Here is a 57,671-nt window from a genome sequence, read left to right on the forward strand (position 1 = left end):
TCTAATCGATACAGGTGAATACGATATCTTCAATACTACAGGTATGGATTTTGCTTCATGGGATGCACAAATGGCAGAGCTTTATGCTGGTGCAGCTCACATGGGTACCTATAAAGCAGAGTTCGAAAGCACTCAATTTGACGGTTTAGTTTCTACAACGCTTGTTGATAATGAATCATTTACCTTAGCGGGTGTAGTAGGTGCTGAGTTTGAAACGATCGACTTCACTCAGTATTCAGACCCTCTATCTGCTTCAGGTAATGTGTCAGGTGGTTCAGGTGGTGATGATGTATTTGCAACACGTGACCGTACTTCTAGCTACTTAGAGCTACAAGCTGCTTTCCCATTCGGTTTAGATTTAAATGCTGCAGTTCGTTACGATAAATATGAGCAAGAAGGTGACGTAGGTGCATCTGTTGTTGCAGGTGAATTCGATAACGTAACTAGTCAACTTGGTGCTGCTTGGCGTATCACAGATGACTTATTAGTACGTGCAAGCTGGGGTGAGTCTTTCCGTGCTCCAAACATGGGTGAGATGTTCTCTAGTCAATCTTTAAGCTTCGAAACTAACTACGATACACTTTGGTGTGATAACCAAGGTAACGCTGCAAGCGATACTGTTTACTGTGCGCCAAGTGGTACACAACACAAAACGTGGTTTGGTGGTAACCCAGATTTAGAGCCAGAAGAAGGTGAGTCTCTAACTGTTGGTACAGTTTGGAATGTGACAGATACACTTTCAATGGAAGTTTCATACTACAAAGTAAAAATTGATAACCGTATTGCTGCAATCAGTACAGATCGCTTACTTTCAGATGAAATTGAAAATGGCTCTAACCCAGCTGTTGTGCGTGATGCAGAAGGTAAAATTGATGTAATGTACAGCTTTGATCAAAATATGGCTTCTTTAGAGACGTCTGGTTTTGACTTTAAAGCGAACTACACTCATGAAACTAATATCGGTGATTTCTCATTACGTGGTGAAGCAAGTTACGTTGAAGAGTTTGTAGAAATCACAGAAGCAGGTGCTGATCCTTTCGATTACTCTGGTCTTCAAGATTACCCAGAGTGGCGTGCAAATATGACGCTTGATTGGAAATATGATAACTTTGGGGCTGCTTGGTCTACTTACTACATTGGTAAACAAGAATCAGGGGCAGAAGAATTTAACAATCCTTCTTTAGCGCCAGTTGCGAGCTACTTCAAGCATAATGCACAAGTATCTTATACACATGATTGGAACGGTAAAGTAACATTTGGTGTGAATAACATCTTCGACCGTGAAGCACCTAAATGGTACGACGGTTTCTACGACTACCGTGATGCTTCTACAGCACTATATGATGTGCTTGGCAGAACAATTTTCTTAAAAGTAGAACAAACGTTCTAATTTTAAAGAATGCATAAGCTTCAAAAACCTCGCCTAATTGCGAGGTTTTTTTTTAAATAACAATAAATCTATAGGGTTATTTATATTGAAATACTTACCTATGTAATGCTACTCAACTGGGTGTTTTCTTGGTATGTGATAGCAAGCCAGCAACACACTGATAACTATAACTTGAAGACTTCTAGAAATCGCCAAATTTCCAATTTATCACTGACTTTAAATTATTTTCTCCAATAAAAAAGCGTAAAATATAATAAATATTGAAACCGAAGGGTTATAAATTATAAAAGTAATTCTCCAGTTTGAAGAGCATGATATGAATACCGTATCGTGACCAAAGAGTAAGGAGGCTGTTTTTATATTAAATAACAATGCAAAAGAAAGTTTTAGTATTTATAAAACTAAAACTGACTCTAAAGCGTGCGATTTGTTGGCGCTCATGAAGGCACATCAGGCATATGCTCAGCGTTTTCTATAGTACAAATGCTGACAACAAATCCGAGCATATTTTCATTAGCTTTAACGGTTGAAACTTAAAGGTTCCGGAACTTTATAAACTACCACTAATAGCCGTAGGAATGAGCTAAAAAAGGCGTATTCGTAAAATAGATATGATGACAAAAAGTTTAGGTAATGTTAGAGCTTAGCCACTTGATCATGATGGTACAGTTCGTGGAACTGCAAAAATTGATAATTTTTAAGGGTTTTCTCTATAAAGGTAAAGCCGTACAAGACTTCAAGGTGCTTAAACTGCTTAATGTTGTAGTTAAGGATATAAATTTGTAGATGTTATAAGTATTCGATTTGTAATAAAAATTGTTTTTTATAAAGCGATACTTACCCTGAACACTATATTTATTCGACGAAGCAAAACAGAGCTAAAGTTTCCATCAGCACCTATGTGTTGGAAATATAGCTTGGTGCTATGCCTTTTCTGAAATCGATCAAACTTAAGAGCCGAAATAAGCTTATATTTTATGGTTATCAAAAAGTTCTTTAGGAAAAAATTCCCCACTAATTGTTAATCCCTATCGTCGTTCTTTTAGTATTCGAGGTTATAAGGGGTTAACTCTGCGCTTCAGTGTTATGCAACCTTAGATTATGTAACTGCAGCAGGCCGAGCTTATTTCAAAATTTGAGTAGTGTTATTGATTATAGATATCAGTGAGCCTTACCTAAACATTGGGAACCTCACCGTGAGCCTTTTAGAAAATCAGATTGGCGGTATAGTAAATAAATCTTTGATGATAAAAATGTCACCTTACGTCACACAGATAAAATTAAAGCGTCGGTTATGGTTGTTCAAGGAATTGAAGGCTTAAGTGTAGTTATGTAGCACAAGACCGATTTACATGAAGCACAGACAAAACAGTAGGAAATTTTGTCTGATGTTGAATGGATCATGAAAGAAATTTAAGAACGAGCCTTTTAATAGCAAGAAAATAAAGTTGAGCTTTATACAAAAATGAAAAAGCTTTTAGAAAAAAATACGAAATAATAGGTTTTCTAATAAATATAAAAATCCCGAATTTAAGCTGGTTATCTTGGTTTTGGTTTTTTATTATTTCGAATATATGAATTAATGTGAAATATATGTGACGTTACTTTTCTTCAAATACTTATATGTATGAAACTTAAAATTCACATTTAAAATCAATGGTTAAAAAGCTGTTGACCAAATGTTGTTCCTGATATTAGTATTTAATTCCCTTAAAGGGTACTAGTACCTTTTATGGGTTTAAATAAATTAATAGAGTCATAACATGGATATGACCAGGGAGATTCAAATGTTAAATAATAAAGTTTCAAAAGCAGTGCGTTTAGCAATTGCTTTTGGCGCAGCATCAACGTCAGCATTTTCAGTTTCTGCAGTGGCTGCAGATGAAGGTGCAGAAAAAGTAGAGCGTATCGAAGTAACGGGGTCACGTATTCGCTCTACTGACCTTGAAACAGCACAACCAATCCAAACAATAAGTCGTGAAGATATTGCTAATCAAGGTTTCACATCTGTTATTGATTTGATTGAAAATATGTCTGCAGCTGGTTCACCGCCAATCAGTCGTTCTGAGCCATTAGTGTCTGGTGAGAATGTGGGTGGTAACTACGTCAACCTTCGTAACTTAGGCGCCAGCCGTACTTTAGTTTTAATCAATGGTAAGCGTTTGGGTATTACTACCTCTGGTTATCAAGATATCTCGGCTATTCCAATGGGAATGGTTGAACGTATTGATGTGTTAAAAGATGGCGCGTCTGCAATGTACGGTTCAGATGCAATGGCTGGTGTTGTTAATATTATCACTCGTAAAAACTATGAAGGTCTTGAGTTCACAGTATACGGCGGTGGCTATGACGATGGTGATGGTGAGAAGAAAAACATTAGTATGGTCACTGGCTTTTCGGGAGAAAAGGGTTCAATTACTTTAGGTGCTGAGTGGCGTGATGAAAGTGATGTATGGGCGAGAGACCGTTCTTTCTCAGAAGTGTCATATCCAGGTTATGATATTCCAAATAACCGTACTTTAGTGGGTCAATATGGTCGTTTTTATTATAATGATCAATGGTGGGTTGCTAAGCGCCCAGGCAATGCTTCATCTTTTGACGATTTTGAACCGCAAACTTATGAAAATGGTTCAAGTAATTCAATTGACCAAATGCATTTAGAAACGCCTTTAAGTGCACGCTCTCTTTATATCAGCTCTAACTACGATATTACTGATAGTGTAAGTTTTACAAGTGATATCGGATATAGTGAACGTGAAGCGTTACGTCAGGTAGCAGGTTATCCATATCAATCAGCGTCAGATGGCTTTGTGTTAAGTGGTGATAGCTATTTTAACCCAGTTGGCGAAGATGTTTCATTTACTCGTCGTGGTTGGGAAGTTCCACGTACAACTGAAAGTAATCAAGATACTTTACGTTTTACTGCCGCATTAGAAGGCTCTTTCGAGTTAGCTAATCGTTATTTTGACTGGGATGTTGGTGGTGTTTACAGCAAGAGCACAACTGTTCAAGTAGACAACGGTAACTTCTATAAGCCTGCTATTGAAGCCGCTACTGGCCCTTCATTTTTAAACGCATCGGGAGAAGTTCAGTGTGGTACTGAAGATGATCCAATTTCATCAGCTGAGTGTGTTGCGTGGAATCCTTTAGCAGGCTTCGGTGCAGGGCCTGTTGAAAACTCGCTAGCAGATCCTGATGTACAAGACTTCTTGTATCCTACACTGCATTATCGTGGTGAAACTCAAACAACAATGTACTTTGCTAACATAAGTGGTTTACTTGCAGAGTTACCTGCAGGTTCATTAACTTTCGCTGTTGGTACTGAGTATCGTAAAGAGTCGGGTGAGTATAATCCTGATGCACTAGCGCAACTCGGTCAAAGTACTACTCTTGCATCTGGTGCAACGGGTGGCGGTTACGATGTTACTGAAGGTTACGCAGAGTTAAATGTTCCTATTTTATCTGATGTTGTTGGTGCTAAGTCTCTAAACGTTAGTCTTGCGACTCGTTACTCAGATTACAGTACTTTTGGTGATACAACGAACAGTAAAGTAGGCATTGAGTGGCGTCCAACTGATGATTTATTGGTTCGTGGTACTTGGGCTGAAGGCTTCCGAGCTCCAACAATTAGTAACTTGTATGGTGGTGGTTCTCAAACTTTTACAACAGGCTTTATCGATCCATGTGATTCAGTTTATGGTACAGCAGCTGGCTCTGCGCGCTGTTTACAAGATGTACCAGCTGATTACCGTCAGTTACAACAAGGCTTTGTGCCGACGACTGGCCCTGCAGCTCAAACACCAGTGCCATTCAATAGTGGTTCAAATCCACTGTTACAACCAGAAGAGTCTGTCAGTAAAACCGTTGGTTTTGTTTACAACCCAAGTTATGTTGAAAACCTTGATATCATCCTTGATTGGTGGAGTATTAAAATCACTGACACGGTAGTTTCTGACTCACCAAATGAGATCTTAAAAGATTGTTATATTGGCGGTGATGAATCACGATGTGCAATGTTTTCACGTGATCCGAACAACTCAATTGTTAACGATTTAACATATGGTACGCGCAATGCTGGTTTCACTGAAACATCAGGTATTGATCTATCATTAGCATATGCATTTGAAACTGGTTTTGGTGACTTCCGTGCAACTCTAGATAGCACATACTTACTAAAATATGATTCAAAATCGACAAATGATCCAACAACTAAAGTTGAATCAGATGTAGGTCATGGAGATACATTTAGAACACGTGCTAACTTTGGCTTGAATTGGACGTATGGAGATTTCAGTGCAAACTGGGCGATGCGTTATTTCTCTTCAATGCGTGAGGACTGTTATTTTGAAGACCGTTGTAGTGATCCAAACTTCCAACGTGATTGGACTAATGGTGTAGTTGTGCCTAAAAATAAAGTAGGCTCTACTACATTTAACGACCTACAGTTCACTTATAATACGCCATGGGAATCTAAGCTTTCTATTGGTGCTAACAATGTATTTGATAAACGTGGTCCTATTATGTACTCAGGCCCAAGTTCTACTTATTCATATTACGGTGGCTTTGATATTGGTCGTCAATTGTACTTCCGATACTCACAAAGCTTTTAATGTGTAAATAACAATAAAAACCCACTGACTAAAGTGGGTTTTTTTAGTTTAATTAACTGCTCTTGATTATTTCTTACTTCATACCCATTGGCTTTTGCAATAGTTTAGAGGTGGAAAATATGCGCATGCTATTTTTAAATAATTAACGCAATCTTTATTCGAATGGCGACTGTACGTCTGTATCGAATCATCTATTTGTTAATTTTTATAGTAGCTAGTTTTAAACAAAAATTGAGTATTTAAATTTCACTGCTAGAATGTATCTAGTTATTTACTTTTGCTTGGTTTAGTTCTGAAACGACGATTTCTCTTTTACCTCTATGCTATTACGCTTTTATTCTCTTGTATTGCTTCTGCGACGCAACTCAAAGCGGGTATCGTAAGTTATAATTTTTTTCCTTATCACACCCAAGACGCAAATGGTCAATATACTGGTGTAATTGTTGGTTACAGTAACGAAATAGCGCGTTTAGCTGGTGCCGATTTAGAGTACCGAGTTTACGACAGTCTTGACGAGCTTCTGGACGGACTTAAAGCTGGTGAAATAGACTTTGCGGTTGGATTGAATAAAACCACGCAACGTAAAAAACATTATTTATTTTCAACACCCTTTATGGAAGGTCCTCGAGGAATAGTTGTAAATCAATCTATTGCGAATAGTGCCTTAAAGAACTTTGCTAGTTTACGATGGGTTTGTATCACTGGGAGTTCGCATTGCGAATATCTAGCAGAAAATGGGGCGCTTTATATAAATCGCTTTATAAAACCAGATGATGCGTTTAAAAAAGTGGCGGATGGCTCATTTGATGCTTTTTTAGGTGATTATTCAGTTTTGTCTCATCAGTTAAAAAATCGTGGTAAAGACGGTCTTAAAGTTGTAAGTCCTATCTGGCTTTCTAGTGAAACATTTCATGTCATGTTCAACCAACAGAAGACGGCTTTACGTAATCAAGTTAATTCTTTTTTAGCATCTATCTCTCCAACCACGAAACAATTATGGGAAAGTTCGGCAAGTGAAGAATATTTGGCCGCAAAAGCCTATAGTCAATTCAAACGTGAATTCAATAAAGTAAGTGTGAAAGGCAACAATAATTATTTACTTACGTTCTCGTTTATTGATGGTTTGTTTCCAATTAATGACACAAATCAAATTGGCGAAGCTACAGGCTATTTAAATGATACCCTTGAGTTACTATCTGAACGAAGTGGGTTCCAGTTTAAATATATCCCTGCTGCAAATTCCAAAGAATTAGAAAGATTATTTTTAGCGAATAAGATCGATCTCATTCCGACGATGACACCAACAAGAATTAATGAAGGTGTTTTGATTGCTTTACCGCCGCACGTAAGCGTAGAAATGGTTTTAATTTCTAAACGTTCGAGTAAAACTCAGCGTATTGGTTATATAGATCTGTTTGCAGATCCAAAAAAGAAGCTGCCAAGTGCTGAGAATTTAGAAACGGTGTCATTTAGCTCAATTGTGACACTTTTTTATGCTTTGAGGAACGACACGATTGATAGTGTTATCTTACCGCAAAGCATTGCGGCATATCAATTAAATCAGTTTTACATAGGCGAATTTTATATCAACCCTAAATACCGATATAATCAGCCGATCTATTTCCTTGTGAATAAAAACTTTACTGAATTAGTCAGTTTACTTGAAAGCCTTTTCAAAACACTAACGAGCAATGACTTCAATCATATTGTCAATCGTCATGGTATTTTTAATATCGAGCGTGGATATGACAAAACCACCGTTAATACAACTGCAATTTTAACCTTAATTCTTATCTGTATTTCGATTATTTATTTTGTTAGCTGGCGGATTACCATAAACCGTGAGATTTCAAAACGAAAAGAGGCTGAGCAAGTTGCGTTAAGTAAATTGAACTTCACTCAAAAACTCATCGATGATTTACCTACAATGGTAGTGATACAAGATTCTGAGCAAAAAAGGATAATGTGGAACAAAGCCTATAAGGATAATTTTGCTCATTTATGGGACGAAAAAAAACGGTATTTACGTGACGAGTTAGCACAAGTTAGCCAGTTATTGACGCAGAATAAGCAAAGCTTGCACTCTGGAAAAGTTTTTAATCGTCAAATGAACTTTACCAATAAAGTAGGAAAGAAGCTTGAGCTTCTCTACACTAAAAAGCCATATCTTGGAGTTGATGGTCAGTTGGCTGGGATTATGACCGTCATCACTGATTTGACTGAACATCATAACCTTCAAAGGGAAAACCAAGCGGTTCAACAATTATTACAAACGATTACTGATACTATCCCTGGCGGGGTATTTCAGTATGAATATTATGATAATGGTGAAGGGTGTTATACCTATATTAGCAAAGGGGCGCAAAGTTTATTGGGGGTAACATCAAGACAACTCAATAGCCGCGGTATGACCGGATGTATTTCCCCTTGTATTGTTGATGAAGACCGGGTGCAAATAGCTAAAGCCTTTAAGCAAGCAAGTAAGCGCAAAGGCATGATTGATATTGAGTTTAGAATTAATAATCTTGGCCAAAAAGTTTGGTGCCGTTATATTGCCAATGCACAAACAAAAGGCAATGACATACAACAAGGGGTTAGGTGGAATGGTATCTTATTAGATATTAGCTTACTCAAACATCATCAAGTTGAATTAAATAAGGCCAACCAACAGGCGCTTCAAGCTGATTTAGTTAAAAGTCGTTTTATTGCGACGATGAGTCATGAATTAAGGACACCTTTATCTGGGGTAAATGGTTTTATTGAGCTTTTAAAATCATCACAAGTAGACAGTGAGCAATCTACTTTAATCGAACACATTGAGGTTTCAGTAACTAAACTACAAGGTTTAGTTGATGATATTCTATATTTTGCAGACACTAGTACGGGTAACATCGAAGTAGTGGTTGAGAATGTTGATTTGGAAACTCATTTGTGTCGCATTCTACGAGCACATGAACATCAGGCTAAACAGAAGGGACTTCATTTCAATTTAAATTGGCTGACTGCTGCTTACACATCGACATCGGTTGATATTAATCATTTAATGCATGTTTTATCACACCTACTAAGTAATGCAGTTAAATTCACAAGTCAGGGCTCAATAACTTGCGAGGTAAAGTTTGAGAAACAGTTGTTAAATATCACAATTACAGATACCGGTAAGGGGATGACAACTGAAGAGCTTGCTCAAATCTATAAACCATTTGAGCAAGCCGATAACTCTTTTCAACGCCAATTTGGCGGAACAGGCTTAGGCTTAGCGCTAGTAAAACAGCTGGTTGACGCGATGCAAGGCAGTATCACTTTGTCTAGCACATACGGCAAGGGGACGCATGTTTATTTATCTATCCCATTGCAACATACTAAAAAGCCTCAATTAAGCACATCATCTGGGTATTGGATTGTTTGTAGTAAAAGTGAAGAGCTGGTCCGGCTGCTTGGAACCATGGCAGTCAAACATACCATACTTGATTGGCCCTTGGAGTTATCTGAACTTAGTCAGACTGAAAATTTAATTATTGATGAGCAATACATGGTTGAGTTACTAGGAGAGCAGTGGCGTGCTAAAAAAGCAGGCATTGCTGCTAAGTATACTATTGTGCCATCAAGCCGAAATACTCAACAAGTAAATGATTGTAATTGTCATTTACTACCTATCGAACCACTTTATCCCGATTCATTACGAGAGCTACTTAATAATATTCATACCACCTTAGATATAATTAGCCCAGATAAAGCGCATTTATATGGCCAGATTTTAATTGCTGAAGATAATAAAACTAATCAATTATTACTTGAAAAACAATGTCAAAAATTAGGTATAAAAGCTGTAATGGTCGAGGATGGATTAGCTGCTTTAAGGGCGCTTGAAGAAGGGGACTTTGATCTACTCTTAACAGATTGCCATATGCCTCACTTAGATGGTTTTAAGTTAGCCGAACAGATCAGGACGATAGAAAAATTCCAGAACTTGCCAATTATCGGTTTTACTGCAGATGACTCTAAGACCTGCTTAAATATAGCTCTCAGCTCAGGCATGAACAGTGTTTTGTTTAAGCCGTATAAACTTAATGAATTGTATAATCGGCTTGCAGAATTTATTGATCTTAATAAAGACGATGAAAACATTATTACAGATAGTAAGAATGTAAGTTTGCAAGGGATCAAAGATATACAGCATTGGCTTAATGTTTTTGGTAACGAAAGTGATGCAAAAATGTTGGCAGAGGTATTTATAAATAGTTTGCAGGATGATTTGAGTACGTTAGAAGATCACCTCAATAGTGATGAGTTGGATAAAGTGTCTGCTGCTATTCATAAACTGAAAGGAGCGCTTGTCATGCTTCAATATCCACCTATCTCAAAACTAATTGTAGATACGGAAAAGACGTTTATTGATAATCATGATACTGCCATTGTTATTGATTTAATTACTGAGTTAAAAGACGTCATTGTTCAGATCAGAGCATGGGTATAATAAAAAGTTAGGATAAAGAATTAGAGTCGAATAGATTATTTTATGAATAGGGCATATACTAACTCATGTTTATACATTTTACTTAACTTTAATATTAAAGAGAGCTCTCAATGAAAGAAATCCGATCTTTTGTAAAATCTGCGTCATTATCTGAATTAGAAAAAGCAAAACAGCTAATCGACACAGCTATCGAGAAATATACTCAACAGCAAGAAGCTAAAAAAGAGGTACTCGATTTACTAAAAGAAAAAGGACTTACATTAGAAGATCTACAGGATGTAGTAACAACAGACAAACGCACTAAGGTTAAACCCAAGTACCGCATCGAATTTAATGGCGAAATTGTAGAATGGACAGGCCGTGGTAAACGACCTAAAGCATTCCAAGGTGTCGATTTAACAAAACACCTTGCTTAATTTTTTGCTTTAAAGAATACCAGGGGAAGCGTATGCTTCCCTTTTTTATGTCGATTATAGTCCGATAACATGAAGTACGTACTCAGACCCTACCAACAAGAGGCCGTAGAGCGCACGGTTGCTCACTTTCGACAAACAGATGACGCAGCACTAATTGTGTTACCAACAGGGGCTGGAAAAAGCCTGGTTATTGCTGAACTTGCGCGTATTGCCAAACAAAAAATTATGGTGCTTGCGCATGTTAAAGAATTGGTAGAACAAAACGCCGAGAAGTATATTAGCTTTGGCTTTAAGGCAAGTATTTTTTCTGCGGGGTTAAAACAAAAGTCATTAACGGAGCAAGTGACCTTTGCGAGTGTGCAATCATTGGCACGTAATACCGATAAGCTTACAGATGCTTACTCTTTGTTGATCATTGATGAATGTCATCGTGTCAGTGGTGATGAACAAAGTCAGTACGGGCAGGTGATAACGAGTCTAAAAAAACAAAACCCCAATCTTAAAGTACTTGGTTTAACTGCAACACCATTTCGTATGGGAATGGGCTGGGTTTATCATCATCACTATCATGGTTTTGTTAGAGGTGATAAAGACGCACCATTTAAAAAGTGTATTTTTGAGTTACCGCTGCGCTATATGATCAAAAACGGCTATTTAACGCCGCCTCATGAAGTCGATGCAGCTATTAGCCATTATGACTTTTCATCACTGCCGAGTGATTCATTTGGTCGTTACGGCATTGAGAATATGAATGCGTTATTAAAAGACAGCACCCGCGCGACAAAAGCCATTATCAAGCAAGTAATAGAGTACAGTGAACAGCGTCATGGTGTGATGATCTTCGCTGCAACCGTGATGCATGCCAAAGAAATTACTGGCTACTTACCTGAGGGTAGTACGGCACTTATCACCGGTGATACTGATAATAACGAGCGTGATCGAATTATTAATCAATTTAAAGCCAAAAAAATAAAGTATTTGGTTAATGTATCCGTACTCACGACGGGCTTTGATGCCCCTCACGTTGATTATATTGCGATTTTACGGCCCACCGAATCTGTCAGTTTATATCAACAAATAGTGGGTCGAGGCCTTCGTTTAAGCGAAGGAAAAAAAGACTGCTTAGTTATTGATTATGCTGGTAATGGCTTTGATTTGTTCTACCCAGAGGTAGGGAGTAAAAAAGCGCAAAGTGATAATGAGCCAGTTCAAGTGCTATGCCCTGGCTGTGGATTTGCGAATATTTTTTGGGGTAAAACTGATGGCGAAGGCAAAGTGATTGAGCATTTTGGTAGGCGCTGCCAAGGCTTGCTGGACGATGGTGAAGAGCAAATACAGTGTGATTATCGTTTTCGTTTTAAAGAATGTGAGCAGTGTGGTGAGCAAAATGACATTGCAGCAAGGCAGTGTCAGTCTTGTGGTGCCATGATGGCAGACCCTGATGATAAACTGCGGGAAGCGCTTAATTTAAAAGATGCTTTGGTATTAAGGTGTAGTGGTTTGTCGGCACAGTTGCTCGCAAAAGGTTTACTTAAAATTAGCTACTATGATGAAGATGGAGCTAGTTGTGATGAGGTTTTTAACTTAGCAAATGACACCGGGCGATTTATTTTTAATAAGCAGTTTGGTAAACGAGCAGCACCCGGTTTTACCCCAATGGATTGGCAAAGCGCGGAGCAGGTTGTTAATTTACAACAGCAACTACTTGCACCCGATTTTGTGATTGCGCGTAAAAATAAAAAATACGGTTGGAAAGTGGCAGAAAAGCTTTTTGATTATCAGGGCAGTTTTCGTAAGGCGAATCAACTAAGTTGATCCCCTTACGAGATGTAGGAGTGGCTTATTCTTCTTCGGCCATTAAACCCCAGCCATCGCCATATCCATTATGGCCATTAGCGATGCTTTCTAAGTATTGTTCTGTTTGGCTAAGTAAGGTGTGTTCTGGCACCATCTTCACACGGGTAATTACTTCCCACACCCCTGTATCTGGGCACTTGGTTAATTCTGTTGAAGGGGCAAGCTCATCACTTGTTATCGCTTTAGCAAATTTCTCTGCTTCAGGCTTTTGTTCAAAAAGAATATAGAAATCGATAGTTTGCATACTGGTTAAATCAACACCAGCGTCAGCAATTTCAGCTAATAATTGACCGTTTTCGTCATCAGGGAAGTGCATTTAGTCGCTCGTTCATTATAAATCTAGGTATTATCCGCTATTGTAGCGAAAATAATTGTTTAACGCGTACTAATTTTAACATTTCAATTATGTCAGTGGCTATGGCACTGTGCTAGTATCTTTTTGTACTCATTTTAGATTATGACTCTTCCAAAAAAGTAAGGATATTTTTTGTATACTCGGCATTTCTTTTTTGTCTTTGTTTTTTTCTGCTTTTCATACAGCCAGCACGCCATTAGTGCCTCAACTGTTATTAAAGATTACAAAATTCAGGGGATCAGTGGTGAGCTCGAAAAAAACGTTGAGCTTTACATTAAGCAACTAATTGATGAAAAAACCTCAAAGGCATTAAAGCGTCATGCTAAAAGCCAAGTAGAAATGAGTTTAAAAGCGCTTGGTTATTATAAGCCGACTATCAAAATTAGTTTTGATAACGCACAACAGCTATTAATTGTCGATGTTGAGCGTGGTCCTGTTACTCGAATCGCAGATATCAATGTAACCATTACAGGTGCCGGTAAAGATGACGCCGAATTTATGTCTGCCGTCAACAGCATCAAAATCAAACAAGGTGACTTTTTAAATCACGGCAAATATGAGGCCGCGAGAAAGCGCATCGAAAGCCAACTATTAGACTTAGGTTATTTTGATGCAAAATGGCATGAGCATAAATTGGCGGTATCGCTAAAAAATAATAGCGCAAAGATTATTTTTAATGTCGATACTGGGCCTCGTTATCAGTTTGGTGATATCACTATTGGTACTGAGACCCCGGCTGAAAAATACATTCGCTCGCTGGCTGAATTTAAACAAGGTCAGCCATATAAAGCGACTGACATTTCTGATTACAACCTAGCACTGTCGAGCACCCCTTATTTTGCCAGTGTCCGTGTGTATGCAGACATTGCAAAACGTAAAAACAATCAAGTGCCTGTTAATGTTGATGTATTACATAAACCAGCCAATAGCTATGAAGTGGGTGGCGGTTTTAATACAGATTTTGGCCCAAAAGTTCGCTTTAAATGGACTAAGCCATGGATAACGGAAGACGGTCATTATCTTGAAAGCAACTTAAATGTGTCAGAGAGGCAGCAAGATATTTCGCTAGGTTATACCGTCCCAGTAGACGACCCTAATGATGATCTTTGGCGTTTTTCGTTAGGCTATAAACTCGAAGATGGTGTAACAAATGACCTTTACAGTAAAATTTTAACTGGCCAATTACAGCGCCAGTGGCTAACCGAAGATGATTGGGTTCGAACCGCATTTATCCGCCGTGATTATGAAACCTACCGAATTGGAGAAGAAGAACAAAGTGCAAAAATGTTGATGCCGGGTATCAGCTACGCCAAAAAAGACACTGAGGGCGGAACGACTCCTTACGAGGGGTACCAATGGCTGCTGTCAGCTGAATTTGGGTTAGAGGACATGATGTCTTCAACTAATATCCTACGTTTACAACTGCAAAACGCATGGTTGAATACCTTCGCCGATCGTCATTTACTGTACTTAAGAGCTAATTTAGGTGCCATGCTGGTTGAAGATATTAATGACGTACCGTTATCGCTTCGTTTCTATGCGGGGGGGGATCAAAGTGTCCGTGGTTTTGCTTATGAATCTATTTCACCTGAAGATGAACAAGGTCGTTTAATTGGTGGTAAATACTTAATAAGCGGTACAATTGAGTATAACTATCAATTTGCCGAGCATTGGCGAGCAGCTTTATTTGTCGATAGTGGTACCGCAACAAATGATTTTAGCGACCGCGTCGAAGTCGGTGCTGGCTTTGGTTTTCGGTATTTAACACCGGTTGGTCCTGTACGTATCGACCATGCTTGGGGTTTAACAAAAGAAAGTAAAAGTACCCGATTAAGTATTACCATAGGGCCTGAAATCTAATGAAGATGTTAAAAAAGATAACCAAGGTTCTATTAATTACGCTGGCAAGTTTGCTAGTTATTGTGTTTTGTTTGTTATTCACCGCGCCTGGTAATCACTTTATTGCATTCACGGCGAATAAGTTAGTTGATGGCTTATCAATCAAGTTGCCATCTGGTCGTTTTTTATATAACGATGCGTTTGATGTTCACTTTGAAAATCAAAGCATCAAGTTTGATGCAAAGCAGCTAAAAATTGATTTATTTTGGTGGCGTTGTGATGGGGTTTGTCTTGATAATTTAAGCGCCCAATCGATTGATTTAAATATTAAAAATCAGGCAGCATCAACTGAGCAGAGCACTGAAACAGAACCTAATGTTGAGCAAGTCACACAAATTAGTTTACCTATGAAGGTCGTTGTTAAGCGTGTTGCAATTAATCGCTTTAATCTAGCGCACCCAAGTGCCGATGTAACAGTCAACAAACTAAACTTAAGTGCTCGCGGCGAAGCAACGGATTTAACAGTGGATACACTGACTATTGCTGATGTTGCTGTAATGCTGCACGAAACAAAAGAGCAGCCTAAATCAGCCCCATTAACTGAGTTGCCAGCATTGCCCGCAATTGATATTAGGGTCCCGATTGATGTTGAGCTAAAGCAATTTCAAATAAGTAAAGTTGCCATTACCCCTTATGGCGCAGAACAGGCTCAGCTTATTGAAAATATTGAATTGGTTGCCTCAGCCAAAGAGAGCGATATTAATCTTAAAAAGCTTGCTGCAAGCTATCAGCAATGGCAATTGCATACTAATTTAACGGCTGAGCTTTCTGGTGAAAACACTATTGAGGGGGCCGTGTCTGTAAAAAGCACTGAACATCAAGCTAATCTGTCGCTTTCAGGCCCGCTTGCGGATTTAAAGTTAAGTTTAGTAACGCAAGGAACATATCCTGCACAGTTAAAAGGGGCTGTGAATCTAAAACAAACAAATTACCCATTTGATTTAACAGGCCAGATAGCAAAGTGGCAAATTGCCACAGACACACAGCAGCTGCAATTATCGGACTTTGATTTAAAAGCCAAAGGCCATGCCGATGCTTATGCTGTCGATTTGAGTTTAGTCACGCAACTAGACGCATTACCTGAGATGACTGTGAAATCAAAATTACAGGGTAGTTTAACAAATGCAAAACTTGAGCAATTAAGCCTCAATGCTAATGACAGTAAAGCAGATATTAACGCATCTGTTGATTGGTCGAATGGGGTAAAAAGCGAATTTAAAGGGGCTTTAAGCCACTTAAAAGCCCAATATTTAACGGATGCTCTTAGTAGTGATTTATCTGGTGAATTCAATGGTTCATTTAACTTACAGGCAGGTGAGTGGCAGCTTGCGTTAGATAACACGCAATTAAATGGCTCTGTGAATCAAATTCCAGTGACTTTGTTGTCGGATTTTGAGCTTGATAGTAGCTTGCATGCAAGTTTTAAAAAACTTGAAATAAAAAGCGGTAAAAATGAAATTGCGTTATCGGGACAGGTGGATAAAGTATGGCGTGTCGACGGTAAATTGCGTTTAGATGCAAGTGATCAAGATGTTTTGCCTATGCAAGGCAAGGGCTTTGCTGATCTGAGTTTGCGTGGAGAGCGTCTTGAGCCTACTGTTGATTTAAGTTTAGTCCTGAATACCTTGAGTTATCAAGATATTCAGGTTGACGGTTTAACATTAAAAGGGCAATTTGATTACGCCGCAAACTGGCAAACGGATGTATCACTGGTACTTGATTCCGCATCGATCGCAGAGCACAAAATTAATCAAATTGAGTTAGATGCCAGTGGCGATAAAACAGATCACCATTTAACTTTTTTACTCGATGCAGATCAAGGCAAGGCATCATTCGATGTTGACGGTAAATTTAATAAAGAAACTTGGCAAGGTGCATTAAGTCAAATTCTTGTTACTGATAATCAGGTGCGCTTTGGCACTAATAAGCCAGTTAATATTCAAGTGAATACCAAAACCTTTGACTTTAATGTAGGCGCGCATTGCTGGCAAAGCGATAACTCAAAACTATGCTTTGAGACCTTGCAGCAAACTAAACAATTAGGTCAGTTAAATGCACAGCTTGCTGCGTTATCTATTGCTGAATTTAAACACTTCTTACCCGATAACTTGAAAGTAACTGGCGATGCAAACGGGGAGTTTGTTGCTAATTGGAATAATGGCGCATTAAAAACCATCCGTGCCAATATCAAAACTCAGCAGCTAGAAGCATCTTTAATTGATGGGGCAAATGTTTATAAATTACCAGTCGAGGTTTTAGAGGTCTCGGCAATGAGTGACGCGCAAGTTGGTAAACTTAATGCTACCCTTGACTCCTCTGTGTTAGGTAAAGTGACGTCCGAGCTCAACATTGATGATATTCAAAATCAGCAGAACTTAGCGGGCGACTTGGTTATTGAGAAAATTGAGTTAACAAACTTACGGCCTTTTATTTCGTCACTTGAGCAATTAACAGGCGACATTAAAGGCCGATTAGCTATTGCAGGCACCTTGAAAGAACCATTACTCAATGGTGACTTTGATGTCGAAAAAATCAATCTTGAAGGGGCAACCTTGCCTGTATCGCTGCAAAACTCTTATGTGAACATTGCCTTTAATAATCAAAGTGCAACGCTCAAGGGGGAGCTCAAAGATGCTGAAGGAGGCGCGCTCGATTTGTCAGGTGGGATTGATTGGCAGCAAGAACTACCAGACGTTGATGTGAAGTTAAATGGTAAAGAGTTTTTTGTTCGTGCTCAGCAAGATGTTACCTTTAAAGTGTCTCCAGATTTAACTATGTCGTTGAAAGATAATGCGTTTAATCTTGATGGCCAAGTCGTCGTGCCATGGGGGCGTATCGCCATTGAAGAGCTGCCAGAAGGTGCTGTGCAAGTCAGCGATGATGAAGTCATTGTTGATATTGAGCAGCAACAGTCAGAAAAAGTCCCTTTTGATTATGCTATTAACTTAAAGGTGTTGGTTGAAAATGATGTGCGCGTTGACTCGTTTGGCTTACAGTCGAAAGTTGAAGGCGACATCAACATCAGCATGGACCAAGTTACACCGATGATAGCAACGGGTGAATTGAACCTTGTTCAAGGCACCTACCGCGCATTTGGCCAAGATTTGATAATCCGAACTGGACAAGTTGGTTTTAGCGGCTCAATTGAGAAGCCTTACCTAAATATTAAGGCAATTCGTAACCCTGATAACACCTCGAATGGCGTGATTGCAGGTATTACCTTAACAGGTAATGTTGAACAACCTTCGTTAAAAGTATTCTCAGAGCCTGCGATGGATCAAGCACAAGCATTGGCTTATTTATTAAATGGGCAACCTCTTGATGAAGGAGATAGCTCGACCGATGCGATGCTCACTCAATTATTGCTTGCCCAAGGTGTTAACCGTAGTGAAGGAATGGTTTCTAAGATTGGCGAAAGCTTTGGTTTGTCAGATGTCAGTTTAAGTTCAAGTGGTAGTGGCGATGACACTAAAGTTGAAATATCTGGCTATGTTACTCCAGGTATTCAAGTTAAATACAGTGTCGGTATTTTTGATTCATTAAGTGAAGTGGCGGTTCGCTATCAACTGCTGTCGCAACTGTATATTGAGGTGACCAGTGGCTTGAATCAAAATGTTGATATTCTTTACAAGTTTGATTGGGACTAATACCTACGCTTGTGATTAAACATCGCTTTTACTTGCTTATTTAGGTTTAAGTTAATAGGCTGAATTGTCAATTACTTAAAAGATAATAATAATGAAATTAAGTCTATTAACCTTATGCCTTGGTGCCTTCTTAGCTGCACCAATTGATGTTGATGCAAAAGAAACTAGTCAAAAACGTTCTGCTGGCGAAATCATTATGACCGCAAGTAGTAGTGAGTGGCGAAAAGTCAGTGCCGAAAACGTCATTAAATTAACCTTACCTACGGGTGCGGCTTATATCGAACTAAACGATGAATTAGCGCCCATTCACGCAAATAACATGCGACAGCTTGCCAAAGAAGGGTTTTATCAAGGCTTAAGTGTGTATCGATTTGTTGAAGGGTTTGTCGCGCAGGGCGGGGATGCTAGCGAAAGTAAACCCGTTAAAAATGCCAAAAAAGGGTTACCTGCTGAGTTTTATCTACGCACAAAGACGCCTTTAGCGATTACAGAGCTTAAAGGGCCTGATGGCTATGCCACTAAAACGGGCTTTTTAAATGGCTTTGCTGTGGCACAAAACCAAAGCCAAACAGAAACATGGCAAGTACATTGCCCAGGGGTCTTTGCCATGGCCCGCGATAATGATATCAATTCGGGTGGTACCGAATTTTATGTAACCATTGGCAATAGCCAGCGCTATTTAGACCGTAATATCACCGTGTTTGGTCGTGTTTTAGAAGGCATGGAACACTTTAATTTATTGCAGCGAACAGCCACTGAAGGTCAGGCATTTAACCCCATCACCGATATGCAAGTATTAGCAGATATTAAAGACACTGATAACAGTGAATTTCGGGTGATGAAAACAGACTCAAATGCATTTAAAGCCCTCATTGAAGCACGTAAAAACCGAGTAGAAGCGTGGTTTGTTGAAAGCCCCAATTTTATCGATGTGTGTGCAATGCCAATTCCAACCGAACGGATTAAATAAAGCCATGACCACCTGATAGATTATTTGATACAATATCAGTCTATTGGTTAAGAAATATAAGGGTATCGGGTGGTTAACCTAGGTCCGCTGTTTGGCGAATTAAAAACGTGTTTACGCAAAGATCAATTCATCTTCAAAAAACGCCTTCATGGCATCAAAAAAATCAACGATGAAACTAAGCAAGCGAGCATAGCGCAAAAAATAGCTGAAGATATTAGCCGTTCGCAGCAATTGCGCGAGCAACGTTTGACTGCCTTACCTAAAGTGACCTACCCAGAGCAACTTCCTGTTAGCCAAAAGAAAGATGATATTAAACAGGCGATTGCCAATAACCAAGTGGTGATCATTGCCGGTGAAACAGGTTCTGGTAAAACGACGCAGATCCCAAAAATGTGTTTAGAGCTTGGCCGCGGTGTTGATGGATACATTGGCCACACGCAGCCTCGTCGACTCGCGGCTCGAAGTGTCGCGAATCGTATTGCAGAAGAAATGCAATGCGAGCTAGGTCAACAAGTGGGCTTTAAAATTCGCTTTAGTGACCAAGTTTCTGACAATAGCTACATTAAATTGATGACAGACGGTATTCTGCTGGCTGAAATTCAACAAGACAGATACCTAAACCAGTACGATACCATCATCATCGATGAAGCCCACGAACGTAGTCTGAATATCGATTTCATCTTAGGCTATTTAAAAAATTTACTGCCAAAACGTCCTGACTTAAAAGTTATTATTACCTCAGCAACAATTGACCCTGAGCGCTTTTCTAAACATTTTGACGATGCACCCATCATTGAAGTATCAGGTCGTACTTTCCCCGTAGAGGTTCGTTACAGACCAACTACTGAAATCAATAAAGATGAGATGGAAGCGGATGGTGACCAATTACAGGGTATTTTTGATGCCGTTGACGAGCTGTGTGATGAAGGTCCCGGCGATATTCTGATTTTTATGAATGGTGAACGAGAAATTCGCGATACCGCCGATGCGTTATCAAAGCGAAACCTCAAAGGCACCGATGTTTTACCGCTATATTCGCGTCTATCAAACGCTGAACAGAACCGAATTTTTGCGCCGCATAGCCGCCGTCATATTATTTTAGCTACCAACGTGGCTGAAACATCACTAACGGTGCCGGGTATTCGCTATGTTATCGACCCAGGTACCGCGCGTATCAGCCGTTATAGCTATCGTACCAAGGTACAACGATTACCGATTGAGCCAATTTCACAAGCCAGTGCCAATCAGCGAAAAGGCCGCTGTGGTCGTATTGAAGCGGGTATCTGTATTCGTTTATATAGCGAAGACGACTTTAATTCGCGTCCAGAGTTTACTGATCCTGAAATTTTACGCACCAACTTAGCCTCTGTTATTTTGCAAATGCTTGGTTTAGGGCTTGGCGACATGCAACAGTTCCCGTTCGTGCAAGCGCCAGATAGCCGAAATATCAACGATGGTTTAACGCTACTTGAAGAACTCGAAGCCATTAAGCCAGCTAAACGTCATAAAAAGACTGAGCTTACTAAATCAGGCAGAAGTTTAAGCCGTTTACCTGTTGATCCACGTTTAGCGAAAATGGTGCTGACTGCCGATGGCTTAGGTGCACTGCGTGAAGTGATCATTATTGTTGCGGCATTGTCGATTCAAGACCCAAGAGAGCGACCACAAGAAAAACGCGGTGCAGCGGATGAAAAGCACGGCCGTTTTGACGATCCAGATTCAGATTTTATCGCCTTTTTAAATTTATGGAATTACCTTGAAGAGCAGCAATCTGAATTGAGCAATAGCCAATTTAGAAAGTTATGCCAAAAAGACTTTTTAGCCTATATGCGTATTCGCGAATGGCAAGATATTGTTTATCAGCTATCAACGGTGTGTAATGAAATGGGCATGAAGGCCACTACCAATGTTGCTGATAGCGAACGAATCCATCAATCTTTATTGAGCGGTATGCTAAGTCATATTGGTTTTAAAGATGAAAAACAAATTTATAAAGGCGCACGCAACAGCCAGTTCCATATTTTTCCAGGCTCAGGATTATTTAAAAAGAGCCCAAAATGGATTATGTCGGCTGAGCTTGTTGAAACCAGCAAACTTTATGCGCGGATCAACGCACGCATAGACCTAAAATGGGTTGAAGGCTTTGCACAGCATTTAGTAAAGCGCAGCTACAGCGAACCGCATTGGGAGAAAAAGCCGGGTGCAGTTATCGCGTTTGAACAGCAAACCCTGTATGGCCTATTAATTGTTAATAAGCGCCGCTGTGTTTATAGCAATATTGATCCAAAAGTAAGTCGCGAGTTGTTTATTCGCTCGGCGTTGGTAGAGCAAGAGCTGGGTCAAAATGAAGGGTTTTTACACTATAACCAAGAGTTAATTGAAGATATTCAGGTTCTTGAAAATAAATCTCGCCGCCGTGATATCTTGGTTGATGAACAAACCTTATTTGAATTCTACGACAAGAAAATTCCGCAAGATGTAAATAATCGTGCTGCGTTTAATAAGTGGTGGAAGGGACAAAAACAAAAAGATAAGCGCTTTTTGCACATGTCTCGAGAAGAATTAATGCAGCATGGTGCCGATCATGTCACCGAGTTCGATTACCCAGATACATGGCAGCAAGAGAACTTGTTATTACCACTGGCTTATCATTTTGATCCAGGCCAAGCCGTTGATGGTGTTGCAGTACAAATTCCGGTAGCACTGTTAAACCAAGTGCAAGAAACTGGCTTTGATTGGCATATTCCTGCATTTAGACATGAATTAATTTGTGCGCTTATCAAGTCGCTACCAAAAACGATCCGTCGCAACTTTGTGCCTGCGCCAAACTACGCCGATGCGGTACTTGCTGCAATCGAGCCGATGCAAGGCAACTTAATTGATGCAATTAGCACGCGCTTATTACGTATGACAGGTGTGCGTGTTGAGCCAGATGCATGGGATTTATCAACCCTTGCTCCGCATTTACGCTTACAGTTTGAAGTACGCGATGAACACGATAAGTTACTCGCTCGCGGTTTAAATTTATCTAAACTAAAAGCTCAGTTACAAGGTAAGGTAACGGATACCTTATCGAAAGTAGCCGACAAGGGCATAGAGAAAGCTGATTTGACCGAGTGGAGTTTTGGTGAGTTACCAAGTTCTTACGTGAAAAAGCAAGGTCAATACGAAATCAAAGCGTTTCCAGCGCTGGTGGATAAAAAAGACTCAGCAGCGGTTGAGTTATTTGATAATGAACACAAAGCTCAGCAGGCGCACCAACAAGGTTTACGTCGCTTAGTGTTATTAAATGTGCCATCACCGATTAAGTATTTACAGCAAAATTTACCGAATAAATCTAAATTAGGTTTGTACTTTAATCCTTTTGGTAAGGTCAATGACTTAATTGATGACTGTATCGCTGCAGCCGTCGATAGCCTACTAACTAAATATGGCAACATCCGCACTGCAGATGCGTTTGTAAAAGCGAAAGAGCAAATTCGTGGTGAGCTTGGTGACACGGTGGTTGAGATTGCCACCCAAGTAGAGCAAGTGCTAAGTATTGCACATGGCTTAAATAAACGGATGAAAGGACGCGTTGATCTAACCATGATAACAGCGCACGGTGATATTAAATCACAGTTACAAAGCTTAGTGTTCAAAGGCTTTGTTAGCCAGCATGGGGCAGCAAAGATGACGGATTTAATTCGTTACTTAAAAGCCATTGAACGCCGCTTAGAAAAGCTACCTGTTGACCCTAACCGCGATAGGTTGTGTGTACTTGAGCTTGAAAAAGTAGCCGAGCAATATCAAAAACTAGCGAACAAAATCCCTAAGGGAATGCCAATTCCTGAAGAGATCAGTGCGATATTTTGGATGCAACAGGAGTTACGTGTTTCTTTATTTGCACAAACACTAGGGACACCTTATCCTGTATCTGCTAAACGTGTTTTAAACGCAATTAAAGAATCTGAGTTATAATACTAAGGAATGAGCAATGGAGGTGTCACCTCCTTGCTTGACGCTAAAACACAGATGCTAAAAGGAGGTTATGTGGGCATTGAAAAGGAAAGACCAATCTCAGTTCCTGAACGGGCGGTAAATCGACCGCGACCAACTATTTTGGTCGTCGATGATGAATATTTTAATTTTGAAATGCTCAAAGCAAGCCTTGGAAATGAGTTTTCGTTAAGTTATGCAAATTCAGGCGCATCGTGTTTAACGTCTGCCATTGCGGAGCCACCAGATGCTATACTGCTCGATGTTTGTATGCCAGGCTTAGATGGTTATGATACGTGCCGCTTACTAAAAAACACCCCAGAAACAGCGCAAATTCCTGTTGTCATGGTGTCTGGTCTTGAAACCGAGCTTGAACAAAAAGCGGGGTTTGATGCCGGTTGCGACGCCTATGTAGTGAAGCCTTTTTCTGTTAAAACATTAATAGAAAAAATAAAAACACTGGTATAGGAGGCCATATGTTTCATGAGGAGAAACGCGATTTTCGCCGCATGCAAATTCATACCCCTGCAAAACTGATCCCATTAGATGCAGTTAATGGCGAAGAAATTCAGGTTACGTGTACTGATTTAAGTGCAACAGGGCTGGCAATACACCTTGATGAAGTCTTAGAAATTGGTAGTCTTTATCGGGTGCTAATTGCTTCGACTAGCACGGCGATTACTTCATTTGATGCAACAGCCCGTGTAATTCGGGCAACCAAGGAGCAAGATGGCTCCTTGAGTGCCGGGTTAGAAATTGTAAGTTTTAATTAGTAAACCTTACAGATCAGGCCTTTCAGATAAAAGCCTTCTGGGTAGCTGCCAGCAATCGGGTGGTCGGCAGCTTGATTTAGTCGTTCCATGATCAACAAGTCTTTACCTGCATCAAGGGCTGCATCCGCAACCACTTTTTGAAATAAATTTTGTTCCATTAATCCAGAGCACGAGAAGGTAAGTAAAGTGCCACCTGGTTTTAAGATTTGCATCGCAATCATATTAATATCTTTATAACCACGGCAGGCACCGGTTAACTGCGCTTTGTTGTCAGCAAATTTTGGTGGATCCATAACAATAGTATCAAATTGCACACCTTCATCACGGTATTGGCGCAACAACTTAAAAACATCTTGTTTTACGAAATCAACTTTCGATAAATCAAGGTTGTTATGCTCAACGTTACGCTTTGCTGTATCGAGCGCTGGCTGTGATACATCAACGTTAGTCACGTGCTTACAACCACCACGCAAAGCATATAGCGAGAATGTACCTGTGTAGCTAAAGCAGTTTAATACCGTTTTGTCTTTAACAAAGCGCTCAAGGGCTGCACGGCTATCACGTTGGTCTAAGTAAAAGCCAGTTTTGTGGCCTTCAAGAATGTCTACTTCGAGTTTTAAGCCATTTTCTTCAATGATGACTGGCTCAATTGGTTCCTTGCCCCAAAGTATTCCCTTGATTGGCTCAAGGCCTTCTTTAGTGCGTACATCAACGTCTGAACGTTCATAAATATCGCAGCCCGGAAAAATAGTCATCAGTGCAGCAACAATTTCACCTTTATGGCGCTCTGCACCTGCACTAAGTAGTTGGCACACCAATACATTATCAAATTTATCGATAGTGATGCCTGGCAAGTAGTCAGACTCAGCAGCGCTTAAACGAAAACCCGTTAAACCGCCTTCGCTGATCACCTGTTCACGCGCAGCATAGGCACGGCGTAAACGTTTTTCAAAAAATGCTTGGTCAATTACTTCGTTTTGATCGAAGCTCCATACGCGAGCGCGAATTTGCGATTGCGGGCTGTAAGCTGCAATGGCTAAAAACTTGCCGTCATTGTCATAGATAGTGACAGTATCACCTAGTCCTGGCTTACCTTTTACTTTTTTAATGGCTTTTGAGAACACCCATGGGTGTTTTCTTTTTAATGATTTTTCTCGTCCAGCTTGCAGGTAAATAGCAGATGACATAGGGATTCTCGCGTCAAACAAAAGGGGGCATAGTTTAATGAAGCACTGGCAAACATACAATGAATGTTTTGAACAAATCTAGCAACCACGCTAAAGTAAGCATAATTTCAATCAGTAAATGGTGATAGCCAGTATATGCAGCCAAAAATAGACTTTGCAGCGTTAGAAACTCAATGTCGAGACTTTATTTTGTCTTTACTCCATGCCGATGTCGCACACGATATTAGTCATATCGAACGAGTAGTGAGGGTTGCAAAACAATTGTGTATTGCCGAGCAGGCAGAAATGGCCGTGGTGTTACCCGCAGCTTGGTTACATGATTGTGTTGCGGTTGCAAAGAACCACCCAGATCGGGCAAAAGCATCGACCATGGCCGCAGACAAAGCGCTAAGTTTTTTAGCCTCAATTAATTATCCTGAGCAGTATTTTAGTGCTATTCATCATGCTATTGCCGCACATAGCTTTAGTGCCAATATCAAAGTACAAAGTGTCGAAGCGCAAATTGTGCAAGATGCAGACCGAATGGATGCATTAGGTGCAATCGGGGTGAGCCGCTGCATGAAAGTAGGGGGCTCAATTGGTCGCTATCTGTATCATAAAGACGATCCATTTTGTTTAAACCGCGAACCTGACGATACAAAATACACCCTCGATCACTTTTTTATTAAGCTGTTACACATTGGTGAGAGTATGAACACGCCATCAGCAAAAGATGAAGCCAAACGACGTACAGATTATATGCTCGATTTTTTAGAGCAGTTAAAAACAGAAATAGGTGAGTAACATGGCTATTCCAGCTTTGTGTGGTGTTGATCATTGCCACTTAAATGTTGATGACTTAGCGGTTGCTGTAAAATGGTATCAACAAGTACTTGGTTTTAATGTGATACCGGAACTTGCATTTTGGGATGAGGGAAAAGGCCCTTTAACCTTAGAAGATCAAGCAAAAACAATTCGTTTGGCACTGTTTGAAGCTGACGGTAGAAGCAAAGGTATTGCTTTTGGCGCAAATGCAACACAGTTTTTAGCATGGCTTGAGCATCTAGCTCAGCTTGATATTAAAACTGTTGTTGCCGATCATGGTGTTACTTACTCAATGTACTTTAAAGATTGTGCTGGTAACAGCCATGAAATAACCTCTCATGATTATGAAGCTATAAAATCAGCTCTTACCTAAAGGTATTAATAAATGCACTTTTCATAGTGTATTTTAACCTTCATGCCACTTCGCCTTATAAAAATCAAGCAATACATTTTTCACTATCCTTCATACGGCGTTTTTACTCATTTTCACGTTGTTGTTACCTTTCGATTTGTTTCATTTTGATTCGTTATTTTTCATTTTGTGTTTTTTATTTGCGATTCTTTCGTTTTTGAACCTTAATTACTCGGTGGTTTATATTTTTTGGTTCTTTATTGCTACTAAAGGATAAGTCCACAGAATCTAGAAATTAACTTTTATCACTTACAGGAGCTAGCATGAGAAAAATGACAATAAAATTGGCAGTAGTCGGTATGTTGAGTAGTTGGAGTGCCCAAGCTAATACGGTTGAAGACAGGGCCGCGTCGATTTGGTTTAACTTTAATGATGTAGGTCGCGGTAACACGATCATGCAGGATGTGTATGTGCCTAGCAATGGACTTACTAAGTACACCTACTATTCAGTGCTTAACTGGAATGCGGGCATGGAAGGTGGGGGCTATGCTGGCATACAAGATCACCCTGATGGCCGCAATTACATATTTTCCATATGGGATCCGCGCAGCTCTTCAAAGCCAATTGTAGCCCGTTATCTTGGTCATGGTACGGAATCTGAAAATTTTGGCGGTGAGGGTACAGGGCTAAAAACATGGAACTTTGATTTAGGGTGGCAAGCTAACCAATGGTATACCTTAGTGGCAAAGGCATGGCCGGTAGGTTCACATACTCATTTCGGCTATTGGGTGCATGATCAGGCTGCTGGAGAATGGTCGCACTTGGTGACCATGGATTACCCTGTAGCTGATGTACGTTTTGAAACGACAACAGGGTCATTTGTTGAAGATTGGTGGTATAGCGGCGAAAACGCGAGAACTGTGAGGCTCAAAAATGGCTATAAAAAGCTCGAAAATGGTAGCTGGATTGGCTTTGATTCTGCAAATTTTAGTGTTGTCCAACACCAACCAAAACGTAATTACGACAATAACTATGATGCAAGCGCAAACCCAAGTTATTTTACTATGACAACTGGCGGGAAAACCTCACCTACGTTAAGTATTAGCAATCAAACCTGTACGGATGCATATGGTAACTTGACAGCGTTTTGCGGGAGAAATTCACTTTTTCCGTTAACAAGAAACAATGAAGCGGATACCCCCAATCAACCTAATATTGAGTTCACCATCACTGATGCCACTACGCGAAGCGTAAGTTGGCAAGTGCCGCAAACGAGCACCCCTCAATTTAGCTATTCTGTGATGATAAACAACGTACTCGTTGCATCAGCAAGCCAACCAGAAAAGCGCCAAGTAGATATTATTGCGAGTGAAAATGACAACGTTATCATTACCCTCGAAGATATTTTCGGTCGAACAGTTTCGCACTCAGCGACTGTCACGATTGATAATACGTCAGCACAACACTACCTGATCGACAGCGCCACATTGACGGTAAGTTCTAACTCGCAATCAGAGCCTTATCATGAATTGGCAAACGCATTTGATGGAGACAAAACCACGCTGTGGCACACCAGTTGGTCAACTCCACAAGTGCCTAGTTACCCTCACGATGTCATCATTGATCTTGGTAAACACTATGAGTTGTCAGAGCTTCATTATAAGCCACGCGCTGTGGGCGAAAATGGATCAATTGCAGACTATGAAGTGTATGTAAGTCATGATGGTGTAACCTATGATGAATTAGTTGCTGCGGGTACTTGGGATGCCAGCAAACAAGGCAAAGTGGTTGCACTTAATAATACGCAAACGCGCTTTATAAAATTGGTTGGCTTGTCAGAAGTAAACGCGAATGTATGGGCTAGTGCGGCAGAGATTGAGCTATATCACACAGGAAAACTTGATAGTTCGAGCTTTGTTGTGAGTAGCGACTCGCAGGCAGAGCTTGGCGAAGAAATTATCTACGCCTTTGATAATAATCCAGCCACCATTTGGCACACGAATTGGTCTGGCAGCACAGTGCCTGAGTACCCTCACTCGGTTGATATAGACTTAGGTAACCCGCAAAGCTTTTCAAAAATCACCTATCTACCAAGAACCATTGGCGTAAACGGCACTATTGCAGACTATGAGGTGTATGTGAGTGAGGATGGTATCAACTTTGGCTCACCCATCGCTGTTGGTACGTGGGCTGCGAATACACAAATCAAGCAAACACAGTTTGCACCTGTTACTGCGCGGTATATTCGTTTAATCGCACAAAGTGAAATTAATGGTCGCATTTGGGCAAGTGCAGCAGAGATTGCTGTTTATAAGTAATTGATACCATATAAGAGATAAGGGCTAAAAAGAGCCCTTATCCAACATTTTAATTTATGTTAACTCCTTGCAGAGTAAAGCTATATTCATACTCTGAGGCTGTCAGCGTGTATTCTGGCAGTGCTGTTGTATGCCAACTATTAACGCCGCCAACACCCATTTGCCCATAATCAATATTCAGTGAAACGAGTGGACGAGGCTGAAGTTCACCGGAATGTGTTTGGCTTCGTCGCATGCCGGGGTCTAGATCACTGATCCTGTAGTGTAAAGCACTCATACCAAAATGAGGTGCACCAGTAATTTTTAATCCTACACCTTGCTGATTGGTCAAGTGAAGCCAGCGTACTTGCGTTTTATAGCCACTTTCTTGCGGTCTGATGTAAGGATGATATTGCTGTGACACTTTAGAGTGATATAAACCAACATGTGCTGCGGTATGTCGATCACGATAATTTTCCTGTGGTCCCCGGCCAAAGTAGGTAATATTGTTAAGCTCGGCAAATAATTCCAAGTTCATACCGACGCGAGGGATCATAGGCATATCTTGCATAGATGAACTGAACTTGTAATCGACCTTTACTTTGCCATCAGCTGTGATGATATAAATAATATTTAATTTTCCAGAAACATCTGGCACATCAAACTCAGTGGTAACAACAACTTGGTTTTCAGCTTCTACTAAAGTGAATTTTGTACGCTGTTGACGGTCTGAGGCGTATTTCCAAACCCTTAACTTATCTTGCCAATTTCCGCCGAAGTCATTATCAGTAGGAGCGCGCCAAAAGTTGGCTCTGGCAGGTGTTTTAATTAATTCAACCTCGTTAAAGCGATAGCCTGTTAACTCTGCTCGCGCGTGATTAAATCTTACTACAAAGTTATTACCAATAATCTCGCTATCGGTAACGGTTCGATAAACATTAAGTTTTCTTAAATCAGTTTGTTGTTCTTTCGCACGTGCTGTTTGTACTAAAAATTGCTCTTTTGCGATTTCAAAACTTTTTCCTATTAGTGGCTCATCAAGCCGCGTCACCACACTTATATTCAAAAATACTTCATCATCGATTTCTTTTGGAATTGAATAGTTAAGCGTGAAGTTAGCGGATTGCTGTGGTGGTATTTCAAGTTTATTGATTCGGCCTTCTTTAAACACCTTACCATTGCTCATCAATTGCCAATTTAAACGGTAATGGTTGAGGTTTTTGAAAAAGTTTTCATTAAATACAGTTAACTCTTTGTCATTGAAAGAAAACAAAACAGATTGATGAACTTTTTTAATTTCATATAGAGCAGGTTCTGGTGTGCGATCAGGTAAAACAATACCATTTAAAAGAAAATTACCATCTGAAGGAGTGCCTGGAACACCAAAATCCCCACCGTAAGCATAGATAGTTTTGCCTTCAGAGGTGGTGGTTTGTATACCTTGATCAACCCAGTCCCAGATAAAGCCACCTTGTAACTTGTAGTACTTACGTATTTGATGCCAAAAGTCAGCAAAGTTACCCACACTATTGCCCATAGCATGCGCATACTCACTCATGATCATACTGCGCTCAGGGTTTGACTCGGCGTACTCTTTTAGATATTGCGGAGTAGGGTATTGGGGGACATAGAGATCGGTATTCCATTCAAAAACAGCGCGTTCGTACTGGATAGGACGAGATGGGTCACGAGATCTTACCCAGTCATAACCATGATAAAAATTGTAGCCATTACCAGCTTCATTGCCAAGCGACCAAATGATTACTGAAGGATGGTTTTTTGAACGTTCGACCATGGCCGAAATTCGTGCAAGATGGGCTTTTTTCCAGTCGGGGTTATTTCCTAATGTGTGGCCCTTTGCCAAATTATAATACATGCCATGTGATTCAATATTGGCTTCATCAACCACATAAATGCCGTATTTATCGCATAATTCGTACCAGTAAGGATCGTTAGGATAGTGAGCGAGTCTCACGGCATTAATATTGAATTGCTTGAATAGTTTTATATCCAACTCCATGCTTTCTCGGGAAACGGCATGCCCTGTAATAGGGTCATGCTCATGCCGGTTGACCCCTTTGATCAAAATAGCTTGGCCGTTAATAAGCAGTTGGCCATTTTTAATTTCTGAGGTTCTAAAGCCAATCTTTTTCTTAACGTATTGACTTAACAGCTTCTTATTATCAAAAAGTGATATGCTTAATTCGTAAAGAGTGGGCGATTCAGCAGACCAGGCTTTTATATTTTTAAATTGTTTGTTGAATTGAACTGTTTGGCTGAGCTCTTTTTTGGCTAAAGTTTGCTGGGTTTCGAAAATGATTTCATTGTTAGGATTTTTGAGCTGAATTTGCAGCGTCTGCTCTTTATTTGATGGGCTTAAATCAACAGCAAGGTTTAGATTTCCATCTTTGTAGTTATTAACTAAGCCGGCATTTACAAACACATCTTCAATATAATCTTTAGGTGTATAGTACAGGTATACATCACGCTGAATGCCGGAGATCCGCCAAAAATCTTGAGCCTCTAAATAACTACCATCGCTCCAGCGAAACACCTGAACTGCCAGTGTATTTGACCCTGACTTTACATAATCAGAAATATCAAATTCTGCAGCGGTTTTACTTCCTTGGCTATAGCCTATCTTATGTCCATTTACCCAAAGGTAGAACGCTGATTTAACGGCGCCAAAATGTAGAATTACTCGCTTATCAGTCCACAGTTCATCTAAATTAAATGTTCTACGGTAATGGCCAATTGGGTTGTCGTGTTGTTGAATAAAAGGCGGGTTTTTCGCAAAAGCGTAGGGGTGGTTAACGTATATAGCACGATCATAACCTTGCAACTCCCAATTTCCTGGCACTTTGATTGTTGACCAATCACTATCATTAAAAGTAGGGCTCTCAAAGTCTTTCAATCTTGATGCGGGGTTCTTAGCTAAATGAAAACGCCAGATACCATTTAAATTCAAATAGTTTTGCGCTTGATCTGGCGCTTGTAAATTTGCAACGGTGTAGGGAAAAAAGCTTGCCCTAGCGGGTAATTTTTTTATTCCGACAACTTTTGGATTTTCCCAATCATTGCTAAGTGCTGCAAAGGCAAAGTTAGACCAAAGACAGACGATTAACATTCGTTTGATTAAACTAACACGGTTATTTATTAAGTTAATCATAAATTGATTCACCTTAATTTGTTTCATAATATTTCAAATTAGATTATCAGTCTTTCAAAATATTTCAAATTCACTTTGTTGTTTTATTTGTAAAAATTAAAAAGAATCATGTTGAAGTTGAAAGTCCAACTCTTGTCAGTCAAAAATGGCTGCTTCAGCTGATAATAGATTCAATTTTGTTACTTTATGCTTATCCTGCTTCTAGTGAGGTACCTTACTTACGTAGTTCCTTTTTCGAAGACTTTCGATTTAAGTCCAAATATTTTCCCTTTAGTTCCATATTGATTGAGTGTTGATTTTTAACTAGTTTTTTATCTAGCGATAAAAATGCGACTATTAAATTAAAAGAAAATGAAAGTTTTATTGTGTTTTCTATTGATTTTTTTCTTTCGAAAGGTGTAAATTAATTGTTATACATCTACAGATGTTCTTTCATGGAATAACTAATTCGGAGAAGTGCAATGGTAAATTACAATAAGAAGTACCTAAGCTTGCTCATAGGTTCGATACTTTCGACCTCCTCAGCAGTCGCATTAGCGGCAAATGAGCAAGACCCACAACTAAAAGAGACTGACGATGATGCTGTTGAGGTAATTGAAGTTCGCGGTATTCGTAACAGTTTGAAAGAATCTTTATTTATTAAGCAAAACTCAATACAGGTTGTTGATGCAATTGTTGCTGAAGATATCGGTAAGTTCCCTGACCAAAACGTAGCCGAAGCATTACAACGCATTTCGGGTATTACGATTACGCGTAATGCCGGAGAAGGGCAAAATGTCACAGTGCGTGGTTTAGGTGGGGACTATAACATTACAACCATAAATGGCCGACGTATGGCTTCAGAGCATAGCAGCCGTGACTTTAATTACGACTTGATTGCAGCTGAGCTGTTAGGTGGCGTTGAAGTATATAAGTCTCCCGTTGCACACACTCAAGAAGGTGGAATTGGATCTGTTATCAATATCAAAACACGTAGACCGATGGATTTTGATGGCTTCACGGCATCAGGTTCTATAAAAGGTATTTACGAAGATCGAACCGAAGATGTAACACCTCAAGCTTCATTTCTATTAAGCGACACGTTTTTCGACGACACATTTGGTGCCCTTTTCACTGCAGTTTATTCTGAGCGAACTTTAAGGATCGACAGTTATGAAGGTGAAGGCTTTTGGAATGAAACAACGGAGTCAGATATTACGGTTCGCCAAGATGTGAATGGTGATGGGGCATTTGATCCGTTAGTTGATAACGAGTGGGGCTCAATCATACCGGGCTATATGCGTTATGGTAACCAAGAAGATACTCGTGAACGTATTGGCGGAAGTTTAGCATTACAATGGATCCCGAACTCTGACTTTGAAATGAATTTTGATAGCATTTATTCATCATATAAAACGGATGCAACAGAGTCGCAAATTTCGTTTGTTACATATGATGAAAGTTGGACCGAAGGCATACCTGGCGTTAAAGATGTTGGTTTTAATGATGAGGGTTTAGTTAATAAAATGACTTTATTTGGTACTGGAGCGATGGCTGAAATACTTAATGTATCGTCGCCTCGAGTTACCGAAACGTATCAAGTTGGTGTGAATGCAAAATGGTTTGTTGCTGATAACTTTAGTGTTGCATTCGATGTTGCGCACTCGAGTTCAGAAAATAAAAATGATGGTCACAATAGATACATTGTAGCACGTGGTTTTGTTGATGAAATTATGCTAGATAAATCAGGTAATAACCTTTTACCTGATGTATCAATTTCTCCTAACTTAACTGCGAACTCTCCTTTTGGCGCCCACTACAGTTATAACAGTGGAACAGGTGTTAAAGATGTCGTAAATGAACTTCGTATTGACGCACAGTGGATGCCCAATGTTGATTGGATCAAATCAATCGATTTTGGTTTAAATATTGGCGATCAAACGAAGACCACAAATGTTAATTCGTCAGAAAATGCCAGTGCATTTAGTAATGCTGGAGCGCAACTTGATTCTGAACGTTATGATCACTTCAGCGTAGATTACTCATCAGTTGAAAATATTAACGGCTTTGACTTATTTAGACTCCCTGAAAGTGTGTTAATTGATGGTGACTTTGAGAACTTCTTTAAAGGTGAACCCGGTCAGCACCCTAATCCGTGGCCTCGTTTTGACTACGATGAGTTATTCGCATTTTATGAATCTATTAGTCCGGAAGCTGCTAATCAGTTAATTAAAGCGCTTCCGCGCCCTAAAGACTCATATGAAGTAAATGAGCAAACCAATGCAATTTACGCATCCGTGAATATAGAAGACAAAGTTTTTGGCTTTCCTTATGCTTTAAATTTAGGTGTTCGGGCTATTGAAACAACTGTAGGTAGCCAAGGTTATTCACTTAATTTAGACAAAGTTGTATTTGTTCCTGATAAACAAGGTAATCCAAGCTACGAAGGTAAAGTTGAAGATTATCAAGATATTGTGGAATTTGAGGATACGTATACGGATGTATTACCAAGTTTAAATCTAAAACTAAATTTAACAGATACTTTATTACTTAGAACAACAGCTTCAAAAGCAATTACTCGCCCAAGTATCCAATCACTCAAGGCTTGGAGTTACATCAACTTCAATAAAATGGAATATCACGCCTCAAATCCTGGACTCGAACCGCTTCGTGCTAATCAAGCAGATTTAGCTCTTGAGTGGTATTTTTCTGAGAACGGTGCACTCACTGCTGTTTATTTTTATAAAGATATCGAGTCATTTGTCATAAATGGTGAAAATGGATCAATAGATATCAATGGAGAAACCTTCAAAGTACAGTCATCTATCAATGGTGACGGTGGAGGTACCATTGAAGGTTATGAGATTGCCTATCAGCATGCCTTTACGGAATTACTACCAGCGCCATTTAATAATTTAGGGGTGCAACTTAACTACACCTATGTTGACTCAGGGTATGATCAGGTTCCTCAAGATCATCCTGAATACGACTTTAGAAGCCTTGGCCTTCCTTATCAAGGAATGTCCGAGCATTCTTATAACGCAGTCGTGTACTACGAGACGGATGACTTTCAATTACGTTTTGCCTATAACTGGCGCGATGAATATGTTGCAAATGCAGATGCATGGGGTGGCCCGCAGTGGGTTGCAGACTATGGCCAGTTAGACTTCAGTGCTAGTTACGATATTACTGAATCAATCAATTTAAATGTTTCAGGTAATAACTTAACCAATGAACGTGGCTGGCATTATATCTCTCGCTCTGATCAGGTTCATAAACTTGATAGTGCTGGGCGCCTATTTACCTTTGGGGTTAATGTCAGGTTTTAATAGCAGTAGATAAATTCACGGCAATAGTTGTATTGCCTAATTTAAAAAGAATAAATATAAGTGAGTAAATTTATGAGCTTAACAAATAAATTATCTGTGCTCAGTATTGCGGTAATAACAGCAACACTGTTCGGTTGCGGGACCGAAGAGCCTAAAGGCTCAGTTGGATCTACAGGAAAGCAAGTTGTTGCAACCCCAGGATCGATTGATCGAGCCCCTTCAGTATGGTTGCGCTTTAATGATAACGCGGCTGGGGACATCATCATGCAAGATGTGTATATTCCGGCAAAAGGTTTAACACCATATACATACTATTCGGTTCTAAATTGGAACGCAGGTATGGAAGGGGGCGGTTATGCTGGCATACAAGATCATCCCGATGGCCGTAATTTTATATTTTCTTTGTGGGATCCTTCAAATGGTGAACTTATCACTGCACCATATCAAGGTGCAGGTACTAAAGTAGAGAACTTTGGTGGCGAAGGTACAGGATTAAAATCATGGAATTTTGAACTTGGATGGCAGCCTGATCATTGGTATACGCTGGTGGCTAAAGTTTGGCAAAAAGATGGCCATACGCAATTTGGCTATTGGTCAATGGATAAAGAAACGGGTATTTGGACACATATAGTCACCATGGATTACCCAGTTGAAAATGTCTACTTTAATAGCAATACAGGCTCGTTTGTAGAGGATTGGCTGGGGACGGGCGATCAAACCCGCACTGCATTATTTACCGCTGGTCATAAACGTCAGTTGGATGGTTCTTGGGCAGGGTTTACTAAAGCAGATTTTAATGTCATTCAAGAGGAAGCAACTGCAGCATACAATGAAAGCTATGATGCGACATCAACGAGTGAATACTATCGTATGAGCTCTGGCGGCAGTATTTCTCCTGATGAAATTGAAGCAGCAGATGTTTTATCTCGTCCTTATTCTTCTTTCTCACCGCAAAATAGCCCTTTGGCAGCAACGATTGACTCTATTGATACTCAAAGTATTCGTTGGTCAATTCAGGCAACATCTACGCCTATGTACAAATACACGGTTATCGTCAATGGTGAGGTAGTTAGTAGCGGGCAAGATTTATCAGCGCGTGAAGCAAGTTTCAGCGCGATTGCGACAGATGCTGTCGTTGAGTTACAACTTGAAAACATTCTTGGCAAAGTTACTAGTTATACAGGCACTGTAGCGGCTGGACTTACAAATAATGATGATACAGTACTTTTTGATACTGAATCAGAGCCTTTAATTAGTGGTGAAGCTATGACAATTGACGCAATGAGTAAAGGAGAAACGCGTCTGTATGAGGTCATGGCTATAGATTCTGCAAATAAACTAACCGTAGAACTAAGTGGTTATGCTGGTGATGCAGATATTTATGTCACTGCAAAAGAAGCTGCTAACCCTGATAATGCAGAATGTATCGGCTATGGTGGCACGAGTAATGAAACTTGCATCGTTGCTGTAAATGTTCGTAAAGAGACGCCTTATACAATCCTTGTTGTTGCACGCTCTGATGTTGAGGGTTTGAGTTTAACTGCTACACATGATGGCGAAGAAAATGGCATGCTAAATAGTGCTAATTTTGTAGTCACGGGCAACACACCTGCACAACCGGGTAATGACTTAAAATATGCCTTTGATGGCGATGATTCAACCATGTGGCACACCTCTTGGGGTGATGATATGCAAGAGTATCCTCATGAAGTTGTTATCGATTTAGGCGAAACAGTTGATGTAAATCGCTTTGAATACACGCCACGCCAAGACGGCGGACGCAATGGTACGATTGTTAGCTTTGAAGTTTATGTTTCAGAGTCGTCAGTTGATTATGGTGAAAAGGTTCATTCAGGTACCTGGGCTGATAACACTAACTTGAAGCTAGAAGTTTTTGGCCCAGTAACAGGTCGATTTGTTAAATTTATCGCTTTAGAAGAGCGTGGTGGTGGTGCATGGGCTTCAGCTGCTGAACTGCGAGTAGGCATTGATGATGGCAACGTATATGAACCTATTGATGGCTCAGGCACAGGTGATGAAGATGAACCTGTTGAAGAACCCGTTACTGAGGTTATTGAGGTTAACAGTACGCTTTTAGATAATACGACATTTAGCTACTCATCAACATCTCCTGCACAACCAGGCAATGAGTTGGCGCTTGCTTTTGATGGCCAAAATGACACGCATTGGCATACCAATTGGGATGATACATCTGTTGTTTATCCACATGAGGTGGTCATTGACTTAGGTGAGAATTATGCTGTAAACCGCTTTGATTATGCGCCACGAGATGGTGGTGGTAATGGCACAGTGGTGCAGTATGAGTTATATGTAAGCGAAGATGAGCAGGCTTTTGCTGACGAACCTGTATCAAGTGGCAGCTTTGCTGACAATGGCGATATTAAAACGGTGACGTTTAATGATGTAACAGGGCGTTTTGTTAAGTTTGTTGCACTCGCAGAACGCGGTGGTAACCCTTGGGCGGCAGCAAGAGAATTAAATGTGGGAGTTAATTTAACTCAAGCAATTGATATGAGCACAGTTTCTGCAACATCAAGTTCTGCTGCTGAGGCTGGAAATGAACTTGAGCTTGCATTCGATGGTGATATTGACACGCACTGGCACACCTCATGGAGTGACAGTTCAGTTACTTACCCACACGACGTTGTTATTGATTTAGGGCAGTCTTATGAGGTTGCTCAATTTGACTACACGCCTCGCCCAGGTGGCGGTAATGGTACTGTAGTTAAATATGAAGTGTACGTAAGTGAAACCGCAACTGAATTTGGTGAGCCTGTTGCACAAGGTGAATGGGCTTCAAATGGTGATGTAAAATCAGCCATTCTTCCAGCGACAAATGGGCGTTACGTTAAATTTGTTGCTCTTGAGGAGCAAGGTGGTGGTGCTTGGGCATCTGCGGCAGAGTTCTCTGTTCGTATAAATCCATAAACTGTTTTATGAGGAGCACTATTCGTTATAACGGATAGTGCTTTTTTGTGGGAAAGAAAATGAACAATCACAGTATAAAAACGGCTGTTTTATCGCTTTTTTTGACCTCCTTGGTCGCATGTGGAAATCAGCAGTTACAGTTAGAAGATAAGAAGATAGAAACAACGCTCAGTATTCCAGTGGCAGGAAACAGTTGGATTGATAATAATGTTGAGCTGTCAGATAAGCTGATAGACAAGAGTGGTGTGACCCATTGGTTTGCTGAACAAGGCAGTTTAAGCACTTATTTTTACACATCTAAAACAGGTGAGTTAGCCGTTTCTTTGCAAACCTTTGTGAAAGACAAACCTGCAACAATTGAAGTTTCGATAGCTGGGCAAAGCAAAATTGTAACAGTAAAAAATAATCAACCAATGAGCGTACCTGTTGGTACATTTAACCTTGATGAATTAGGTTATCAAAAGTTAACCATCACGGGATTAGAGCAAGCAGAAACGCTTTTACCAGCCATAAGTGAGATTAAAATCGGCGGCGAAGTGGCTTTAGGTAAAGTTAGTTATGTCAAAGATGACTTTTACTGGGGACGTCGAGGCCCTTCGGTTCACCTGCAATACTCGTTGCCTTCTCAAACGATGAATTACCCGTGGTTTTATAGTGAAATAGAAGTGCCAAAAGGAGCCGATGTAATAGGCTCGTATTACATGGCGAATGGTTTTGATGGGGGCTATTTTGGTATACAAGTAAACTCTGATAGTGAGCGCAGAGTGTTATTCTCTATTTGGAGTCCATTTTCAACAGATGATCCTTCATTAATTCCACCTGAGTACCGAATACAGACCTTAAAGCATGGTAAAAATGTGCATGTAGGTAAATTTGGCAATGAAGGCTCTGGCGGACAAAGCTATATGCGATACGATTGGAAAGCTGACACGCGATATGGTTTTCTAACTCACATTAGGCCAGTTGAAGGAACTGAAAGTACTGATTTCACAGCATACTTTTATGATCCTATGGTTGAAAAATGGCAGTTAATTGCAAGTTTCAGGCGCCCAAAGACGAGTATATATCATCAAGGCACCTATTCATTTTTAGAGAACTTCATACCTGGGGCAGGGCAATTTGAACGTCGTGCAATTTATACAAACCAATGGGCTAAACCTGAGCGAGGGGAATGGCAAGAAGTGACCCAAGCTAAATTTACTTACGATGCCACAGCCAAAAAAAATGCGCGTTTTGACTATCAAGGCGGTACGACAGAGAAAGGGTTTTACCTAAAAAATACAGGCTTTTTTTCCGCTCCCACTCCTTATGGCAGCGAGTTTGAAAGAACCCCTACAGACATTCCTAAAATAGATCTTAAGTCTTTACCTTAGTAATAAAAGAGCCTCCAGATAGGAGGCTCTATTTATCGAGTGAATGTATTTTTTATTTCTATAATTGCATCCAGCTGACCTATAAATAAGTCGACTAACTGCGGATCAAAGTGCTTACCAGATTCAGATTTGAGAAGTTCGACAGCTTGGTCAACAGACCATGCTTTTTTATATGGCCTTGTTGAGGTTAGTGCGTCGAACACGTCGGCAATACTTACTATCCGGCCTTCAATACTAATCTCTTCACCTTTTAGTCCATAAGGGTAGCCGCTTCCATCCCATTTTTCATGGTGCTCAAGTGCCAGCTTGTGTGCTAGCTGTAATAAAGGCGAACTAGAGTTTTCTAAAATTTTCGCCCCGATTGTTGCATGTTGCTTCATATGCTCGAATTCATTTTCATCCAAGCGCCCAGGCTTCAGAAGCACGGCGTCAGGAATACCGATTTTACCAACATCATGCATCGGTGCTGCTTGTCTTAGTTGCTCAGCTTGAAATTCAGTCATTCCGTAGGCAAGTGCAAGTACTTTACTGTAACGGCTCATACGCGCAATGTGTTCACCAGTATCTGTGTCTTTGTATTCTGCTGCACGTCCTAAACGGTTTATCAAATCAATATGAGCGAGCTGTAATTGCTGTGCTTGCACTAATGATAAATGAGTTTTAACTCGTGCTCGGACAATTGCAGGGCTGATGGGTTTTGTAATGTAGTCTACCGCACCTAGCGCAAAGCCTTCTGATTCGTCTTGTTCATGTGATAAAGCTGTCACAAAAATAATCGGAATATGAGCGGTTTCTGGTGTAGATTTCAGTATTTCACAGACTTCAAAGCCATTCATATCTGGCATCATCACATCTAATAGAATTAATCTTGGCGGCTCATTCTTAATAAGTTGCAATGCAAGTTCACCTGATTTCGCAAATGATAAGCGGTAGTCATTGCCTAATACTTCACGCATTACTTTAAGGTTAGCGGGTTCATCATCTACGATAAGAATTCTTTCGCGCTCAATAAGTTCGCTCATGATTTCTCCTCACTTGCAGTTATTTCACGTTGCAATTTCTCAATCGCTTCCTGTGCAGCATTAAAATCAAAATTGTCAAAATGTTCACAAATTTCATTTATTTGCGATTTAAAAGCAGGCTGGGTGTTCGACGCCACTTGAGCCAAAAAGTCATCGTCAATTTCGGCATGTTTTGCGTGCTTTAGCAGTGTGTCTAAGGCTTTATTTAGCTCACTCGTAGGCATCATAGTAACTGATGTTTGTTCCTCTTGAGTTTTTGTTTCGGCTATTTTTGAGCGTAAAAAATGCCATTCATCTTCACATGCATGGATGAGTGAAATAAAACGAGTCCCTCTTAGTTCATTCTCTGCTTGAGAAAGTAAATGTAGCAGTTTTCCTAGCGCTAAATTCCCGGCAACGCCTTTTAAAGTGTGCAAAATTGTTTTCACCTCAGAACTATCAGTATTAAGCTCTTTTAAACGAATCATATTGGCATAATGATCAGATAAAAACGCTGCTATTTCTGAGTTTAGTTTTTCGCTACTTCCCCACATTTTCAGGCCTTTTGCATAGTTGATATGCTGCTTAGATTTATCTGGCTGATGTTGAGATATTGTATTAACTTCTAACCCTAAAACCTTTGCTATTTCATGGTTAACTTGCTGAATATCAACGGGCTTATTAGCGAAGCCATTCATACCGGCTTGTTTTGCGGTTAATTTGTCTTGTTGTAAAACACTGGCAGTTAGGGCAATGATAGGGGTTTTTTTGAGTTGTTGTTGCTGCTCTTTTTCTCGAATCACTTTACACGCTGTAATCCCGTCGCACTCTGGCATGTGTATATCCATTAAAATTACATCAAAGCTATTTTTTTCGAAGGCGCTGATAGCCTCTAAGCCATTCTTCGCTTTTGTAACAACATGACCAGCTTGAGAAAGTAAAATATTCAGTAACTCGAGGTTTTGTTCTATATCGTCAACAACTAGAACTCTCAGAGGCGGCAGGTTTAAGATATTATTACTTAATTTATCAACTTTATTAATATCACCTTCTTTTAGAGGTAAAGAGAAAAAGAAACAACTTCCTTTGTTCTCAGTGCTCACAGCACTAATGCTGCCACCCATTAACTCTACCAGTTGCTTACTAATCGTTGTTCCTAACCCTGTGCCACCAAAACGGCGAGTCATAGTTCCATCAGCTTGCTCAAATGGCTGGAAAATTGCTTTTAGTCTATGTTTTGCGATACCAATGCCTGTATCTTGCACTTCAAAAAACAACTGGTTGTTTTGCGTTTTACTGATACTAATTGTCACAGAGCCTGTTTCAGTAAATTTAATCGCATTACCAATTAGGTTGTTTAATACTTGGCGAATACGCGAATCATCTCCAATGTATATTGGCGCAACATTTTCGGCTATTTTTAAATCGAGAAGTAAGTTTTTTCGTTTCGCTTCAAGCCAAAAGGTTGAAACGATATTATCTAGTAGAGCCTGCAAATTAAAGTGTTCAAGCGTGATATCTAATTTACCTTTTTCTAGCTTTGCGGAGTCGAGTACATCATTTAATAAATGCAATAATGACCTGGCCGAACTATTCACAGTAATTATATGCTTTTGTTGTTCTTTGCTAAGCGGGCTATCCATCAAAATATCACTAAAGCCAATTATAGCGTTCATTGGTGTGCGGATTTCATGACTCATATTCGCCATAAATGCTTGTTTGGCTTGTGCAGCGGCTTCAGCTTCTTGCTTGGCTGTCTTTAATGACTCCTCATATTCATGACGTGAGGTTATGTCGACTAGCACGCCATCTATCCATTTGTCGTTGGAATCTGGATTATGGTTAACTGTGCCTTGATCTAGTACCCAAACTGTTTGGCCATTACGGTGTTTAATTCTATATTCAACAGCGTATTGGCTAGAATTTGAGATGGCGTCGTCTAGGGCATCTGCTATGTGCTGCTCATCCTTGGAATTTATGATATCTGCAAATGCTACTTCGTTTGATGTGAACTCCTGTGCTGTGTAACCGGTTAATTCAAAGACTCGTGGGCTAATAAACAGCATCGTCCAGTTTTTATCAAGTAAACAACGAAATACAGCACCGGGTGTATTATTCATCAAGGTACGATATTGTAGTTCTTTTTCTTCTAGACTCTGTTGCAGGGCGCGTTGCTGAGTTAAATCAGTAATAAACCCTACAAATAGAGTCTCTTCACCTGGTTGTTTCACTTCTCCAAGGCCAAGACGAATAGGAAATAAATGGCCATCTTTATGTTTTGCGCAAACATCTCTGTTGATGCCAATTACTTTTTTAAGCTCATGATTGCCACTATTTAATAAGTAATCATCATGATGTGCAGCAATTTCGTCATTCATTAAAATTTTAACGTTTTGTCCGAGAACTTCCTGTTGCTGCCAGCCAAAAATAGCTTCTGCAGATTTATTAAAGCTTAAAATTCTTCCTTTAATGTTAATAGTCACAATGCCATCAATAGCTGTACTTAAAATAGCATCTAAACGAGATTCTTCGGCAGATTTCTCCACCAACAGCATACGATAGCGAACCATTCCATTGATAATGCCTACGAGTGCAGTTAATAAAACGGTGGCAAACGCGACGCAAATAGCAATAAGTTCAATATGTGATGTATCAACGTTATCGGATAAGAGGGGCGAAGTCGCAACAAAGCGAGTCGCAGCCATTCCCATGTAATGCATACCGGCAACGGCAAAACCGAGAATAATGCTGCAAATTATTCTACTTTGAAAGTGAGATAAACGCTTAAAATGGTCACTCAAATGAAAGCGAGTGTATAAGCCTATGAATGACAGGCCAACAGCGACAACAATAGATGCAGCGAACCACCAAGGGTCATAACGTAACAATGGACTCATTTGCATCGCAGCCATGCCTGTATAATGCATGGTGCCAATACCTGCACCTAATAATACAGAACTGACTAGAAGCTTTAACGTTTTTGGGATCTGGGTATTACCCTTGCGCCGAAGAAAAGAAAATGCTGTTAAACACGCGAAAAATGCCGGTACAAACGAAAAGAATGTTAAAGTCGGATCGTAGTTAATTGTGGTGCATAGTGAAAATGCCAGCATGCCAATGAAGTGCATACTCCAAATACCACCAGATAAAACCAGTGCGCCAGTACCATTGGCGAGTTGACGGTAAGAATTAAAGTTAGTTTTATTTGCAAGATCAATAAGGTGTAAAGAAAAATAAGCGGCAAAGACGGCCGTGGTAATCGACAAAAGGACTAGAGTCGGGTCGTAGGTACCGTTTATTAATAAATCTGAACTTTGATCAGTAAGAAAAAATTCTGCTAGCATAGAATAAGTTAAAGGCTGCATATGCTTTCAGTCTAATACAATTTAAAATTTATTAAGAGTAAAAGATGTGAAATTAATGAATTTAATTATTTTATATTAGCTATAAATGCTTAGTTTTAAATTCATGTTTTTTATCCATCACTTTTTATCAATAGATACTGTTAACGCGTCATGCGTTTGACGAATACGACAACGAATAAAGCGAGTGAAAAGCTCCCACAAAATGCTTCAACTGCTGCAATAAATCGAGAGAAACCAATAGGTGTTATGTCACCGTAACCTAGAGTCGTAAAGGTAACAACACTAAAATAAATGCTATTTAGAAATGCAAATAAATTGTCTTCAATAGAGTTAGAAAAATCTAATCTTATTAGCGTATCTTGATAATTCACCCCAAATAAAAAATAACAGAGTGCACAACAAATAATAAGCGACAAACTAAAACGAATGACATTCTCAGGCTTTTCGCCATAGCCGCATAACATATCGATAAAGCTTGAAGTTATTTGTTTACTTGAACCTTTAGGGTATTGCGCATGACGCATGCGCAATTCTTTATAAGTAAAGTTACCGGCAAGCTCAAATAGTCCTTGATTTTCAGAAGCTTTTCTTAAATTACGGTATATTTCTTCAGATTGTTCGAATAAGTCTCGTGCTTCTGAGTTGTGCTTATTCTTGCGGGCTTTAATGGCCGCCGTTTCTTGCAGTAATTGGTCGCCTAGCTCGATATTATCAATTCTGCTGTCGTTGAGTTTGATACCTAATAAGTTGGTATTTCTTAAGTCACAGTAATGCAAACTAGCACTGTGAAGGTTAGCTTTCATTAGTGAGGCATTAGCAATCTTATTATTAAATAAATGAGCGCCCGTTAAATTTGCTCGATAGAAGTTGCAGTACGAAAGGTTATAGCCCTCTTCATCATCCTGTTTGATTAAGTTAAGCCCAGAAAGATTTGCTCGCTTTAATTGTAACCCTTCTAGTAAGCCTCCTTTTTTGGCATAGCGTTCTAATTTTTGGGTTAGATCTAGCCCTGATTTATCAAATTTACTATCATGCCAAAAGCAAAATCCAGAGCCCATATCTGTTTCTTGGCACTTGTTACCTGTTGGTGAGGTATAACTACAACATGGTTTGTCAGGCATAAGGATGAAAACTTATTTGTGAGTCATCTTTATAGATTAGCAGCTATTTAGCAGGGTAAAATGGAATCTCTCATTTTTTTATTAATTGAATTGGCTTACTTTTGTTGGATTACACCCTAAAGCGCAGTAAACGCAGAACAACCGTGGCAATTAAAGTTGCTGAGCAGAAACTCACTGTGTATGCGCCTTTTTATGTTCCACAAACTGAAATAGATGCCTGGCTAAACACTAAGCAAGATTGGGTCGCTGAACAAATAGCAAAGCAATCTATACAAGCTGAGCATCGCCAATTGCCATTAGTAAACGCCACTATTAAGTTGTTTGGGCAAAACGTCCCGATAGTATTCGGCAAAGGCCCGAAAAACACTTGGCATCAAGATGCGCGGCATCAGCTTACCTTACTAATATCATCACGTGTCAAACATCAAGAGGCTAACTACCTCGCTTTGCTTGAGCAGTTTATGCATGAAAAGCTTGAGAGCTATATCGAAATGCGAGTGCATGATTACTGTTTGCAAATGTCTGAGACGTTGCCTACAAAGCTTAAAATTCAACATTATAAACGTCGCTGGGGCAGTTGTAACAAACGCCGTGAGCTGACTTTTAATTTACATTTAGCAAGTGCGCCAACCTGGGTGATTGATTATGTAGTTGTCCATGAGCTTGCGCATCTTTTACATATGAATCATAGCGCTAAGTTTTGGCAACGTGTGAGCCAGTTTTATCCAGACTATAAAAAAGCAGAGCAATGGTTAAAAGCGAATGGGAGCAGTTTGAGTTGGTAGATTAAGTTAGCGAGAGTAAAGCTAGAAAGAGTAAAGCTAGAAAGAGTAAAGCTAGAAAGAGTAAAGCTAGAAAGAGTAAAGCTAGAAAGAGTAAAGCTAGAAAGAGTAAAGCTAGAAAGAGTAAAGCTAGAAAGAGTAAAGCTAGAAAGAGTAAGAGTGGTGGAGGGAGCTGGATTCGAACCAGCGAAGGCTGAGCCGTCAGATTTACAGTCTGATCCCTTTGGCCGCTCGGGAACCCCTCCACACAAATTTTTACTATTGCATTTGGCCCCACTTCACTGAGAAGAAAAGTGGTGGAGGGAGCTGGATTCGAACCAGCGAAGGCTGAGCCGTCAGATTTACAGTCTGATCCCTTTGGCCGCTCGGGAACCCCTCCACACAAATTTTTACTATTGCATTTGGCCCCACTTCACTGAGAAGAAAAGTGGTGGAGGGAGCTGGATTCGAACCAGCGAAGGCTGAGCCGTCAGATTTACAGTCTGATCCCTTTGGCCGCTCGGGAACCCCTCCAATGCAACGGCGCTGATAATAGCAAACTGATTTTTTAAGTAAAGAAAAAAACTAAAGAAAAATGCATAAATGCCGATAACTGGTTAATCAAGAAACTATTTGGCTAAAGACTATGCAAATTGATGGTTTGTTGCTCACAGAGAGTCAACTCGATAATCGTCTAAATAAAAGTGTTCACGAGCACCGCTCTGGAGAGTTTGCTTTATTACTCGCAATGCTTTCTCATGATGCGCTCGATTTTAGCCAGTTCCACCTACCAAAAACTGAATTAAGCAATCCTGAAGTATCTGAGTCTGCTCTGCGTACTGAATTAGGTGCTGGTCCTACACAACCATTAGCTCCCGAACAGTTTGACATGCTAATTGGGCAAGAAAATGCATTTAGACTATTGCAAGGTGGTTTATCAGATATAAAATTACGTCATTGCTTAAATCCAGAGCCTTTGAATGTTCGTGATGATAAGCAACATGTGCCGCTAGAAGTGATTGATAACTGTGAGCCAGCAGTTAGAAAACGCTTTTATGAAAAAAACAAACCCGTTGAGCGCCCACAAATCGACGCTGCCGCATTTTATGATAGTCTTACTAATGAGGCGATACATCAACCTCTGCATTTGGCGACAGCTTAGCATTCGAGGCTTAATCGAATTGTCACAGACTATGAATAAACTTAATAAAAAGTACAGCTAAATTAAGATGCGCTTGTTATAATAGCAGTCTATGGCTTAATGCCATTGTCATTGAACCAAGTTACTAGGACTATAATGAAGAAAACATTCACGCTAAACCACGAGAAAATTAAATACCCTCGTATGGTTGATGCAGCCAAGCACGAAGTAAAAAAATACTTGAAACGTGAGCGTAATAAAACACTCCCAGCAGGTGCCGACTATTGGGCGTTTGACTGTAAGTTTGGTGAATCAGCGGATGAGGCCAATGTCGTTCACGTGGCAGAGATTAATAAATGTATTAGCGATATTGAAGCAAAAGAGCTTACATCGTTTTATGTTGAAATCTTAGCGCGTCCTGCACAGCGTCAACATCAAGAGTTTGACGAAGAGTAATACGAATATCAGTTCGCAGTAATACTCTAAAACAAAAAAGGGCCATCAGGCCCTTTTTAGTTTTAGTAATCAATTATCGCGCAAACGGATCGGCATTTATTTTTTCTATGTACCAATTGCCTTTTTTACGCATCATTTTCACACTGCGCATATCATCAATTTTCTTACCATTAAAATAACCCGTAAAAATCAAATTGATGTTGGCTTTATCGCCATACTGTTCGCGCAAGCTCATGTTAGTCATATCGACTTCAATCACCACTTCATCGTATTGCATATTGACTAAGTTGCGAGCGAACTGCCCAGCGGTACCATAAGATTTCATAATTCGCGCCATTTTCGGCGTGGCGTATTCCATCGCTTTATTTAAATCGTTTTGGTTATACAAAGCATCAAAATAGAGGGTCGCTACGTTACCAGGGGTGTTTTTTTCACCTTTTGGTGCATCTTCAGAGCCGCAACCGGAAAGAATGCTGCTACTTAAAAGGATAAAAATTAAAAGTATATTTTTCATTGTTGTAGTTTTTCGAGTGAACTTAAAATAAAGTGTGTGACTAAATGAGCATGATGTAAAGTTAACTCGGTAAAATTAATAGTTTTATTTATTTTGGATAATAAAAAAGGATGCATGTTTGCATCCTTTTTAAAAACTAAGAGATTCTTGGTGATTACTGAACAAGCTCTTTATCGCTGAACTCTTCAGCAAATAATGGGCTTGATAAGTAACGCTCAGTTGCACTTGGTAAAATTACCACAATGTTTTTGTCTGCGTTTTCAGGTTTTTCAGCAAGGCGCTTTGCAGCAACTACTGCGGCACCTGAAGAAATACCCACTAAAATGCCTTCGTTTTTCATCAGTTCATGAGCCATGGCAATGGCATCTTCATTTGATACTTGCTCTGCAGCATCTACAACTTCTAAATCAAGGTTGCCAGGGATAAAGCCTGCACCGATACCTTGGATTTTATGAGGGCCCGGTTTAATTTCTTCACCAGCTAAAGTTTGGCTAATAACTGGCGAGTTAGTTGGTTCAACAGCAACCGATTGTACATTTAAGCCTTTCTCTAGTTTAAGGTAACGGCTAACACCTGTAATAGTACCACCAGTACCAACACCTGCTACGAAAATGTCGATTTTTCCGTCCATTGCTTCAAAGATTTCAGGACCTGTTGTTTCAAAGTGAATTTTTGGGTTAGCTGGGTTTTCGAACTGTTGTAAAAGAATGTACTTTTCAGGCTCACTTGCTTGAATTTCTTTTGCTTTTTGAATTGCGCCATTCATGCCTTTAGCGCCATCAGTTAAAACTAGGTTAGCACCTAACGCTTTTAATAATTTACGACGCTCAAGGCTCATTGTGTTAGGCATAGTTAGAGTTAGTTTGTAGCCACGAGAAGCCGCTACAAATGCTAGTGCAATACCTGTATTGCCTGAAGTCGGCTCGATTAACTCTTTGTCTTTAGTTAAGACACCTGACTTTTCTGCTTCCCAGATCATTGAAGCACCAATACGGCATTTAACACTGAAGCTTGGGTTACGTGATTCTACTTTAGCAAAAACATTACCTGATGTTACGCGGTTAAGCTTTACAATTGGTGTATTACCAATCGTTAATGAATTATCTTCAAAAATGTTAGACATACTGTTCCCTTGGAAGCAATTTATTCAATCGTGATCAATGAGCTTAGGCTATTGATCTGTAATAGTCACACTTTACTGTGGTGAATAAAAAACGAAAGTAAAGTTTGGCTATAACATATAGCGAATAGGCTTAGATACCCAAACCATCTCAAGGTGCGAGTTTCAGTTGGAATTAATATAGTTTAGGAACAAGCAAACAAAGTAAGGGGAGGGCGCACCAAAAGGTGCGCTGATAAGGTCTTAAAGCAACCAAGCGTAGCTAAATTTAGCAAATAACGTGCGCTGCTCTTTAGTCATTGATGACAGCTCATCATCTTGATAGCCATTATCAGAGTAACCAGCAAAGAATACAGTTTGCGGATTCAGCTTGTAAGAATACAGTAGCTGAGTGGCTAACTTTTTATATTGGCTATCAACATCATCTATGTAATTAGCCTGATTGCGTTCTAAATCGGTATAAATGACTGCAAGGCGTAAAAAGCTATTCACGTTGAATTGGTAAGTTAAACGCACATCACTTAAATTGGCGGTAAATACTTCACTGCCATCGGCTTCAAGTTGCTCATAAGTATGACGTAAACGCACTTCAAAATGCTTACCAAGGTTCATATTCAGCACAGGGCGTATATGGAACTTATCACCAACGCGGTTATTAGCTAAATCAACGGCATTACCTGTGTACATATATAAAGAAGCAAATACCCCAGCGGTGGGTTTAAAGTCACTGTACAAGCCAACGCCATTTTCGCTAAACAAGTCGGTGTTGCCGTCGATATCTAAACGTGATTTGTCGTGGCGAAGGCCAGTGCGATTACGATGCTCAACAGAGACCTCAAAAAAGCTTTGTAACGGGCCGCTGACTGAAAAGCTGGTTTGTGCTTCTTTTTCGAGAAGTTCATTATTTTCGTTGTGAGTAATATCCCAATCAGCATATAGGTTAGCGCGATTCCACCAATTGCCTTTATCGCCATACCAGCGGTATTCGCCACCAGTCGTAAACTTTTTAAAATCAACTTGTGAGATAAAGCCTAAGTCAGCTCTCAAATCGGCATCGCGGTAATTATAATCGGCAAATGCGCGCCAGTATTTCTCGTCGTGTTGATACTTTAGGTAGTAACCAGTACCTGATTGCTGTTCTTTACTTAAAACACGCAGTACGCCTTCGTTGTAGTCGCAGTCACTATTTAATTCACAACTCACTTGCTCTGGCTGTGAGCAGTTATCCCCATCACATAACTCGTCGATAAAATCTTGGCTGTATTGCGTTTGTGACTTTAATACTTGCACTAAGAACACATCGTTTACTGTTGGTTTGTATTTACTATCCAAACTATAAACTGTGTTTTTATAGTCATCACTTTGTCTGTGTGTTGCAGTTGACCCAAGTGATAAGCCTGATTCAAAATCGTATCGATAACGCAGGGCACCGTTTTCACTTTTCTCGTCTAGGGCGACAAGAGATGAACCTAAATTGCCAGGGATCAACACATTGGTTTGCGCGTCATTGGCAATGAAGCCGGCAAATGTATGACCATTTTTGCTGCCGGTGATTTTCGTGCCGTAATCTGGCTGGGCAATATTACGGGTATGAATAAGGTTAAGTGTAGAGGCAAAGTAGTCAGCGTTATCTAAAAAGAAGGCACGCTTTTCAGGGAAGAATAAACTAAAGTTATTGTTCACACTCAATTGTGCAACATCTGCTTCAACCTGAGAAAAGTCAGGATTAATCGTCGCATTTAAGGTGATATCTGGGGTGATCCCCCATTTAACATCTAGGCTGGCTTCAGTATTGTTCTCTGACTCCCAATCAGCTACTTGAGCGCCATCAATATCACGGGTCTCATTTTTGCCAAGCACCAAAGATGGAATAATCGCTACGTTATTGCCTTGCTTTGCTTGTTCAAAGCCTTGGTAACTTGGCATTTGGCAAATCCAACAATTGTTCCCGTGGTCAATCTGCATATTTGAGATACGTAACCGTTCACTGCGCGGTAAAAAGCGTAAAAACTCCATTGCCATCGTTTTAGTCGCTACGCTGTCGTCAAAATTCAATACGCGTAATGGAATGGCCACTTCAACTGTATAGCCTTTATCATGAATAACACCGACGCTATCCCAAATACCATCCCATGATGAGCTTTCTTGCTTGGTTAGTTCATTTTCTATTGAGTCTTGCTGTACGCCAAGAGGATTAATAAAAAATTGATAGGCTAATTGAGAGTTATTGTATGAATCTATTTTTAGGCCAACTAAGTCATCATCCCAGGCAGCATCACGATCACGATAAAAAGCACGAATAAGTTCTGGGTTTGGGTCATTCGCTTCAAAGCCAATAAAAAGTGTTTCGCCATCTTCATAAACATAGGCGTGGGTGGTAACTGGGCTTTTACTGTTTTCATAAGGCCAAGTAACGTTGCCTATGGTAATTTTTTTTGCACGTTGCCAACTTGGTTCATTAAGCTGGCCATCGATTGTTGCCTGCTCTGCAATAAAAGGAAGGGTGACAGGCTGGCTGGTGGCCAAGCTGGTAAAAGGCACGCTCAATAGAGCGGCACTTAACATTGATTTATACATAAGCACTATACGGGTATTCAAAACTGCGAGCATGTTATTAATTTGCAACTTTGTTAACAAATGCAACGCGACAGGGCGCATATATTTACGTTCAAATTAGATTCTAACAAGCTGTGGTGGTAATTTGCGCAGTTAAACGTTAATTTGGCTGTTTTATAACAAAAGTAAACTAAAACGTGGTAAAAGATTACCACCTAAAAATTGAAGTGATCGTTATGAATTTAATTCTAAAATTAATTGCTGGTATTGTTGCCGGTATTTTAGTGGGCTTATATGTGCCACTAACAGGTGTTGAACTCCTTTACACAGTAAAAGAAATAATAGGTCAGTTGATCACCTTTACCATCCCGTTAATTATTTTATTTTTTATCGCATCAGGTATTGCTGGTTTACCAAAAGGGTCAGGCCACTTGTTAGGAAAAACAGTTGGCTTTGCATATGGTTCAACCGTTATTGCTGGAACCTTAGCGTTTTTACTTGTCAGCGCTATGATCCCATTGTTTGATGGCGGTTTAACGTTTGAAGCAGAAGTTGCTACCGAAGTGGGCAGCTTTATTGATTTAGAAATTCCACCTCTTATGAGTGTAATGACAGCACTTGCTGCGGCGTTCATTTTTGGTATTGGTATGAGCCAATTACAGCTTGATACTTTAAAGAAAGTATCAGATCAGGGCCGTGATGTGATTGATGGCTTACTAGCAAAAGTAATTATTCCTGCGTTACCTTTTTACATTGCTGGTGTATTTGCGGAAATGACCGTTGCAGGTACGGTGGTTGATACGCTACAAACCTTTGGTATTGTTTTGCTAGCTGCATTAATTATGCATTGGCTATGGCTAACTGTTTTATATGTATCTACAGGCATTTTACTAAAGCGTAATCCATTAGAGCTTGTAAAAAATATGCTACCCGCTTATTTTACTGCTTTAGGTACAATGTCGAGTGCAGCAACAATTCCTGTTTCGCTTCGCTCAAGTAAAGCAAATAATGTAAAAGAAGATGTGGCTAACTTTACAGTACCTTTATGTGCAACCATCCATTTATCGGGCTCAACAATTACGATTGTGACATGTGCAATGGCTGTCATGTTCTTATCACCGAATATGGATGTACCATCGTTATTTGGTATGTTGCCATTTATTATGATGCTAGGCGTTGTAATGATTGCTGCGCCTGGCGCACCAGGTGGGGCAGTTATGTCGGCATTGGGTCTTTTAACAAGTATGCTTGGTTTTAATGAAGGTGCGGTTGCATTAATGATTGCACTTTATTTAGCACAAGATAGCTTTGGAACTGCCTGTAATGTAACAGGTGATGGTATCATTGCCCTATGGGTTGATCGTTTCAGCGAGAAAGCATCAGCTTAAATTTAATTAGTGAAACGATATTTTGATTTATCGTTTCACTTTTTCTGTGCTAATGTGGCACATTAAATTGTGCGAAAGCAGCTATTTGGTTATTTGAGGGTGTTCCATTGATTAATGTACTTTTAGTTGATGACCATGAACTTGTACGGACAGGGATCAGACGTATACTTGATGATGTTCGCGGTTTTAAAGTGGTGGGTGAAGCTAAAACCGGTGAAGAAGCGGTGCAATTTTGCCGTCAACATTCACCAGATATCGTGTTGATGGACATGAATATGCCAGGTATTGGCGGTTTAGAAGCGACAAAGAAAATCTGTCGTTATTGCCCAGATGTAAAAATTATTGTGCTTACTGTGCATTGTGAAGACCCATTCCCAAGTAAAGTAATGCAAATCGGTGCACACGGTTATCTGACTAAAGGTGCCGGTTCTGATGAAATGGTTAACGCCATTCGTGCAGTGAATGCAGGACAACGTTATATTGCGCCTGAAATTGCGCAGCAAATTGCGCTTGCCCAGGTAAGTGGGCGGACAGATGAAAACCCTTTCCAGAGTTTGTCCGAGCGTGAGCTGCAAATCATGCTGATGATCACTAAAGGTGAGAAAGCGCAAGACATCGCAGAGCGTTTGAACCTCAGTTCAAAAACGGTGAATAGCTATCGCTATCGCATGTTTGAAAAGCTAAATGTAGGGGGGGATGTTGAACTTACCCATTTAGCAATTCGTCATAAAATGATCGACATTGATAGCTCGCATTAATTTGCTCAATGTCTGATTTCGAACCAGCCCGTTTTTTAAAAACACTATCAAGTGAGCCCGGTGTCTACCGAATGCTTGATAGTGAAGGGCAAGTTATCTATGTCGGTAAGGCAAAAAATCTAAAAAAGCGTGTCAGTAGTTACTTCCGTAGCAATGTAACTGATAGTAAAACGCGTGTCTTAGTCAGTAATATTTGCGGTATTGAAGTCACCCTGACTAACACCGAAACCGAAGCCTTATTACTCGAAAACAATCTAATAAAAAAATATCAGCCTCGTTATAATATTTTGCTGCGAGATGATAAGTCATATCCATATATTCTGTTAACAGATCATAAGCACCCGCGACTTGCTTTTCATCGTGGTAGCCGAAAAATTAAAGGCGAATATTTTGGTCCATTCCCAAGTGCGGGAGCGGTTTCTGAAAGTTTGCGTTTAATGCAAAAAATTTTTCCGGTTCGCCAATGTGAAGATGCCTATTATCGAGCGAGAAGCCGTCCCTGTTTACAATATCAGTTAAAGCGCTGCTCAGCACCGTGTGTAAATAAAATCTCCGATGAAGAGTACCAACAAGAAGTTGATTTTGTCCGTAAGTTTTTGCTGGGTAAATCTCATGAAGTTATCGCCGATTTAGTCACAAAGATGGAGCAAGCAAGTAAAGAACTTAAATTTGAGCTTGCGGCCAAAGTCCGTGACCAAATCATGTTGCTTCGAAAAATGCAGGAGCAACAATCTATTTCAGGTAATCATGCCGAAATGGATGTAGTGGGTTTTGCGCATTTAAATGGTTTAAATGCGGTTCACTTATTAATGATCCGCGACCACAAAGTGCTAGGCAGTAAAACTTATTTCCCTAAAGTACCAAAAGACTCCGGTGAAGAAGAAATTCTAACCTCGTTTTTAGGTCAATATTATTTAGCACCCGGTGCAACGGGGCGCATTGCCAAAGAAATTATCTTACCGTTTTGTATTGAAGAAAGTGAGCCATTAAGCGAAGCGCTTACGGCAATCTCTGGACGTAAAGTGAGTCTAAAAGTTGCTAATCGCGGTGAGCGGGCACAGTATTTAAAGCTTGCTAATAAAAATGCACTTAACAGCATTAGTGTTAAGCAAAGCACGCAGGATTCAATCAACAAACGTTACGCACAATTAAAAGAAACATTACGTCTCGATGATATTAATCGCATGGAATGTTTTGATATCAGCCATACAATGGGTGAAAACACGGTAGCAAGTTGTGTGGTGTTTGATTCGCAAGGGCCTAATAATAAAGAATATCGTCGATTTAATGTTACTGGTATCACCGGCGGTGATGATTATGCTGCGATGGAATTTGCACTTAATAAACGCTACAACAAAGTAGTCGATGAAGAAAAAATTCCAGATGTCATCTTCATTGATGGTGGTAAAGGTCAATTATCTCGTGCTGAGCAATATTTTGAAAACTGGCCGCATAATAAAATGCCATTGCTGGTGGGTGTTGCAAAAGGTACTAGCCGAAAACCAGGTTTAGAAACGCTATTAATTGATGGCGGACGTAAAACAATACCACTTGATTCAGATGCACCAGCGCTGCATTTAATTCAGCATATTCGTGATGAGTCGCACCGTTTTGCCATTGCAGGGCATCGTAATAAACGACAAAAACAACGCACACAATCATTGTTAGAAGAAATTACCGGCGTAGGACAAAAGCGCCGACAAGCATTATTAAAATATTTAGGGGGCATGCAAGGGGTAAAAGCTGCTAATATAGACCAATTAAAACAAGTTCCTGGGATCAGCCCTGAAATGGCTGAAAAGATATTTAATCATTTGCATGACAAGGCGTAGCCTTCGTGCGAATATAGAAAAAAAGACATCTCCAAGTAGTTATGTGGAATATTCCAAACACACTCACAACCTTTAGACTTTTTCTTATCCCCATTTTTTTGGTGATATTTTATTTGCCTTTCTCATGGGCGTTTTTCGCAGCTGCGTTTGTTTTCTGGCTTGCGTCAATCACAGATATCCTTGATGGCTATCTAGCGCGTCGTTTAAATCAGTCAACGCCATTTGGTGCGTTCTTAGATCCGGTTGCAGATAAAGTAATGGTGTGTGCGGCACTGGTTGCTTTATCGAGTCATTATCAAACCTTGTATATGACTATTCCGGCATTAGTGATTATTAGCCGTGAAATTGTTATTTCTGCTTTACGCGAATGGATGGCAGAGCAGGGTAAACGTGACAACGTAGCTGTATCAAACATGGGTAAGTTTAAAACTGCGGCACAAATGCTAGCCATTATTGGTTTGATCTGGCAGTTTGATACATGGATGATCTACTTAAGTTATGGCCTTTTGTACGTCGCAACATTGTTAACGCTTAGTTCTATGTTGCAGTATTTAATGGCAGCATGGTCAGAATTGACCAAAAATTGATCCTAAACGTTTAATTACACACCGTTTTAGATAAAAAATAAGCAAACAGTTCAAAACTAGCATTTTTTATATTGACGCGTTTAATAATCTCTGTAGAATGCGTCCGTGTTGAGAGGGCATAGCCCCCAAGATAAAGAAAGCGGCACTAGCTCAGTTGGTAGAGCGCAACCTTGCCAAGGTTGAGGTCACGAGTTCGAGCCTCGTGTGCCGCTCCAATTATCTAATTTGGCGGAATGGCAGAGTGGCCATGCAGCGGATTGCAAATCCGTCTACCTCGGTTCGACTCCGGGTTCCGCCTCCATTCAACACTCCACACGCTCTATGAGCAACCCGATGCCCGGGTGGTGGAATTGGTAGACACAAGGGATTTAAAATCCCTCGCTGGTAACAGCGTGCCGGTTCAAGTCCGGCCCCGGGCACCATTTGTGGTTAACTACAGTACCAAATGTGGTTATAAAAATGATATTAGAGTTAATATGATGCGGCACTAGCTCAGTTGGTAGAGCGCAACCTTGCCAAGGTTGAGGTCACGAGTTCGAGCCTCGTGTGCCGCTCCATATTAGCTTTATCCACTTGCTTTAAATAGCAAACCCGATGCCCGGGTGGTGGAATTGGTAGACACAAGGGATTTAAAATCCCTCGCTGGTAACAGCGTGCCGGTTCAAGTCCGGCCCCGGGCACCATTTTGATAAAGAAAAATTTGCGGCACTAGTTCAGTTGCCAGAACGTTATCATCGTAACCTCAAGGTTGTGCACCAACGGACAAAATACTGACAGAAACAAATTTGCGGCACTAGCTCAGTTGGTAGAGCGCAACCTTGCCAAGGTTGAGGTCACGAGTTCGAGCCTCGTGTGCCGCTCCAATTATTTGGAAGCGATAAGGCGGAATGGCAGAGTGGCCATGCAGCGGATTGCAAATCCGTCTACCTCGGTTCGACTCCGGGTTCCGCCTCCATATAATACTCCACATGCTCTTTCGAGCGACCCGATGCCCGGGTGGTGGAATTGGTAGACACAAGGGATTTAAAATCCCTCGCTGGTAACAGCGTGCCGGTTCAAGTCCGGCCCCGGGCACCATTTACATAAAATACCTCTTCTCTATTTCATTTTTATTTCTTTTTTTAATCTCATCAAATTATTTTTTTATTGCCAAAATAGCTTTATAGTTTCCTTAGTCTTTTTAAAACAGCTAACGCGTTTTCAAGTTTTCAGCACTACTGAATTCAATAAATAGGATCAAGGAAAGATAATGGAGCAATT

At 40.1% G+C, this 57,671-nt stretch carries 33 protein-coding genes and 11 tRNA genes (1 of these 44 only partly in view); 32 read left to right on the plus strand and 12 right to left on the minus strand.

Annotated features, from left to right (window positions below; translation table 11 throughout):
- The 5 genes from IMPJCBKJ_RS07965 to IMPJCBKJ_RS07985 all read left to right on the plus strand — a co-directional run.
- A protein-coding gene (locus IMPJCBKJ_RS07965; protein WP_166339714.1) for a TonB-dependent receptor crosses the window boundary here: on the plus strand, positions 1-1,390 show its 3' portion. Its footprint begins 1,247 nt before the window's first position; the window shows 1,390 of its 2,637 coding nt (coding positions 1,248-2,637); its start codon lies off the left edge, out of view; its stop codon occupies positions 1,388-1,390.
- Between the two features lie 1,787 nt (positions 1,391-3,177).
- Positions 3,178-6,000, plus strand: a complete 2,823-nt coding sequence (locus IMPJCBKJ_RS07970; protein ID WP_054553672.1) for a TonB-dependent receptor — start codon at positions 3,178-3,180, stop codon at positions 5,998-6,000.
- Between the two features lie 277 nt (positions 6,001-6,277).
- Positions 6,278-10,477 carry a transporter substrate-binding domain-containing protein gene (locus IMPJCBKJ_RS07975; protein WP_166339716.1) on the plus strand — a complete coding sequence of 1,400 codons (4,200 nt, stop codon included), beginning with the start codon at positions 6,278-6,280 and terminating at the stop codon, positions 10,475-10,477.
- 110 nt (positions 10,478-10,587) lie between these two features.
- Entirely contained in the window at positions 10,588-10,893 is a 306-nt protein-coding gene (locus IMPJCBKJ_RS07980) for an H-NS histone family protein (protein ID WP_054553670.1), read from the plus strand.
- A 69-nt stretch (positions 10,894-10,962) separates the two neighbouring features.
- Positions 10,963-12,708 (plus strand): DEAD/DEAH box helicase, encoded by a 1,746-nt coding sequence (locus IMPJCBKJ_RS07985; protein ID WP_166339718.1) that lies wholly within the window; start codon positions 10,963-10,965, stop codon positions 12,706-12,708.
- A 25-nt stretch (positions 12,709-12,733) separates the two neighbouring features.
- Here IMPJCBKJ_RS07985 and IMPJCBKJ_RS07990 read toward each other — a convergent pair whose 3' ends face one another.
- Positions 12,734-13,066, minus strand: coding sequence for a ribonuclease E inhibitor RraB (locus IMPJCBKJ_RS07990; protein ID WP_054553668.1), 333 nt, complete (start codon positions 13,064-13,066; stop codon positions 12,734-12,736).
- A gap of 171 nt (positions 13,067-13,237) precedes the next feature.
- On the opposite strand from IMPJCBKJ_RS07990, the gene IMPJCBKJ_RS07995 reads away from it, so the two are divergent.
- The 6 genes from IMPJCBKJ_RS07995 (at position 13,238) to IMPJCBKJ_RS08020 (ending at position 24,372) form a co-directional block, all read left to right on the plus strand.
- Positions 13,238-14,965 carry an autotransporter assembly complex family protein gene (locus IMPJCBKJ_RS07995; RefSeq protein WP_054553667.1) on the plus strand — a complete coding sequence of 576 codons (1,728 nt, stop codon included), beginning with the start codon at positions 13,238-13,240 and terminating at the stop codon, positions 14,963-14,965.
- Positions 14,965-18,651: a translocation/assembly module TamB domain-containing protein gene (locus tag IMPJCBKJ_RS08000; protein ID WP_166339720.1), complete on the plus strand. Its 3,687-nt coding sequence runs from the start codon at positions 14,965-14,967 to the stop codon at positions 18,649-18,651. The genes IMPJCBKJ_RS07995 and IMPJCBKJ_RS08000 overlap by 1 nt, the downstream gene beginning before the upstream one ends.
- A gap of 91 nt (positions 18,652-18,742) precedes the next feature.
- A complete protein-coding gene (locus IMPJCBKJ_RS08005) occupies positions 18,743-19,621 on the plus strand; it encodes a peptidylprolyl isomerase (protein ID WP_166339722.1) in 879 nt (292 codons plus the stop codon).
- A 69-nt stretch (positions 19,622-19,690) separates the two neighbouring features.
- Positions 19,691-23,581: an ATP-dependent RNA helicase HrpA gene (hrpA, locus tag IMPJCBKJ_RS08010; protein ID WP_166339724.1), complete on the plus strand. Its 3,891-nt coding sequence runs from the start codon at positions 19,691-19,693 to the stop codon at positions 23,579-23,581.
- Between the two features lie 72 nt (positions 23,582-23,653).
- A complete protein-coding gene (locus tag IMPJCBKJ_RS08015) occupies positions 23,654-24,067 on the plus strand; it encodes a response regulator (protein WP_316247579.1) in 414 nt (137 codons plus the stop codon).
- Positions 24,068-24,075: 8 nt separating this feature from the next.
- A complete protein-coding gene (locus IMPJCBKJ_RS08020; RefSeq protein WP_054553663.1) occupies positions 24,076-24,372 on the plus strand; it encodes a PilZ domain-containing protein in 297 nt (98 codons plus the stop codon).
- Here the strand turns inward: IMPJCBKJ_RS08020 and IMPJCBKJ_RS08025 are convergent.
- Positions 24,369-25,559, minus strand: coding sequence for a class I SAM-dependent methyltransferase (locus IMPJCBKJ_RS08025; RefSeq protein ID WP_138618615.1), 1,191 nt, complete (start codon positions 25,557-25,559; stop codon positions 24,369-24,371). The two genes, IMPJCBKJ_RS08020 and IMPJCBKJ_RS08025, sit on opposite strands and share 4 nt — an antisense overlap.
- A 135-nt stretch (positions 25,560-25,694) precedes the next feature.
- Here IMPJCBKJ_RS08025 and IMPJCBKJ_RS08030 point away from each other — a divergent pair, with 135 nt between their 5' ends.
- From IMPJCBKJ_RS08030 to IMPJCBKJ_RS08040, 3 genes are all read left to right on the plus strand, one after another.
- Positions 25,695-26,342, plus strand: coding sequence for an HD domain-containing protein (locus IMPJCBKJ_RS08030; RefSeq protein ID WP_054553661.1), 648 nt, complete (start codon positions 25,695-25,697; stop codon positions 26,340-26,342).
- Positions 26,335-26,736, plus strand: a complete 402-nt coding sequence (locus IMPJCBKJ_RS08035; RefSeq protein ID WP_346774157.1) for a VOC family protein — start codon at positions 26,335-26,337, stop codon at positions 26,734-26,736. The genes IMPJCBKJ_RS08030 and IMPJCBKJ_RS08035 overlap by 8 nt, the downstream gene beginning before the upstream one ends.
- Positions 26,737-27,038: 302 nt before the next feature.
- Entirely contained in the window at positions 27,039-29,033 is a 1,995-nt protein-coding gene (locus IMPJCBKJ_RS08040) for a discoidin domain-containing protein (RefSeq protein ID WP_166339728.1), read from the plus strand.
- Between the two features lie 49 nt (positions 29,034-29,082).
- On the opposite strand, the gene IMPJCBKJ_RS08045 is transcribed toward IMPJCBKJ_RS08040, so the two are convergent.
- Positions 29,083-32,181, minus strand: a complete 3,099-nt coding sequence (locus IMPJCBKJ_RS08045; RefSeq protein WP_166339730.1) for a glycoside hydrolase family 2 TIM barrel-domain containing protein — start codon at positions 32,179-32,181, stop codon at positions 29,083-29,085.
- A 461-nt stretch (positions 32,182-32,642) separates the two neighbouring features.
- Here IMPJCBKJ_RS08045 and IMPJCBKJ_RS08050 point away from each other — a divergent pair, with 461 nt between their 5' ends.
- From IMPJCBKJ_RS08050 to IMPJCBKJ_RS08060, 3 genes are all read left to right on the plus strand, one after another.
- A complete protein-coding gene (locus tag IMPJCBKJ_RS08050) occupies positions 32,643-35,489 on the plus strand; it encodes a TonB-dependent receptor (protein ID WP_138602118.1) in 2,847 nt (948 codons plus the stop codon).
- 72 nt (positions 35,490-35,561) lie between these two features.
- Positions 35,562-38,438 carry a discoidin domain-containing protein gene (locus IMPJCBKJ_RS08055; RefSeq protein WP_166339732.1) on the plus strand — a complete coding sequence of 959 codons (2,877 nt, stop codon included), beginning with the start codon at positions 35,562-35,564 and terminating at the stop codon, positions 38,436-38,438.
- A 59-nt stretch (positions 38,439-38,497) separates the two neighbouring features.
- Positions 38,498-39,811 (plus strand): DUF3472 domain-containing protein, encoded by a 1,314-nt coding sequence (locus tag IMPJCBKJ_RS08060; protein WP_166339734.1) that lies wholly within the window; start codon positions 38,498-38,500, stop codon positions 39,809-39,811.
- 32 nt (positions 39,812-39,843) lie between these two features.
- Here IMPJCBKJ_RS08060 and IMPJCBKJ_RS08065 read toward each other — a convergent pair whose 3' ends face one another.
- From IMPJCBKJ_RS08065 to IMPJCBKJ_RS08075, 3 genes are all read right to left on the minus strand, one after another.
- A complete protein-coding gene (locus IMPJCBKJ_RS08065; RefSeq protein ID WP_054553654.1) occupies positions 39,844-40,833 on the minus strand; it encodes a two-component system response regulator in 990 nt (329 codons plus the stop codon).
- Positions 40,830-44,156, minus strand: coding sequence for an MHYT domain-containing protein (locus IMPJCBKJ_RS08070; protein ID WP_166339750.1), 3,327 nt, complete (start codon positions 44,154-44,156; stop codon positions 40,830-40,832). The genes IMPJCBKJ_RS08065 and IMPJCBKJ_RS08070 overlap by 4 nt, the downstream gene beginning before the upstream one ends.
- A gap of 161 nt (positions 44,157-44,317) precedes the next feature.
- A complete protein-coding gene (locus IMPJCBKJ_RS08075) occupies positions 44,318-45,298 on the minus strand; it encodes an ion channel (protein WP_054553653.1) in 981 nt (326 codons plus the stop codon).
- Between the two features lie 104 nt (positions 45,299-45,402).
- On the opposite strand from IMPJCBKJ_RS08075, the gene IMPJCBKJ_RS08080 reads away from it, so the two are divergent.
- Positions 45,403-46,083, plus strand: a complete 681-nt coding sequence (locus IMPJCBKJ_RS08080; RefSeq protein WP_166339736.1) for a SprT family zinc-dependent metalloprotease — start codon at positions 45,403-45,405, stop codon at positions 46,081-46,083.
- A 157-nt stretch (positions 46,084-46,240) separates the two neighbouring features.
- Here IMPJCBKJ_RS08080 and IMPJCBKJ_RS08090 read toward each other — a convergent pair.
- From IMPJCBKJ_RS08090 to IMPJCBKJ_RS08100, 3 genes are all read right to left on the minus strand, one after another.
- Positions 46,241-46,325 (minus strand) — tRNA-Tyr (locus IMPJCBKJ_RS08090).
- A gap of 49 nt (positions 46,326-46,374) precedes the next feature.
- A tRNA-Tyr gene (locus IMPJCBKJ_RS08095) sits at positions 46,375-46,459 on the minus strand.
- A 49-nt stretch (positions 46,460-46,508) separates the two neighbouring features.
- Positions 46,509-46,593, minus strand: a tRNA-Tyr gene (locus tag IMPJCBKJ_RS08100).
- A gap of 112 nt (positions 46,594-46,705) precedes the next feature.
- Between IMPJCBKJ_RS08100 and IMPJCBKJ_RS08105 the strand changes: the two genes are divergently transcribed.
- Positions 46,706-47,221 carry a VC2046/SO_2500 family protein gene (locus tag IMPJCBKJ_RS08105; protein WP_054553651.1) on the plus strand — a complete coding sequence of 172 codons (516 nt, stop codon included), beginning with the start codon at positions 46,706-46,708 and terminating at the stop codon, positions 47,219-47,221.
- A 135-nt stretch (positions 47,222-47,356) separates the two neighbouring features.
- Positions 47,357-47,656, plus strand: a complete 300-nt coding sequence (locus IMPJCBKJ_RS08110) for a DUF6172 family protein (RefSeq protein ID WP_054553650.1) — start codon at positions 47,357-47,359, stop codon at positions 47,654-47,656.
- A 73-nt stretch (positions 47,657-47,729) separates the two neighbouring features.
- On the opposite strand, the gene IMPJCBKJ_RS08115 is transcribed toward IMPJCBKJ_RS08110, so the two are convergent.
- The 3 genes from IMPJCBKJ_RS08115 to IMPJCBKJ_RS08125 form a co-directional block, all read right to left on the minus strand.
- On the minus strand, positions 47,730-48,170 hold the full coding sequence (locus IMPJCBKJ_RS08115; protein ID WP_138618601.1) for a hypothetical protein: 441 nt from the start codon (positions 48,168-48,170) through the stop codon (positions 47,730-47,732).
- 154 nt (positions 48,171-48,324) lie between these two features.
- A complete protein-coding gene (cysK, locus tag IMPJCBKJ_RS08120) occupies positions 48,325-49,293 on the minus strand; it encodes a cysteine synthase A (protein WP_054553648.1) in 969 nt (322 codons plus the stop codon).
- A gap of 240 nt (positions 49,294-49,533) precedes the next feature.
- Entirely contained in the window at positions 49,534-51,867 is a 2,334-nt protein-coding gene (locus IMPJCBKJ_RS08125; protein ID WP_166339738.1) for a carbohydrate binding family 9 domain-containing protein, read from the minus strand.
- Positions 51,868-52,082: 215 nt separating this feature from the next.
- Between IMPJCBKJ_RS08125 and IMPJCBKJ_RS08130 the strand changes: the two genes are divergently transcribed.
- The 12 genes from IMPJCBKJ_RS08130 (at position 52,083) to IMPJCBKJ_RS08185 (ending at position 57,488) form a co-directional block, all read left to right on the plus strand.
- The gene (locus IMPJCBKJ_RS08130; RefSeq protein ID WP_166339740.1) at positions 52,083-53,234 is read left to right on the plus strand and encodes a dicarboxylate/amino acid:cation symporter; all 1,152 of its coding nucleotides are present in this window, start codon (positions 52,083-52,085) and stop codon (positions 53,232-53,234) included.
- Between the two features lie 107 nt (positions 53,235-53,341).
- On the plus strand, positions 53,342-53,992 hold the full coding sequence (gene uvrY, locus IMPJCBKJ_RS08135; RefSeq protein ID WP_054553647.1) for a UvrY/SirA/GacA family response regulator transcription factor: 651 nt from the start codon (positions 53,342-53,344) through the stop codon (positions 53,990-53,992).
- 8 nt (positions 53,993-54,000) lie between these two features.
- Positions 54,001-55,824, plus strand: a complete 1,824-nt coding sequence (gene uvrC / locus IMPJCBKJ_RS08140) for an excinuclease ABC subunit UvrC (RefSeq protein ID WP_166339742.1) — start codon at positions 54,001-54,003, stop codon at positions 55,822-55,824.
- A gap of 41 nt (positions 55,825-55,865) precedes the next feature.
- The gene (pgsA, locus tag IMPJCBKJ_RS08145; RefSeq protein ID WP_166339744.1) at positions 55,866-56,411 is read left to right on the plus strand and encodes a CDP-diacylglycerol--glycerol-3-phosphate 3-phosphatidyltransferase; all 546 of its coding nucleotides are present in this window, start codon (positions 55,866-55,868) and stop codon (positions 56,409-56,411) included.
- Between the two features lie 139 nt (positions 56,412-56,550).
- Positions 56,551-56,626: transfer RNA gene (locus IMPJCBKJ_RS08150), tRNA-Gly, on the plus strand.
- A gap of 12 nt (positions 56,627-56,638) precedes the next feature.
- Positions 56,639-56,712, plus strand: a tRNA-Cys gene (locus IMPJCBKJ_RS08155).
- A 34-nt stretch (positions 56,713-56,746) separates the two neighbouring features.
- Positions 56,747-56,833 (plus strand) — tRNA-Leu (locus IMPJCBKJ_RS08160).
- Between the two features lie 59 nt (positions 56,834-56,892).
- A tRNA-Gly gene (locus IMPJCBKJ_RS08165) sits at positions 56,893-56,968 on the plus strand.
- 39 nt (positions 56,969-57,007) lie between these two features.
- A tRNA-Leu gene (locus IMPJCBKJ_RS08170) sits at positions 57,008-57,094 on the plus strand.
- Between the two features lie 104 nt (positions 57,095-57,198).
- A tRNA-Gly gene (locus IMPJCBKJ_RS08175) sits at positions 57,199-57,274 on the plus strand.
- 18 nt (positions 57,275-57,292) lie between these two features.
- Positions 57,293-57,366 (plus strand) — tRNA-Cys (locus IMPJCBKJ_RS08180).
- A gap of 35 nt (positions 57,367-57,401) precedes the next feature.
- Positions 57,402-57,488, plus strand: a tRNA-Leu gene (locus IMPJCBKJ_RS08185).
- Positions 57,489-57,671: the final 183 nt, after the last annotated feature.

This window comes from Pseudoalteromonas sp. MB47, assembly GCF_011319765.1.
GTDB classification, from domain to species: domain Bacteria; phylum Pseudomonadota; class Gammaproteobacteria; order Enterobacterales; family Alteromonadaceae; genus Pseudoalteromonas; species Pseudoalteromonas simplex.

What these genes read in the sequence shown, in the direction of transcription:
- IMPJCBKJ_RS08055 (WP_166339732.1), top strand. Translation starts at nt 35,562, where the DNA reads ATGAGCTTAACAAATAAATTATCTGTGCTCAGTATTGCGGTAATAACA.
- cysK (WP_054553648.1), bottom strand. Translation starts at nt 49,293, where the DNA reads ATGTCTAACATTTTTGAAGATAATTCATTAACGATTGGTAATACACCA.
- IMPJCBKJ_RS08045 (WP_166339730.1), bottom strand. Translation starts at nt 32,181, where the DNA reads ATGATTAACTTAATAAATAACCGTGTTAGTTTAATCAAACGAATGTTA.
- IMPJCBKJ_RS08040 (WP_166339728.1), top strand. Translation starts at nt 27,039, where the DNA reads ATGAGAAAAATGACAATAAAATTGGCAGTAGTCGGTATGTTGAGTAGT.
- pgsA (WP_166339744.1), top strand. Translation starts at nt 55,866, where the DNA reads ATGTGGAATATTCCAAACACACTCACAACCTTTAGACTTTTTCTTATC.
- IMPJCBKJ_RS07990 (WP_054553668.1), bottom strand. Translation starts at nt 13,066, where the DNA reads ATGCACTTCCCTGATGACGAAAACGGTCAATTATTAGCTGAAATTGCT.
- IMPJCBKJ_RS08065 (WP_054553654.1), bottom strand. Translation starts at nt 40,833, where the DNA reads ATGAGCGAACTTATTGAGCGCGAAAGAATTCTTATCGTAGATGATGAA.
- IMPJCBKJ_RS07985 (WP_166339718.1), top strand. Translation starts at nt 10,963, where the DNA reads ATGAAGTACGTACTCAGACCCTACCAACAAGAGGCCGTAGAGCGCACG.
- IMPJCBKJ_RS08075 (WP_054553653.1), bottom strand. Translation starts at nt 45,298, where the DNA reads ATGCCTGACAAACCATGTTGTAGTTATACCTCACCAACAGGTAACAAG.
- IMPJCBKJ_RS08105 (WP_054553651.1), top strand. Translation starts at nt 46,706, where the DNA reads ATGCAAATTGATGGTTTGTTGCTCACAGAGAGTCAACTCGATAATCGT.
- IMPJCBKJ_RS07970 (WP_054553672.1), top strand. Translation starts at nt 3,178, where the DNA reads ATGTTAAATAATAAAGTTTCAAAAGCAGTGCGTTTAGCAATTGCTTTT.
- IMPJCBKJ_RS08025 (WP_138618615.1), bottom strand. Translation starts at nt 25,559, where the DNA reads ATGTCATCTGCTATTTACCTGCAAGCTGGACGAGAAAAATCATTAAAA.
- IMPJCBKJ_RS08125 (WP_166339738.1), bottom strand. Translation starts at nt 51,867, where the DNA reads ATGTATAAATCAATGTTAAGTGCCGCTCTATTGAGCGTGCCTTTTACC.
- IMPJCBKJ_RS08110 (WP_054553650.1), top strand. Translation starts at nt 47,357, where the DNA reads ATGAAGAAAACATTCACGCTAAACCACGAGAAAATTAAATACCCTCGT.
- IMPJCBKJ_RS08020 (WP_054553663.1), top strand. Translation starts at nt 24,076, where the DNA reads ATGTTTCATGAGGAGAAACGCGATTTTCGCCGCATGCAAATTCATACC.
- IMPJCBKJ_RS08060 (WP_166339734.1), top strand. Translation starts at nt 38,498, where the DNA reads ATGAACAATCACAGTATAAAAACGGCTGTTTTATCGCTTTTTTTGACC.
- IMPJCBKJ_RS08000 (WP_166339720.1), top strand. Translation starts at nt 14,965, where the DNA reads ATGAAGATGTTAAAAAAGATAACCAAGGTTCTATTAATTACGCTGGCA.
- IMPJCBKJ_RS08030 (WP_054553661.1), top strand. Translation starts at nt 25,695, where the DNA reads ATGCAGCCAAAAATAGACTTTGCAGCGTTAGAAACTCAATGTCGAGAC.
- IMPJCBKJ_RS08070 (WP_166339750.1), bottom strand. Translation starts at nt 44,156, where the DNA reads ATGCTAGCAGAATTTTTTCTTACTGATCAAAGTTCAGATTTATTAATA.
- IMPJCBKJ_RS08050 (WP_138602118.1), top strand. Translation starts at nt 32,643, where the DNA reads ATGGTAAATTACAATAAGAAGTACCTAAGCTTGCTCATAGGTTCGATA.
- uvrC (WP_166339742.1), top strand. Translation starts at nt 54,001, where the DNA reads ATGTCTGATTTCGAACCAGCCCGTTTTTTAAAAACACTATCAAGTGAG.
- IMPJCBKJ_RS07980 (WP_054553670.1), top strand. Translation starts at nt 10,588, where the DNA reads ATGAAAGAAATCCGATCTTTTGTAAAATCTGCGTCATTATCTGAATTA.
- IMPJCBKJ_RS08115 (WP_138618601.1), bottom strand. Translation starts at nt 48,170, where the DNA reads ATGAAAAATATACTTTTAATTTTTATCCTTTTAAGTAGCAGCATTCTT.
- IMPJCBKJ_RS08005 (WP_166339722.1), top strand. Translation starts at nt 18,743, where the DNA reads ATGAAATTAAGTCTATTAACCTTATGCCTTGGTGCCTTCTTAGCTGCA.
- IMPJCBKJ_RS08130 (WP_166339740.1), top strand. Translation starts at nt 52,083, where the DNA reads ATGAATTTAATTCTAAAATTAATTGCTGGTATTGTTGCCGGTATTTTA.